At 32.0% G+C, this 43,291-nt stretch carries 39 protein-coding genes and 2 tRNA genes; 19 read left to right on the top strand and 22 right to left on the bottom strand.

From position 1 onward, the window contains the following. Positions 1–193: 193 nt before the first annotated feature. From ACZM4J_RS09705 to dnaA, 9 genes are all read right to left on the bottom strand, one after another. On the bottom strand, positions 194–907 hold the full coding sequence (locus ACZM4J_RS09705; RefSeq protein ID WP_022164582.1) for a lysophospholipid acyltransferase family protein: 714 nt from the start codon (positions 905–907) through the stop codon (positions 194–196). 120 nt (positions 908–1,027) lie between these two features. Continuing rightward, positions 1,028–1,579, bottom strand: coding sequence for a Fe-S-containing hydro-lyase (locus tag ACZM4J_RS09700; RefSeq protein WP_022164583.1), 552 nt, complete (start codon positions 1,577–1,579; stop codon positions 1,028–1,030). Between the two features lie 73 nt (positions 1,580–1,652). After that, the gene (locus tag ACZM4J_RS09695) at positions 1,653–2,495 is read right to left on the bottom strand and encodes a fumarate hydratase (RefSeq protein ID WP_022164584.1); all 843 of its coding nucleotides are present in this window, start codon (positions 2,493–2,495) and stop codon (positions 1,653–1,655) included. A gap of 210 nt (positions 2,496–2,705) precedes the next feature. After that, on the bottom strand, positions 2,706–5,234 hold the full coding sequence (gene gyrA, locus ACZM4J_RS09690; RefSeq protein WP_302690244.1) for a DNA gyrase subunit A: 2,529 nt from the start codon (positions 5,232–5,234) through the stop codon (positions 2,706–2,708). A 12-nt stretch (positions 5,235–5,246) separates the two neighbouring features. Then, complete coding sequence (gyrB, locus tag ACZM4J_RS09685) at positions 5,247–7,181, bottom strand: DNA topoisomerase (ATP-hydrolyzing) subunit B (protein WP_022164586.1); 1,935 nt, start codon at positions 7,179–7,181, stop codon at positions 5,247–5,249. Between the two features lie 16 nt (positions 7,182–7,197). Then, on the bottom strand, positions 7,198–8,286 hold the full coding sequence (recF, locus tag ACZM4J_RS09680) for a DNA replication/repair protein RecF (RefSeq protein ID WP_022164587.1): 1,089 nt from the start codon (positions 8,284–8,286) through the stop codon (positions 7,198–7,200). Next, positions 8,286–8,498 (bottom strand): RNA-binding S4 domain-containing protein, encoded by a 213-nt coding sequence (locus ACZM4J_RS09675; RefSeq protein ID WP_022164588.1) that lies wholly within the window; start codon positions 8,496–8,498, stop codon positions 8,286–8,288. Before ACZM4J_RS09675 ends, recF begins: the two co-directional genes overlap by 1 nt. Positions 8,499–8,561: 63 nt before the next feature. After that, positions 8,562–9,662: a DNA polymerase III subunit beta gene (gene dnaN / locus ACZM4J_RS09670; RefSeq protein ID WP_022164589.1), complete on the bottom strand. Its 1,101-nt coding sequence runs from the start codon at positions 9,660–9,662 to the stop codon at positions 8,562–8,564. 271 nt (positions 9,663–9,933) lie between these two features. Beyond that, positions 9,934–11,346 (bottom strand): chromosomal replication initiator protein DnaA, encoded by a 1,413-nt coding sequence (gene dnaA, locus ACZM4J_RS09665; protein WP_022164590.1) that lies wholly within the window; start codon positions 11,344–11,346, stop codon positions 9,934–9,936. Positions 11,347–11,830: 484 nt separating this feature from the next. Between dnaA and rpmH the strand changes: the two genes are divergently transcribed. The 14 genes from rpmH to ACZM4J_RS09595 all read left to right on the top strand — a co-directional run bounded on the left by rpmH (position 11,831) and on the right by ACZM4J_RS09595 (position 24,730). Continuing rightward, positions 11,831–11,965 carry a 50S ribosomal protein L34 gene (gene rpmH / locus ACZM4J_RS09660; RefSeq protein WP_021953614.1) on the top strand — a complete coding sequence of 45 codons (135 nt, stop codon included), beginning with the start codon at positions 11,831–11,833 and terminating at the stop codon, positions 11,963–11,965. A gap of 57 nt (positions 11,966–12,022) precedes the next feature. Further along, complete coding sequence (gene rnpA, locus ACZM4J_RS09655; protein WP_118000041.1) at positions 12,023–12,370, top strand: ribonuclease P protein component; 348 nt, start codon at positions 12,023–12,025, stop codon at positions 12,368–12,370. A 131-nt stretch (positions 12,371–12,501) separates the two neighbouring features. Then, on the top strand, positions 12,502–12,756 hold the full coding sequence (gene yidD, locus ACZM4J_RS09650; RefSeq protein ID WP_022164592.1) for a membrane protein insertion efficiency factor YidD: 255 nt from the start codon (positions 12,502–12,504) through the stop codon (positions 12,754–12,756). An 11-nt stretch (positions 12,757–12,767) separates the two neighbouring features. Beyond that, positions 12,768–14,012 carry a YidC/Oxa1 family membrane protein insertase gene (locus ACZM4J_RS09645; RefSeq protein WP_022164593.1) on the top strand — a complete coding sequence of 415 codons (1,245 nt, stop codon included), beginning with the start codon at positions 12,768–12,770 and terminating at the stop codon, positions 14,010–14,012. An 11-nt stretch (positions 14,013–14,023) separates the two neighbouring features. Then, a complete protein-coding gene (gene jag / locus ACZM4J_RS09640; protein ID WP_022164594.1) occupies positions 14,024–14,668 on the top strand; it encodes an RNA-binding cell elongation regulator Jag/EloR in 645 nt (214 codons plus the stop codon). Positions 14,669–14,921: 253 nt separating this feature from the next. Then, positions 14,922–16,301: a tRNA uridine-5-carboxymethylaminomethyl(34) synthesis GTPase MnmE gene (gene mnmE, locus ACZM4J_RS09635; protein ID WP_022164595.1), complete on the top strand. Its 1,380-nt coding sequence runs from the start codon at positions 14,922–14,924 to the stop codon at positions 16,299–16,301. 28 nt (positions 16,302–16,329) lie between these two features. After that, positions 16,330–18,210: a tRNA uridine-5-carboxymethylaminomethyl(34) synthesis enzyme MnmG gene (mnmG, locus tag ACZM4J_RS09630; RefSeq protein ID WP_428245064.1), complete on the top strand. Its 1,881-nt coding sequence runs from the start codon at positions 16,330–16,332 to the stop codon at positions 18,208–18,210. 473 nt (positions 18,211–18,683) lie between these two features. Then, a complete protein-coding gene (gene rsmG / locus ACZM4J_RS09625) occupies positions 18,684–19,403 on the top strand; it encodes a 16S rRNA (guanine(527)-N(7))-methyltransferase RsmG (protein WP_022164597.1) in 720 nt (239 codons plus the stop codon). Positions 19,404–19,413: 10 nt separating this feature from the next. After that, entirely contained in the window at positions 19,414–19,941 is a 528-nt protein-coding gene (locus tag ACZM4J_RS09620) for a hypothetical protein (RefSeq protein ID WP_022164598.1), read from the top strand. A 739-nt stretch (positions 19,942–20,680) separates the two neighbouring features. Continuing rightward, the gene (locus ACZM4J_RS09615; RefSeq protein WP_176815088.1) at positions 20,681–21,442 is read left to right on the top strand and encodes a ParA family protein; all 762 of its coding nucleotides are present in this window, start codon (positions 20,681–20,683) and stop codon (positions 21,440–21,442) included. Positions 21,443–21,685: 243 nt separating this feature from the next. Next, on the top strand, positions 21,686–22,627 hold the full coding sequence (locus ACZM4J_RS09610) for a ParB/RepB/Spo0J family partition protein (protein WP_022164522.1): 942 nt from the start codon (positions 21,686–21,688) through the stop codon (positions 22,625–22,627). Between the two features lie 62 nt (positions 22,628–22,689). Further along, complete coding sequence (locus tag ACZM4J_RS09605) at positions 22,690–23,160, top strand: DUF4446 family protein (protein WP_022164521.1); 471 nt, start codon at positions 22,690–22,692, stop codon at positions 23,158–23,160. Between the two features lie 311 nt (positions 23,161–23,471). Beyond that, the gene (locus ACZM4J_RS09600) at positions 23,472–23,933 is read left to right on the top strand and encodes a LytTR family DNA-binding domain-containing protein (protein WP_022165193.1); all 462 of its coding nucleotides are present in this window, start codon (positions 23,472–23,474) and stop codon (positions 23,931–23,933) included. Continuing rightward, positions 23,930–24,730, top strand: coding sequence for a LiaF transmembrane domain-containing protein (locus ACZM4J_RS09595; protein ID WP_428245065.1), 801 nt, complete (start codon positions 23,930–23,932; stop codon positions 24,728–24,730). Before ACZM4J_RS09600 ends, ACZM4J_RS09595 begins: the two co-directional genes overlap by 4 nt. 265 nt (positions 24,731–24,995) lie before the next feature. Here ACZM4J_RS09595 and ACZM4J_RS09590 read toward each other — a convergent pair whose 3' ends face one another. Beyond that, entirely contained in the window at positions 24,996–25,733 is a 738-nt protein-coding gene (locus ACZM4J_RS09590) for a phosphotransferase (protein WP_022165194.1), read from the bottom strand. Positions 25,734–25,916: 183 nt separating this feature from the next. Here ACZM4J_RS09590 and serS point away from each other — a divergent pair, with 183 nt between their 5' ends. The 3 genes from serS to ACZM4J_RS09575 all read left to right on the top strand — a co-directional run bounded on the left by serS (position 25,917) and on the right by ACZM4J_RS09575 (position 28,632). Beyond that, positions 25,917–27,200, top strand: coding sequence for a serine--tRNA ligase (serS, locus tag ACZM4J_RS09585; RefSeq protein ID WP_022165195.1), 1,284 nt, complete (start codon positions 25,917–25,919; stop codon positions 27,198–27,200). Between the two features lie 127 nt (positions 27,201–27,327). Beyond that, positions 27,328–27,401 (top strand) — tRNA-Arg (locus tag ACZM4J_RS09580). 220 nt (positions 27,402–27,621) lie between these two features. Next, entirely contained in the window at positions 27,622–28,632 is a 1,011-nt protein-coding gene (locus ACZM4J_RS09575; protein ID WP_022165196.1) for a 3'-5' exonuclease, read from the top strand. A gap of 192 nt (positions 28,633–28,824) precedes the next feature. Here ACZM4J_RS09575 and ACZM4J_RS09570 read toward each other — a convergent pair whose 3' ends face one another. From ACZM4J_RS09570 to ACZM4J_RS09520, 11 genes are all read right to left on the bottom strand, one after another. Beyond that, complete coding sequence (locus tag ACZM4J_RS09570) at positions 28,825–29,580, bottom strand: tyrosine-type recombinase/integrase (RefSeq protein ID WP_022165197.1); 756 nt, start codon at positions 29,578–29,580, stop codon at positions 28,825–28,827. A gap of 19 nt (positions 29,581–29,599) precedes the next feature. After that, complete coding sequence (locus tag ACZM4J_RS09565) at positions 29,600–30,997, bottom strand: D-alanyl-D-alanine carboxypeptidase family protein (RefSeq protein ID WP_489486038.1); 1,398 nt, start codon at positions 30,995–30,997, stop codon at positions 29,600–29,602. A gap of 233 nt (positions 30,998–31,230) precedes the next feature. Continuing rightward, positions 31,231–31,845 (bottom strand): V-type ATP synthase subunit D, encoded by a 615-nt coding sequence (locus ACZM4J_RS09560; RefSeq protein ID WP_489486037.1) that lies wholly within the window; start codon positions 31,843–31,845, stop codon positions 31,231–31,233. 16 nt (positions 31,846–31,861) lie between these two features. After that, positions 31,862–33,244, bottom strand: a complete 1,383-nt coding sequence (locus tag ACZM4J_RS09555; protein WP_302690222.1) for a V-type ATP synthase subunit B — start codon at positions 33,242–33,244, stop codon at positions 31,862–31,864. Positions 33,245–33,255: 11 nt separating this feature from the next. Further along, positions 33,256–35,022 carry a V-type ATP synthase subunit A gene (locus ACZM4J_RS09550; protein WP_022165201.1) on the bottom strand — a complete coding sequence of 589 codons (1,767 nt, stop codon included), beginning with the start codon at positions 35,020–35,022 and terminating at the stop codon, positions 33,256–33,258. An 11-nt stretch (positions 35,023–35,033) separates the two neighbouring features. Further along, positions 35,034–35,606, bottom strand: coding sequence for a V-type ATP synthase subunit E (locus ACZM4J_RS09545; protein ID WP_022165202.1), 573 nt, complete (start codon positions 35,604–35,606; stop codon positions 35,034–35,036). 15 nt (positions 35,607–35,621) lie between these two features. Beyond that, on the bottom strand, positions 35,622–35,930 hold the full coding sequence (locus ACZM4J_RS09540) for a V-type ATP synthase subunit F (protein ID WP_022165203.1): 309 nt from the start codon (positions 35,928–35,930) through the stop codon (positions 35,622–35,624). Between the two features lie 32 nt (positions 35,931–35,962). After that, positions 35,963–36,385 (bottom strand): ATP synthase subunit C, encoded by a 423-nt coding sequence (locus ACZM4J_RS09535; protein ID WP_118000010.1) that lies wholly within the window; start codon positions 36,383–36,385, stop codon positions 35,963–35,965. A gap of 26 nt (positions 36,386–36,411) precedes the next feature. Next, the gene (locus ACZM4J_RS09530) at positions 36,412–38,334 is read right to left on the bottom strand and encodes a V-type ATP synthase subunit I (protein ID WP_489486035.1); all 1,923 of its coding nucleotides are present in this window, start codon (positions 38,332–38,334) and stop codon (positions 36,412–36,414) included. Then, positions 38,334–39,389, bottom strand: coding sequence for a V0D/AC39 family V-type ATPase subunit (locus ACZM4J_RS09525; RefSeq protein ID WP_022165206.1), 1,056 nt, complete (start codon positions 39,387–39,389; stop codon positions 38,334–38,336). The genes ACZM4J_RS09530 and ACZM4J_RS09525 overlap by 1 nt, the downstream gene beginning before the upstream one ends. 3 nt (positions 39,390–39,392) lie before the next feature. Then, complete coding sequence (locus ACZM4J_RS09520; RefSeq protein ID WP_022165207.1) at positions 39,393–39,716, bottom strand: hypothetical protein; 324 nt, start codon at positions 39,714–39,716, stop codon at positions 39,393–39,395. A 287-nt stretch (positions 39,717–40,003) separates the two neighbouring features. Between ACZM4J_RS09520 and trmB the strand changes: the two genes are divergently transcribed. Further along, positions 40,004–40,642, top strand: a complete 639-nt coding sequence (gene trmB, locus ACZM4J_RS09515; protein WP_118000007.1) for a tRNA (guanosine(46)-N7)-methyltransferase TrmB — start codon at positions 40,004–40,006, stop codon at positions 40,640–40,642. 71 nt (positions 40,643–40,713) lie between these two features. Here trmB and ACZM4J_RS09510 read toward each other — a convergent pair whose 3' ends face one another. After that, positions 40,714–41,994, bottom strand: a complete 1,281-nt coding sequence (locus ACZM4J_RS09510; protein WP_489486033.1) for an AI-2E family transporter — start codon at positions 41,992–41,994, stop codon at positions 40,714–40,716. Between the two features lie 288 nt (positions 41,995–42,282). Here ACZM4J_RS09510 and ACZM4J_RS09505 point away from each other — a divergent pair. After that, positions 42,283–42,355 (top strand) — tRNA-Lys (locus ACZM4J_RS09505). Positions 42,356–43,291: the final 936 nt, after the last annotated feature.

The raw sequence follows: 43,291 nt of genomic DNA, 5'->3' as shown, positions 1-43,291 counted from the left end.
TGAAAGAAATCTCTTTTTCAGCTAAACTATTAAACATCATACAGTCTCCTTTACGTATTTTTCTGAGCAGTTAATATCATAAAGAAAAACTGTATGATTGGAAAGTGGTTTTTTCTACTTCCCATTTTTTTATTTATTTTTTGCCAACTAAAATTTTACACTAACTTTTCTTTTTCAGATTCTTTGTAAATTTCTATACACACTCTTTTATCTTTGCTTCTATTCTTTCCTTAACTGTTTTTGCAATTTCCACTGTTGTTAAGTCTTTGTAGTCGTCATAATATAAAGGCTCAAGGTAATGAATTTGCACATCTACTTCTGATGTATCTTTTATGTCAAAAGGTTTGAAAGAGTCTATAAGTGCTACTGGAACAATTGGAGCTTTGGCTTTTGTGGCACTTTTAAAAGAACCACCTTTAAAATCTCCCAGTATATTTCCGTTTTTGCTTCTTGTTCCTTCAGGAAATATTATATAGTTTCTGCCTTGTTTTATTCCTTCTGTCATTTCTTTTATTATTTTCATTGCCTGACGTGGGTCATCTCTGTCCAATGCTTTTGCATCAAGTGCTTTTATTACCTGCTTTAGTAAGATTACGTCTTCCAAATCTTTTCTAATTACAAAAGATGTTGGTCTTTCGTGTGTATCACAAATAAGCAGGACGTCAAATAAGCCCTGATGATTTGGTGTTAAGATGTATCCGTTTTCTTTTGGAAGATTTTCAAGTCCTGTGCATGTTATGTTTACATGAGCATATTTATTTACTCTGTGACATACATCGTGAACCTTTTTGTATCTTTCATCAATTGTGTATTTGTTCTCTTTACCGGCTAATTTTATTTGATGAAAAAGCCAGGGAACTTTATAAAATCTTCGTGTTACTAAATATGTAATTCTATTTACTTTCATGAATATGTTCCATTCTTTTTATTATTATGCTGATTATTATACTGGTTATTATCTTTAACAATATTTTTAATGTCAAAATATCCCAATAATAATTACACTTTTTTGTAGTTGCTACTGCCCTTAGATTTCTTTATATTCTTCTATAGCTGTTTCGTATAAGTTATTTCCTTCGCTGTCAATTACAACTATTGCAGGAAAATTTTCCACATAAAGTTTTCTTATAGCCTCTGTTCCTAAATCGTCATAAGCTACAACTTCACTTTTCTTTATGGATTTTGATAAAATTGCACCTGCTCCACCTACTGCAGCAAAGTATACACAATTATTTCTTACTACTGCGTCAATTACTTCTTTTGAACGTTTGCCTTTTCCAATCATGCCTTTTAAACCTAAATCCAAAAGTTTAGGGGCATACTTATCCATTCTACTTGCCGTTGTAGGACCGGCTGAACCAATTGGTCTGCCTTCTCTTGCCGGTGATGGTCCCATATAATAAATAATATTGTTGTTCATTTCAATTGGTAACTGCTCGCCTTTTTCTAACGCTTCCCACATTCTTTTGTGTGCAGCATCTCTTGCAGTGTAAATAGTTCCTGTTATATATACATAATCTCCTGCTCTTAATTCTTTTGCAACTTCATCAGAAATTGGAGCTTTTATATTATTGTCCATTTAATTCTCCTTTAAAACTATTATTACATCTAATAAGCTTTAATTCTATTGGCTAAAGTATATTAGCCTTTAATTATATTGTTCTTGTTACGTGTCTGTTTACATGACAGCAAATATTTATTGCAACCGGTAAACCTGCAATATGTGTAGGATATGTTTCCACATTTACAGCAAGTGCTGTCTGAGTTCCACCTAAGCCTCCCGGACCAATACCTAATTTGTTTATTTTAGTTAACAACTCTTCTTCCATTTCTTTTACGTATGGAATTGTAGAGCTACTGTCAGCTGGACGTGCTAAAGCTTTTTTAGCCAAAATTGCACACTTTTCAAAAGTTCCACCCACGCCTACACCTACTACCATCGGCGGACATGCATTTGGACCTGCATCTTTTACTGCTGTAAGAACAGCATTTTTTACACCTTCTATGCCGTCGGCAGGTTTTAACATAAATACTCTACTCATGTTTTCGCTTCCAAAACCTTTTGGTGCAATTGTTATTTTCACATTTTCGCCAGGTACGATGCTGTAATGGATTACCGCCGGAGTATTGTCCTTTGTGTTTTCTCTTAAAATTGGATCTTTTACTACTGATTTTCTTAAAAATCCATCCACGTATCCTTCTCTAACTCCCTGATTAATTGCATCTTCAATATTCTCACCTACAATATGTACGTCCTGACCAATTTCAATAAAAACAACTACCATGCCTGTATCCTGACAGATTGGTATCATGTCCTCACCTGCAATTTTCAGGTTTTCATCTAATTGCTCAAGAATCTGACATCCTAATGGTGATTTTTCATTTTTTCTTGCATTATCAAATACTTTTTTCATATCAGGTGATAGAAAATGATTTGCTTCTATACACATTTCCTTTATATTTTTGGTTATTTCTTCTGAATGGACCTCTCTCATTTTATGTAATTCTCCTTTGTTATTAACATTCCCTTGAAAAAACTTAATAGTTATTAGCTTTAATTAACATTATAATTATCAAACGATTATAAATAGCTTAGTTTAGAAGTTTAATAATACATTTTTAATTTAATTATGTGTGTTTTTATTTTGTATTTCAAAAAAGAAGCGACATAATGCCGCTTCTTTTCAAACATTTGGCATTTTGAATTATTCATTTTCAGAATTTTCTTCATCTGTTTCTTCTGAATTTTCAGCCTCTAATCTTTCAGCTTCTTCTGCATCTGCCTGAGTTACACTTTCTTTTACTTTTGTAATGCTTGCAACGACAATATCATCTTTGTTTCCGGTATTCATAAGCTTAACGCCTAAAGTTACTCTACCTAAAACTGAAATATCATCTACAAACATTCTGATTACAATACCTTCGTTCGTAATCATCATTATTTCGTTGCCATCATTAACAGCCTTTGCTCCAACAACTTCCCCTGTTTTTTCTGTAATCTTGTAGCACTTAACACCTTTACCGCCACGATTCTGTAATTTGAATTCAGTAAATGGTGTACGTTTACCCATTCCGTTTGCTGAAACAATAAGAATATATTCTCCTTCTGTGTCAATTTGCATTGAGATAACTTCATCGTTACCTTTAAGTTCAATACCTCTAACACCCATTGCTGAACGACCTGTTTCTCTAACGTCTGTTTCACGGAACTTAATTCCCTGACCATTCTTTGTAACAAGCATAATGTTATGTGTGTTATCTGATATTGTCACATCAATTAATTCATCGCCTTCACGTAAAGTTATAGCCTGTATACCACTCTTACGAATATTAGTATATGCATTAATAGGTGTTTTCTTAATTGTTCCATTCTTTGTAGCCATAATGAGATACTTGTCATCTTCAAATTCTCTCATCTGGACCATTGCAGAAATCTTTTCTCCAGGCTGTAGCTGTAATAAGTTTACAATAGCCATGCCTCTGGCAGTTCTTCCTGCTTCCGGAATTTCATAGCCTTTTAATTTATATATACGACCTGTATTTGTAAGGAATAAAATATAGTCGTGTGTTGAAACCATAAACATGTCTTTCATAAAGTCATCATTTATAGTTTGCATTCCCTTAATACCCTTACCACCACGGTTCTGTGCCTTAAAGTTATCCACAGTCATTCTCTTTATGTAGCCTAAATTAGTCATTACAATAACTGTATCTTCTTCAGGAATTAAATCTTCATCGTCCATATCAATGTCGATACCGATTTTTGTTCTTCTATCATCACCGAACTTGTCTCTGACAATTTCAATTTCTTCTTTGATAACAGTTAAAAGTTTATTTTCATCTGCAAGTATAGACTTTAAGTAAGCTATCTTTTCCATTAATTCCTTGTATTCATTTTCAAGGTCTTCTCTTGCTAAACCTGTTAACTGTCTGATTCTCATATCAACAATAGCCTGTGCCTGAGCATCTGATAAACCAAATCTTTCAGATAATTTTGCCTTGGCATCTGCTGTTGTTCTTGAGCTTCTAACAATCTGAATAACTTCATCAATATTATCAAGTGCAATTAATAAGCCCTCAATAATATGAGCACGTTCTTCAGCTTTATTTAATTCAAATTTTGTACGACGTGTAACAACATCCTTTTGGTGTTTTAAATATTCATCTAACATCTGAAGTAAATTAAGAACTTTTGGTTCTCCATTTACTAACGCAAGCATTATTACACCAAATGAATCCTGTAACTGTGTATGTTTATACAACTGATTTAATATTACATTTGCATTTGCATCACGACGCACCTCAATAACTACACGTGTACCTTCCTGATCTGATTCGTCACGAAGGTCAGTGATACCATCAATTCGCTTTTCTTTTACTAAACTTGCAATCTTTTCAACAAGTTTTGCTTTATTTACCATGTATGGAAGTTCAGTAACAACAATTCTGCTCTTACCATTATCCATTGTTTCAATTTCAGAGACTGCACGCGTTTTTATTTTTCCACGACCTGTTCTGTAAGCTTCTTCAATTCCTTTTCTACCAAGAATTGTAGCACCTGTTGGAAAATCAGGTCCTTTTACAATTTCCATGATTTCTTCAATTTCAGTGTCTCTGTTTTCCTGAACTCTGTTATCAATAATCTTAACGATTGCATTAATTGTTTCAGTTAAATTGTGAGGTGGAATACTAGTAGCCATACCTACGGCAATACCACTTGTACCATTAACGAGAAGGTTTGGATATCTTGCAGGTAATACTGAAGGTTCCTTTTCCGTATCATCAAAGTTAGGTATAAATTCTACAGTATCTTTGTTGATATCTCTAACCATTTCCATGGAAATCTTGCTAAGACGTGCCTCTGTATAACGCATTGCGGCAGCGCCGTCACCATCTTCTGAACCAAAGTTTCCGTGACCATCAACTAATGGATATCTTGTGCTCCAGTCCTGAGCCATATTTACTAATGCTCCGTAAATTGAACTATCACCATGTGGATGGAATTTACCCATTGTATCACCAACGATACGGGCACACTTTCTGTGTGGCTTATCAGGTCCGTTGTTAAGTTCAACCATTGAATAAAGCACACGTCTTTGTACCGGCTTCAAACCATCTCTAACATCAGGAAGAGCTCTTGCTGCGATTACACTCATGGCGTAATCAATATAAGAGGTTTCCATTGTTTCCTTTAAGTCTACTTCATGAATTCTATCAAATATCTTATCGTCCACTTAATGTTCCTCCTATATATCTAAGTTTTGAACAAACTTTGCGTTTGCCTGAATAAATTCTCTTCTTGGTTCAACATCATCGCCCATAAGAGTTGTAAATGTTAAATCCATTTCTGTTAATGTATCTTCGTTTATTTTTACCTGTTTTAAAATTCTTGTTTCAGGATTCATTGTTGTATCCCAAAGCTGGGATGCATCCATTTCTCCCAAACCTTTGTAACGCTGAATCTTGTTCTGATTGTCACGTCCAATTTCTGTAAGAATCTTATCAAGTTCTGCATCACTGTATGCATAATAATTTTTCTTATTTCTTGTTACCTGATAAAGTGGTGGCATTGCTAAATATACATGGCCATCCTTAATAAGTTCAGGCATAAATCTATAAAAGAATGTAAGCATAAGTGTATCAATATGAGCACCGTCAACATCGGCATCAGTCATAATGATAATCTTGTCATAACGTAATTTGCTAATGTCAAATTCATCATAAATTCCTGTACCAAATGCTGTAATCATTGAACGGATTTCTTCGTTCTGCATAATTCTGTCTAATCTTGCTTTTTCTACATTTAAGATTTTTCCTCGAAGAGGTAATATAGCCTGAGTTGCTCTAACTCTTGCCTTTTTGGCTGAGCCACCGGCAGAATCTCCCTCTACTATAAAGATTTCACATTTTTTTGGATCCTTATCTGAACAGTCAGATAATTTTCCAGGAAGTGCTGCTACATCTAAAACTGTTTTTCTACGTGTAGTTTCTCTTGCCTGTCTTGCTGCTTCTCTGGCACGCTGTGCGAGTACAGCTTTTTCGCAAATTATTTTTGCCACACCAGGATTTTGTTCAAGAAAGTATGTAAGCTGTTCGCTTACAACACTATCAACGGCAGTTCTGGCTTCACTGTTTCCTAATTTTTGTTTTGTCTGACCTTCAAACTGAGGATCTTCGATTTTTACACTAATGATTGAAGTTAAGCCTTCTCTGAAATCTTCACCTGAAAGATTATCTTCTTTTTCTTTCAAAATCTTATTTTGACGGGCATAGTTATTTAATGTTTTTGTTAAAGCTCTCTTAAAACCTTCAACCTGCATACCACCTTCCGGTGTGTTAATGTTGTTTACAAAGCTGAAAGAATTTTCGTTATATGCATCATTGTGCTGCATTGCCACTTCAACATAAACATTGTTTACTGTGCCTTCACAATATATTACATCTTCATACAAAGGAGTCTTGCCCTTGTTTAAGTAAGTTACAAACTCCTTAATACCACCTTCATAGTGGAATGTTTTTTCAATTGGCTCCTCAGGTCTTACATCTCTTAAAATAATCTTAAGGTTCTTTGTAAGGAACGCAGTTTCTCTTAATCTTGTTTCTAACACGCTATAATCGTAAACTGTGTCTTCGAAAATTGTTTTATCTGGTAAAAACTTTACCTCTGTTCCTGTAAATTCAGGATCGCACTCTCCAATTATTTCAAGTTCACCTAATGCATGACCTCTTTGATATTTTTGGTGATGAATCTTTCCATCACGACATACCTTTACTTCAAGCCATTCTGATAAGGCATTTACTACTGACGCACCTACACCATGAAGTCCACCGGAAACCTTATATCCGCCTCCACCAAACTTTCCTCCGGCATGGAGCACTGTAAATACCAACTCTATTCCTGATTTTCCTGTTTTTGTATTAATACCTGTAGGAATTCCACGGCCGTCATCTTTTACTGTAATTGAATTATCTTCATTTATCTGCACATCAATTGTATCGCAGTATCCGGCTAAAGCTTCATCTACTGCATTATCAACAATTTCATAAACCAAATGATGAAGACCTCTTAAAGATGTTGAACCAATATACATTCCCGGTCTTTTTCTAACTGCTTCAAGTCCTTCTAAAACCTGAATCTGATCTGCTCCATACTCATTTTCTACATTTGTGTTGTTACCCATTAGTAACTCCTTTCAGTTAAACTGTCTTTTCTTCTACTTTTCCTTCTGTTACCTGGAAAACCTTATTTATTTTAAATCTGTTTTCTATAAATTCATCTAACCCGGTACATGTAATAATAGTTTGAATATCATCAATGCTGTTAAGTAAATGATTTTGTCTCTCTGAATCAAGTTCCGACAAAACATCATCAAGTAACAATACCGGTGTATCATTTATTAGATTCTTTACTAACTCTAATTCTGCTAACTTTAGAGATAAAGCAATTGTTCTTTGCTGTCCCTGACTTCCATAAATTCTGATATTCTTGTTGTCATTAAAAAATAACAAATCATCTTTATGTGGACCAATAGATGTTGACTTATACTTAATATCTCTGTCTCTGTTTTCTTCAAGTCGCCTTAGTAAATCTTCTGCCTCACAATTTTTGTTATAAACAATATTAATATTTTCCAATCCACCTGTAAGTTGTTTGTGTATTGGTTTAATTATCTCGTTTATTTTTTCTATAAAGTTGGTTCTTCTTTCAATAATTTTTGAACCATACTGTGCTAATTGTCCATCCCAAACATCAAGTGTCTGCTTTAGTTCCGGTTTAAAATAAATATCTTTTAATAATTTATTTCTTTGAGCAATAATTCTGTTATAGTTGGTTAAATTATAAACATATATTTTGTCTAACTGGCACAATTCCATATCTACGAATTTTCTTCTCTCCGATGGACCTTTCTTGATAATTTCCAAATCCTCTGGAGAAAAAATAACAACATTAAAAAGCCCAAAAAGTTCACTTGCCTTTTTTATTGGTATTCCATTTATAGCAATACCTTTTGTTTTATTCTTGCGCAAATGAATATCTATTCTCTGTTCCCTGTTGTTTTTTTCCAAATATAACTTAATGTGTGCCTCACCTGAATCTAAGTTAATTAACTCAGCGTCCCTATTAGTTCTATGAGACTTTGTAGTGCTGCAAACATATATTGATTCTAATATATTTGTTTTTCCCTGGGCATTGTTGCCATACAAAATATTTGTTTTTTCATCTAAATCAAGTTTCAATAATTTGTAATTTCTAAAATTACTTAATTCTACTTTTTTTACAATCATTACTTAACTAAAACCACAGTTCCTTCAAATTCAAATGTATCTCCAGGGTAAAGTTTCTTACCTCTTCTTGTATCAACTTCACCGTTCACTTTTACCTGTCCATCCTGAATTAAGAATTTTGCATCCACACCAGAACCAACAATGCCTGCTAATTTCATAGCCTGGCCTAATTTTATAAAATCATCTTTTATAGTAATACTCAAATCTTCCATTTTTATCCAAATTATTCAGTGCTGAATAATATTCCTTTCTTTGTCTTAGTCTGATTGTGACTTTTACTGAACTACAGGAAGAACAATGTAAATATAGCTTCCCTCTTCATCTTTAATAAAACATGGAGCTTTAGGGTTAGTAAAGAACATGCTTACTTCTTCCTGATCTAAAACTTTCAAAATATCAATAAGGAACTTAGGGTTAAAGCTTATTAATAAATCGTCTCCATCCTTTGTAATTGGAATACTTTCATCCATTGAACCTATAAATGTATTAATAGTTAATTCCATTTCTGTATCTTTCATTGATAAGAATACAGGTTTCTTGTCTCCTTCTTTTATTAAAAGAGTTGCTCTGTCTATACAATCAGCCATTTCTTTCTTGTTAATTGTAATTCTTGTTTTGTAATCATTGCTAATCATCTTGTCTGTATCAAAGAAGTTAGTTGATTCAATTAATCTTGAAACTACAATAGTGTTATCGAATTCAAAAAGAATATGATTTGAAGTAAAGTAAATATTTACATCATCATCTACTCCACCATTTAAAATTTTACTGATTTCATTAAGTGATTTACCTGGAACTAATACTTTGTAATTTCCATAGTTTTCTTTTAGTTCAATATTTCTAATTGCAATACGGAATTTATCTAAAGCTACAACTTTAAGCTTACTTCCGTTTACTTCAAATAATTCGCCTGTAAGTAATTTATTTTTTTCAGCATCATTAATTGCGAAACTTGTTTGTCTGATAATTTCCTTTAATGAAAACTGTGAAATAGTAATTTTGTCTTTTTTTTCAATAACAGGTAGATATGAGAAATCTTCTGCTGACTTTATGAGAATGTTAAACTTAGCATTTTCACATGTAATATTAGCAGTACTTTCATCCTTTACTTCTATAGTTACATCATTGTCCGGAAGCTTTCTTACGATTTCTGAAAAAATCTTTGCATCAATAGCAATGCTTCCTGCTTCAGCAATTTCACCTTGTACTGTAGTCTCAATACCAAGTTCCATATCATTAGCAGTAAATTTAATAATACCTTCAGTGGCATCAATAAGGATACATTCTAATATAGACATTGTAGTTTTTGATGAAACAGCTTTCATTACAATGTTAATACCAGTTATCAAATCTGATTTTTTACAAATTAACTTCATGGGTAAATCTCCTTCAAATTTCGTATAAATATATAAATATTAAGATAATAATAATAATAAGGCACGTTAATATGTTAAAAAAACGTTTTAACGCCCTATTTATGGGAAGTTCCTAAAAAAATAACATGTTAATAACTCAAATTTAATTAACAACTTCTTAAAAATTATAATCAAAAAGCTATAATCAAAAAATCTGAAATTTTAAGTTATTAATGTACTATTAACCTAGTTATTAACCTAAAATCGGCACTAATTAACAAAGTTATTAACATTAATTAGGATTAATCTTCTTTTTAAGAACTTCAATAGTTGCTTTAATGGAAGGATCTGTTTCCATAGCCTTCTTTATTTCATTATAACCATAGCTAACAGTGGCATGGTTTTTCTTTCTTAGATATTTTGCAATAGTTTCCAGCTTCTCGTCAGTGTAAACTCTGCATAAATACATGCAAACCTGCCTTGGAAAAGCAACATCGCTGCTTCTTTTCTTAGAACAAATGTCAGCTGCTGAAATCTGGTAATGTTCAGCTACTGTATTAATTATTGATTGACAGGTTATTTTTTCTTCAGTAGTGTCTACTTTTAATGTTTCCATTGCAAATTCTTTTGTAATAGGAACACGATTAACTTTTGAAAAAGCTATTACATTATTAAGAGAGCCTTCAAGTTCCCTTACATTGGATACAAAATTAGTAGCAATGTAATCTAAAGCCTCTAATAAATTAGCATTATCTACATCTTCTTTGTCATCAGTAACCTTAATTCCTTTAGAAAGGGCATGCTTCTTTAAGATAGCCATACGTGTTTCATAGTCAGGACTGTGTATATCTACAGTAAGTCCCTGCTGGAAACGAGTTGTAAGTCTATCTGCAATATCTTCTATTTCATTAGGTTTTCTGTCTGATGTAAAAACAATCTGTTTATGTTTTAAGAATAATTCATTGAAAATGTTGAATAATTCTTCCTGTGTTCTATCTTTTCCTGATATAAATTGAATATCATCAATTAATAAAACATCAACGTTTCGATATTTCTTTCTAAATTGAATAATTTCGTCCTGGTCTTTCTTTTGTTTACCAAGCAAATCAACAATTTCATTAGTAAAAGATTCTGTTGTAGTATACAAAACCTTAGAATTAGGATTTGACTTAAGTACATAGTTACCAATTGACTGCATAAGGTGTGTCTTACCTAAACCAACCCCTCCAAATATAAATAATGGATTGTGGGCTTCACCTGGTGAGTCTGCAACGGCAAGTGAAGTTGCCTGTGCAATGGCGTTGTTACCTACTACGAAAGAATCAAAAGTGTATTTCTTGTCCAGGTTAGCTTCTAAAATTCTTCTTTCAAGAATTAAGTCTTCTGAATTGGCCGCGTTTTCTTCGTCGCTTTCGTCAGAAGAGTCTTCTAAAGAAGCATCTCCAGGTAATAAAATCTGTAAATCTGTGTTTTCACCTAAAAAATGGGCAAGGGAAAGTTTAAGAAAATCAAAATATTTCTTCTTAATATATTGTAGTCCACTGCTACCACTATTTCCTGTGAAAACAAGTTTGACTAATCCGTCCTTATAATATTGTACATTTAAGGGTAAAATGAACGTTTCAAAAGTAATATCCTGGATGTCGTATTCTTTTTTTAAATAATCCAATATTTCAGGCCATTTTTCCTTTAAATTATCTAACATATTGTCCTCCTCAAAGTATAAAAAGGCCCAAAAGCCCATATATAAAAATATAATACATCAAAAAGGGCAAATTTTCAATATTACAAAAAAGAAATAAACATATATATTATAATAGGAAGAAAGTAAAAATCTTAAAAAGTTACAAAAATCATAAAAAAACAGCAAAATAACAAAAATTTTTTTTCGACAAATAATGACAATAACTTTTTTACAGTTATTAACATTTGAGATAATAAAATAGAAAAAATACCCAAAAAAAGGCTAAAACAGCAAAAGTTATTAACATGTTATTAACATTTAGTTGATAACTTTTGATAATTACTCCATTTTTCATCATAGTGTGTTAAAGGACATGAAAAAAATTAATTTAAAACACTTGAAATTATATGGAAATTGTGGTTTAATCAGTAAATGACTGCGATTATTTTTATTATGGTAATTGTAATGATGTTTTACTATAGAACAGAAAAGGAGGTGCCGTATTATGAAAATGACATTTCAGCCAAAGAAAAGACAGAGATCAAAAGTTCATGGATTCAGAAAGAGAATGAGCACTGCAGGCGGAAGAAAAGTTCTTGCTAGCAGAAGAGCAAAAGGAAGAAAGAAATTATCAGCTTAGGTCACAGATAATGTGACCTTTCTTTATATGCAATTGAGAGGTTGGTGAAATATGAAAATGAAAGATTATACTTCATTAAAAAAGAATATCGATTTTCAAAAAGTATATAAGGAAGGAAAATCAAAAGCTAATAAATATTTAGTAATGTATGTTTTACCAAATGATTTAGGCATTAACAGATTAGGTATATCCGTTAGTAAAAAAGTAGGAAATAGTGTAGTAAGACATCACCTAACCCGCTTAATCAGGGAAAGCTATAGACTAAATAGTAATATGTTCAATAGTAGTTTGGACATAGTCGTAGTAGTGAGAACCACTGCTAGGGACGAAAATTATCATTCATTAGAAAGTGCTTTAATGCACTTAGGAAAGATTCAGAACATCTTGCAGAAAAATACAAACTAAAGAAAGTGTTATTTAGTATAAAGTGAAGTATTATTTAATATTGGACGTAATTAGTTTGGCAGGATGAAGTTTGTAACTAAATGGAAAATAAAGTGCTAATGACTTAGTGAGTAAATATTAGGAATAATGTTATGGATAAGGTTAAGAAAATTTTTAAGAAGATAGGAAAATTTATTAATTTAATTCTTATTGGAATGGTTAGAATTTATAGGAAGTATATTTCACCTATGAAAAGAATGCCATCTTGCAGATACATTCCTACATGTTCTCAGTATGCAATAGAAGCTTTACAAAAATATGGACCCTTAAAAGGATCTTATCTTGCAATAAGAAGGATATTGAGATGCAATCATTTCCATAAAGGAGGATACGATCCAGTTCCTTAAAGGAGGATTAAATGGATAATTTGATTATCGCCACTCAGACTGGTGGTATTTTAAAACCATTTGCATGGATTTTAGGAAAAATCCTTGAAGTTTTATATGATGGTTTTGCTTTTTTTGGTATTTATAATATTGGTCTTTTAATTATTGTATTTACTTTTGTAGTTAGAATGCTTATGTTACCAATGACAATTAAGCAACAGAAGTTTACAAAAATGAATTCTGTTATGACACCTGAAATTCAGGCAATTCAGAAAAAGTACAAGGATAAGAAAGATCAACAGTCACAGTTAGCAATGCAGGAAGAAATGAAGGCTGTTTATGATAAATATGGAACATCACCAACAGGTAGTTGTTTACAGCTTATTATTCAGATGCCTATTCTTTTCGCATTATACAGAGTAATTATGAATATACCTGCGTATGTTCAGCCTATTAAAGAATTATATTCTTCTGTAATCACAAGTTTAAATGCATCACAGATGAGCCAGTTCTTTGGTATTAACACAGCAGGTTCAAAGTTAAAAGCTTCACAGATTACACAGTGTATTGATGCTTTAACAGGATATTCATCAAGAACTAAAGGTGCTATTAATTTGGCAAAGGGTGTTGATGCAAGCAATGTTTTATCAGCTTCACCAAACACAAGTGCTGCGGACAAGATTAACAGTCTTAACAGTTTCTTTGGTTTAAACCTTGGCATATCACCAAGTGCAATGTTTAAGGCAGGAACAGTAACATTAATCGTTGCTTTAATTATTCCTATTCTTTCCGGTATATTCCAGTTATTAAGTGTACAGCTTTCACAGAAAATCAATGGTGTTGCAAGTACACAGGATAATCCAATGTCAGGCTCTATGAAGGCAATGAATATTATGATGCCATTATTCTCAGTATATATGTGCTGGATTTTATCAGCAGGTATCGGTTTATACTGGATGGCAGGTTCGTTGATTATGATGCTTCAACAGGTAATCATTAATCTGTATCTGGGTAAGATGGATGTAAATGATATTATAGAAGCAAATAGGGAAAAGGCAGCTGAAAAAGCAGAAAAGAGAAAAGCAAAGCAGGGAATTTACAGAGAACAGGTTTTACAGGCTTCAAAAACAAATACAAGAAGCGTTAAAAGTAGTTCAAACATGACTGCAGCTGAAAAAGAAGAAAAAATCAGAAAATCAAAAGAAAATGCAAAGGCCGGTTCATTGGCTGCAAAAGCTAATATGGTCAGTGATTATAATAAGAAACACAGCAAATAGAGGTAATAAAGATGGAATATGTAGAATATAAAGGAAAAAACGTTGACGAAGCAATTACTAATGCATGCGTCGCTCTAGGTATTGCAGCTGATAAACTTGATTACGATGTTGTAGAAAAAGGTTCAAATGGTTTTTTAGGATTTGGTAGCAAACCTGCTATTATTAAAGCTAGAAAAAATGAATCAGTAGAAGACATTGTAACTGAATTTTTAAACAAAGTTTTCAGTGCAATGGAACTTACAGTTAAGTTAGACATTAAAGTTGAAGAAGGTGAAAAGGAAAACACAATCAACATTAATGTAATTGGTGATGATATGGGAATTCTCATTGGTAAGAGAGGACAAACACTTGATTCATTACAGTATCTTGTAAGCCTTGTAGTAAACAAGGAAAGCGATAAGTTTAACAGAGTTAAGCTTGATACTGAAAACTATAGAGAAAGAAGAAAAGCAACACTTGAAAATCTTGCTAGAAATATTTCTTTAAAAGTTAAGAGAATTAAGAAACCTGTAGCATTAGAGCCAATGAATCCTTATGAAAGAAGAATCATTCATTCAGCTTTACAGAATGATAAGTTCTGTACTACAAAGTCAGAGGGCGAAGAACCTTACAGACACGTAGTAGTAATGCTTAAGAAGAGAAACAATAACAGATAATTTGTTTTAAATAACCTGTTAGGTTAAGTTGGGATATACCTGATTAAACCTGACAGGTTTTTTATTACATAAAAAACGTTCCACTATGGATGCACCCTGCGTGAATGAAAAAATATTGCTAAATAGGCACGCGCTGGTTGCGTAGAATGTCGCAAGGGACATTCTTTTTACCCTTTTTATAATAATGAGAATGTGGTATACTCTTACATTAGGTAATTATGCAATTATAAATAATATTAATTTAAGGTGATTTATGAAGATTACAGATACAATTGCGGCTATCTCAACATCAACAGGTAATTCGGGTATTGGAATTATTCGTGTTAGCGGAGATGAAGCCATTGAAATAGTTGATAAAATTTTTAAGTCGAATAAAGAAGGAAAGAGATTAATTAATGTTAAATCTCATACAGTTAATTACGGAAATATTGTAGATGGGGACAAGGTTCTTGATCAGGTTTTAGTTCTTGTAATGAAAAATCCACATTCATATACAGGTGAAGATACAGTAGAAATTGACTGTCATGGTGGTATGTTGATTTTGAAAAAAGTTTTGGATTTAGTAATTAAGAATGGTGCTAAGTCAGCTGCACCAGGTGAATTTACTAAAAGAGCTTTCTTGAATGGCAGATTAGATTTGTCTCAGGCTGAGGCTGTTATGGATTTAATCAATTCTCAAAATGATTTTGCGTTAAACAGTTCAATTGAACAGTTAAAGGGTGGAGTTTCTGAGAAAATTAAAGAAATTAGAAGTGATGTGATTTATCATATTGCCTTTATTGAATCAGCATTAGATGATCCGGAACATATTAGTCTTGATGGATACGATAATGAAATTTCTGAAATGATTAATAAGAATATAAGCAAGATAAAGAAAATGATAGATACTTTTGACAATGGTAGAATAATGAAGGAAGGTATAAAAACTGTTATTTTAGGTAAGCCAAATGCAGGAAAGTCTTCACTTCTTAACCGAATGTTAGGAGAAGAACGTGCCATTGTAACGGATATTGAGGGAACAACAAGAGATACCTTAGAAGAAAATATTAACTTAAATGGTTTGTCTTTGAAAATTATTGATACTGCAGGTATTAGAAATACTGATGATAAAGTTGAGCAGATTGGTGTAAATAAGGCTAAAGAGATTGCCGAAGGTGCAGACCTTATTATTTATGTAGTTGACGGTTCAAAAGACATAGATGAAAATGACAAGGAAATATTAGAAATTATAAAAAATAAAAAAGTTATTGTTTTATTAAATAAGACTGATATTGATCGCGTTGTGGACATAGAACAATTAAATGAAATACCTAAAGAGGATATTATTGAATTTTCAGCAAAAGCTGGTTTGGGAATGGATGAACTTGAAGAAAAAATAAAAGATATGTTTTATTCAGGTGAGATTACTTTTAATGACCAGGTTTACATTACAAATGCAAGACACAAAGAAGCATTAGAAAATTCTTACAATAGTTTGCTGAAAGTCAAAGAGTCTGTTGATGCAGGCATGCCGGAAGATTTTTATTCAATAGATTTGATGGATGCTTACGAACAACTGGGACTTATAATTGGAGAAAGTGTAGAAGACGATTTAGTAAATGAAATTTTCTCAAAATTCTGTATGGGAAAATAATAAATTTAGTGAAGAGAAGAGAGAAGAAATGTTAAAGATTGAAAAAAATTATGATGTAGTAATAATTGGTGCAGGACATGCAGGTTGTGAAGCTGCTTTGGCATCAGCTAGACTTGGACTTGATACTATAGTTTTTACGGTAAGTGTAGACAGTATCGCACTTATGCCATGTAATCCTAATATTGGTGGAACATCTAAAGGACATTTAGTTAGAGAAATAGATGCTTTAGGTGGCGAAATGGGTAAAAATATTGATAAAAGTTTTATTCAATCTAAAATGCTTAACAAGTCAAAGGGACCGGCTGTGCATTCACTTAGAGCACAGGCTGATAAACAGAATTATACTAGAGAAATGAGACACACTCTGGAAAATACAGATAATTTAACTATTAAACAGGGAGAAGTTTCAGAATTAATAGTTGAAGATGGTGTTATAAAGGGCGTTAAAACTGTATCAGGTGCAACTTATTATGCAAAAGCAGTAGTTTTAGCTACAGGTGTATACTTGAAATCAAAGTGTATTTACGGTGATGTTTGTGAATATACTGGTCCTAACGGACTTATGACAGCAAATCATTTATCAGATTCTTTAGTTGCTAACGGAATTAAGATGAGAAGATTTAAAACAGGTACACCTGCCAGAGTAGATAAACGTTCAATTGATTTTTCAAAAATGGAAGAACAGTTTGGAGATGAAAGAATTGTTCCATTTTCGTTTTCAACAGATCCGGAAAGTATTCAAAAAGAACAGGTTTCATGTTGGTTGACTTATACAAATGAAAAAACACATGAAATTATAAGAGATAACATTGACAGATCACCTTTATTTTCAGGTATGATTGAGGGAACAGGTCCAAGATACTGCCCTTCAATTGAAGATAAGGTTGTTAAGTTTGCTGATAAAAACAGACATCAGGTGTTTATTGAGCCTGAAGGACTTTATACAAATGAAATGTATTTAGGTGGTATGTCATCATCACTTCCTGAAGATGTTCAGGACGCAATGTATCACACAGTACCAGGACTTGAAAATGCCAAAATAGTTAGAAATGCGTATGCAATAGAATATGATTGTATTGATTATGGTCAGTTACTTCCAAATTTGGAGTTCAAAACAATAAAAGGTTTGTTTAGTGCAGGTCAGTTTAATGGAAGTTCAGGCTATGAGGAAGCTGCAGCTCAGGGTATTGTTGCCGGAATTAATGCGGCAAGATTTGTTCAGGGAAAAGAAGGCATTGTTATTGACAGATCACAAGGTTATATTGGTGTGTTAATTGATGATTTGGTAACTAAAGAAAGCCATGAACCTTATAGAATGATGACTTCAAGAGCTGAATACAGATTACTACTTAGACAAGATAATGCTGATTTAAGACTATCTAAGTTAGGATATGAAATAGGTCTTGTTCCAAAGGAACGTTATGATTATATTTGCAGAAAAGAAAAGTTAATAGAAGAAGAAATTAACAGACTTGAAAATTATAAAATTGGAGCAGCAAAAGAAAATCAGGATATCTTGGCAGATTTAGGTAGTTCATCATTAAAAACAGCAACTACCTTAGCTGAATTAATAAGAAGACCGGAGCTTGATTATGAAAAAATTGCTCCATTAGATAAGGAAAGACCAAAGATTCCTTATGATGTTAAAGAACAGGTTAATATAAACATTAAGTATAATGGATATATTGAAAGACAGAAAAAACAGGTAAAGAACTTTAAGAAACTTGAAAACAAAAAAATACCTGAAAACTTTGACTATACAAAGGTAAATAGTTTAAGAAAAGAAGCTGTACAGAAGCTGGAATTCTATAAACCATTAAGTATTGGTCAGGCTTCACGTATTTCAGGGGTTTCTCCTGCAGATATTTCAGTGTTGTTAATTCATATGGAACAACATAAAAGTAAGTAATTGTTTTTTATAGAGTAATAAGTTAATATAGTGATTGATAAATGTATTTAAATAATATTATTTAAATACATTTATTTATGTAAAGAGTTATCGAAAGTTAATTAGAATATATTAATAAGTAATTGGATAATTAGATGAATATGTAAATGAGTAAATAAATAAGTAAATAAATGAGTAAATATATGAGTAAGTATATGAGCGTGTATATGATTATATAAATGAGTGTATGAATAAAAAAGTAATATATGTACATACAAACAAGTGTATGAATAAAAAACAATATATGTACATATAAACAAGTGCATGAATAAAAGTAATATATGTACATATAAATGAGCATATGGATACAGTGATATTTGCTCATATAAATGAGTATATGAATACAGTAATATATGCACATATACAATATTTAGAAATATATAATATGTAATTTAAAGTATTTATTTGGATGCAATAAAAATTTAGGAGATTATATGAACGGCAAAGAATTGTTAATTGATGGAATAGAAAAGATTGGATTAGAAATAAGTGAAGAACAAGCTAACCAGTTTATGAAATACTATGAAATGCTAATAGAAACTAATAAGGTTATGAATCTTACAGCAATTACAGAATTAGATGAAGTAATAATAAAGCATTTCATTGATAGTTTATTAGTTGCAAAGAAAATTAATGTAAATAATTTTGATTCACTAATAGATGTAGGAACCGGTGCAGGTTTTCCTGGTATTCCAATTAAGATTATGTTTCCTGAAATTAGAGTGGTGTTATTGGATTCATTAAATAAAAGATTAAAGTTTTTAAATAATGTAATTGATGAATTAGGCTTAAAAAATATAACAACTGTTCATGGGAGAGCTGAAGATATTGCACATATGGATGAATATAGAGAAAAATTTAGCTTATGTGTGTCAAGAGCCGTAGCTAATTTATCAACTTTATCTGAATATTGTATTCCATTTATAAATGAGAGTGGAATATTTATAAGTTACAAGTCTGAATTCAGTGAAGAAGAAACTGATAATGCAAAAAAGGCTATAAAAGTTCTTGGTGGAAAGATTGAAGACACTTATATTGAAGAATTACCACATTCTGATATTAATAGGAGTTTTGTTGTAATAAAAAAAGAGCGTTCTACATCTAATAAATACCCAAGAAAAGCAGGGGTACCATCAAAGAAACCAATAAGATAAGGAGAAAATAGTGACAAAAGATTATCTGTTTAATAGAAAAAGCAAATTACAAGAAAAATTAAAGATATATGAAGATAAATTAAATGATAATATGTATTCAATTGTTGAGTCTAAAAATAAAATAGACCATTTAGAATCAATGGTTGATGAAGCTTCTGAAATTTTTTCCGTACGAGGAAGAGGTGATAGTGGTTTAAATAATCAGGAAATTAACCAGTTAGAAGTACATATATCATCATATTTAACTGAAAATGATAGTTTAAAAGATAAAATTAGCAAATTATCCAATGAAATCAGTTTAATTGATGCCTGTTTAGAAGAAATATCGAATGTTTCACGTGAAACATTTGATATACAAGGAACTAAATTATGTGAAAGGAAAGAAAATAATACTGTTAAAAGTAGTATACATACTAATCTGAATATAGACAATAATAAAATTATTGATAATTTGGCAGAAAGTTTAAATCTTATAGAAATTGATAAATATAAAGCCAAAGATAAAATACGGGAAGTAATAAATATGTTAGAAAAATAAGATGTTTCACGTGAAACATCTTATTTTAATGCCAAAGGAAGCTGTTTATAAGTAGTATAACATTAAAATATTATATAATAGGTATAAATTAATACAAAATAATAGTTTTAAACTTTACTCCGGGGTAAGATTCAAAATAAAAATAATGAATATGTAATATTTAGTGCAAAGTGGATAAGAAACTTCATTCTGGCACTATAATAGATATTTAAATTATCTTCTAAATCATATAAATAACATACATATAAATAAAAAATAAGTATATATTGTAAAAAAAATATAGAAATACTATCAAATCATCTATAAATAACTATTTATTATTAAAAAAACTGCAAATATTGAATGTTTTACGTGAAACATTCAATATTTATGTATAAATACAAAATGAATTATATAAATATTGTTTAATTTAATGTAAATCAATAAAATATAAAAAATGTAAGAGATGTATATACAAATATAATAATATAAATATAAATAGATAAATAAATAAATATAAATACATACAGATATCTAATATATATAAGTGGATTAGATACGAGAAAATATAAAAATAAATGTTTCACGTGAAACATTTTGGAAAAATACAGTTAAATATATATAATAGATGCCAAAAGGAACTAATTAATCTTACAAATATATAGAAAAGCGTATATTATTGTGGTAAAATAGCTAGATGGGGAAATTTGACTTAAAAATAAGAAAGAAAGGCATTAGTTATACTAATGATAGATAGAAAATGGGTAAAATTATTGCAATTGCAAATCAAAAAGGTGGTGTAGGCAAAACAACTACAGCAATTAATCTATCTTCTTGTTTAGCAGAGAATGGAAAAAAAGTATTATTAGTTGATATAGATCCGCAGGGAAACGCAACAAGTGGAGTTGGAATAGTAAAACAGAATCTTGAAAATACAATTTATGAGTTATTTTTGGGAGAATGCACTGTTTCTGAGTGCTTAACACAAAGTGTAGTGGAAAATTTAAACGTTTTACCTTCAAATGTTAATTTATCAGGGGCAGAAATTGATTTGATAGGCGTTGATGGAAGAGAATTTATATTAAAAGAGACTTTAGAGATGGTGAGAGATCTTTATGAATATATAATTATTGACTGTCCTCCATCTTTAAATATTTTAACTGTTAATGCCATGGCGGCAGCTGATTCAGTTATAGTTCCAATTCAGTGCGAATATTATGCATTAGAGGGATTGTCTCAATTAATACATACTATTAATCTGATTCAAGAGAGATTAAACGAGAATCTCGAAATAGATGGTATTGTATTCACAATGTTTGATAAAAGAACTAATTTATCAACAGAAGTTATTGAAAATGTTAAAGAAAACATACAAATTAAGATTTATGATACTGTAATACCAAGAAATGTTAGATTAGCAGAAGCACCAAGCTATGGATTACCAATTCATATGTATGATGGTAAATCGGCTGGAGCTATTGCTTATAACAATCTGGCATTGGAAGTTATAGCAGAAGAATAATTTATCAGTTTTTATATTATTATATTATATTACATTATTATTTCGTATTATAGTATAGAAGTTTTTATAAAAAAAGGTTAATAAATTATCAAAATATGATCATAAATATAGAAATTATACGGTAAAATGTTAATAAAATATATGTACATAGATAAAATTATAGGTAAATGTTCATTTGTTTATCTATTTATTTATAGTTACAAAGATGATGTACATATATAAACGACATGAAAAGGAGTTTATATGGCAGCAAAAAGAAAAGGATTAGGGAAAGGCATAAATAACTTAATTCCTGAAACTGATGTTATAAGGTCTACACCTAAAAAGAAAACAGAGAAGAAGGAAGTTGTCAAAGAGGTTGTAAAGGAAGTAATTAAAGAAGTAAAAGTTCCGGTTCCCGGAGATACAATGATGAAAATATCAGACATAGAACCTAATAGAGAACAGCCAAGAAAGAATTTTGACAAGGAAGCCTTACAGGAATTAGCTGATTCTATTAAACAATTTGGAATTATTCAGCCAATTGTTGTACAGAAGAAAGATGATTATTATGAAATTATAGCAGGAGAACGCAGATGGAGAGCCGCAAAGCTTGCAAAATTAAAGGAAGTTCCTGTTATTATAAAAGAATATTCAGATAGAGAAGTAATGGAAATTGCTTTAATAGAAAATATTCAACGAAAGGATTTAAATCCTATTGAAGAAGCTTTAGCTTATAAGAGTTTAATTGATGAATATAGTTTAAAACAGGAAGAACTTGCAAATAGAGTGTCAAAGTCAAGAACTGCAATTGCAAATTCTATGAGATTGTTAAAATTAACAGATAGTGTTCAAAATATGCTGATTAATGACGAAATTTCAATGGGACATGCGAGAGCTTTGTTGACTTTGGAACAGGAAGATTTGCAAATTGAAGCGGCAAAGACTATTGTTAGCAAGGGATTAAGTGTACGTGATACTGAAAAATTAGTAAAGTCAATTCTTAATCCAAAGCAGGTTAAACTTCCAATTCCATCAGCAGAAGCAGCTATATACGATGCTATAGCTAATAAGTTAAGAGAAAAAATGGGCACAAAAGTTTCAATTAATCACAAGAAAAATGGTAAAGGAAAAATTGAAATTGAATACTATTCACAGGAAGAATTAGAAAGATTACTTGAAATGTTTGATGACATTGAAGAATAATTCGAATTAACAAAATAGAATAGTATCAATTAATTAAAAGAACAAAACAAAAGGAGTAAAAAATGAAAGATTATATTTATTTAGGAATAATAGCAGTAATGTTTGTAGTATTTTTAATTCTACATATTAAGCAAAACAACAGAATTACAAAACTTATGAACAGATATGAAAAGTTCATGAAAGGTAAGAATGCTGAAAATTTATCAGCAGCAATTGAAGAAAACTTCCAGCAGATGGATAAACTTCAGCAGGCATACACATCTAATGAAGAAAAAATGGATAAAACATTGCATAATTTAACATCAACATTCCATAAATTAGGAATTGTAAAGTATGATGCTTTTAAGGAAATGGGTGGAAATTTAAGTTTTGCTCTCTGCATGCTTGATGACACAAATACAGGTTTTATCCTAAATACAATGCATGGTAGAGATAGTAGTTATACTTATATTAAGGAAATTACTAAAGGCGAAGCTTATGCTACATTAGGTGAGGAAGAAAAAGAAGCCTTAGAAAAAGCAATGAATAGTTAAATTAATAACAAAAGTTATAAAAGAATTATAGAACAAAATAAATATAAATTATAAAAAAATTAAATAAGAATAAAAATATCCTGCAGATTAAAAATGGAAAGGTCTGAAAACTACATAAAATTTAACTACAAAGTAAAATTTTATACAAAATGTTTTCTACAAGAAGTTTTGAAAACACTCAACCATTTTTGTTTGCAGGATATTTTTTACCTGTTAAGGTCTTATTTTTACCACTTAGCAAAATTGTATTTACAATTCATCAGACAATTAATAGAATGTATGTATGTTAAAGAAAATTTAAGAGGAAGCTTATGAAAATTACAGTTGATGTGGATGAAAACTACATAGAAAATGAGGTTGTAATAAAATGTTCTGAAATTAATGAAGAAATAATTAATTTGCAGAAGATACTTTCGACCAGGAATGCCATAAATACAAAAATTGAGTTGTATAAAAATAATGTGGAGTTTTATGAGGCGTTAGAAAATATAATATTTTTCGAAACTGACGGTGATGTTGTAAAAGCTCATACAAGAAATAATATTTTTGAAACGAAAAGCAGACTCTATGAACTGGAACAGATTTTGCCATGTTATTTTTGTAGAATATCAAAGTCGGCAATTGTTAATGTAAAAGAAATATATTCTATTACTAAAAACATAACAGCTTCTTCAAAAATTGAATTTAAAAATACTCATAAAAATATCTTTGTATCAAGAGGATATTTTAAGCCATTAAAAAATAAGATAGATGAGATAAGGAGTATAACATGAAAAAAAGAGCAAGTAATATTTTTTGTGGAGTTTTAATTATAGCAGCAACAATTTTGTGGATGTTAAGTAAACTGGGCTATATAGGTGATGTAATAACAGGACATATTATAGTGTCTATATTATGGATAGCGTGGCTGATTAAGGGATGCATAGAAAGAAAAAGTTTTTCTATTTTTATGTCGTTGGCATTTCTTGCAATTGTATGGAACAAAGAGCTTGGTATAGAAGCGATAACACCATGGCCTGTTATGGGAGCAGCAATTTTTTTAACAATCGGAGTTTCATTTATATTTAAAGATAGCAAAAGAAAAAATTGGCAGCATAAGTATTATAATAATTATGATAATAACTATCAAAAAAAGTTTAATGAAAACAATAATAATTTTGAAAATGATAATAACACAACAGATGAAAGGAACACAGAATATGGAACATCACAACCACACGAAAGTCACGTTGATGGTGAACATGTTTATCATATGAATAGGTTTTCAGGTGCAGAAAAATACATTGATTCACAGAATCTAAAAAGCGTTGAGATTATTAACAAAGCAGGTGGCATGGAAGTGTATTTAGATAATGCCAAAGCTGCAGGAGATAAAGTATACATGAGAATTGAATGTATAGCAGGTGGCATGGAAATATATATACCAAAAAATTGGAAGGTTCAGAATAACATCGACTGTTTTGTAGGTGTTGTTGAAGAACCGGCAGACATAGACATGGCAGTAAATGATGTTACTTTGGTTATTAGTGGAATTGTAAGAGCTGCAGGAGTTGAAATAATCAGGGTATAAATAAGAATAGATTAATCTAATAAACATTCCACTAGGGATGCACACTCGTGCAAAAAGAAAATAGTTGTGGACGGGCACGCACTTGGTGTGTAGAATAATACATTAAAGATATTAGATAAAAACATTAAATATAAATATTAAATAAATAATATTAGATAGATACATTAAAAAAGACATGGGGTTCAGATTGTAATCATAGAAAGTTTAGCTGCCTATAATTAATATGAACTCCATGTCTTTTTTGTTTATTAAAGTTATATAAATCTTAATATTCTATAATAGAAATTAAACTATTTAACAAATCTTCTTCTCCGGGATTCTTCTTGCCAAGTCTTGCGGCTGCCACAATTGGAATCCAGTTACGAACATACTTTGAACTTGTGTTAGTTGCATCGCAGAATTTGGTTAAATATAAATCAGCGTATTCTGGCATGTTCATCTTCATCCAAATATAAGTGCGGGCTACGTCGGCACTGGCACTGCCCTGGGCTGCATGATTCCAATCTAAAATGTAATCACCATTATCAGATACCAAAACATTGTGTGGTGTAAAATTACCATGAACAAGTTTATTGTGTTTTGGACATGTGTTAAGCATATCTAAAAGGTCAATTTTCATACCTTCGTCTAAGTCTGATAATTTAATATAATCTGTAAGCTTGTCCTTCTGAATTGGAAGTTTAGGACATTTAAATTTATGAATAGAAGTATGAACTTCAACCATTTTGTCTAAATATTTATCAACATTATCAGAATCATTTTTTATTAAAGAAAATAAAGTGTCCCCTTTAATGGAATCTGATTTAAAACACCAGTGGTTGTCATTAAAAGTTACTTCTTTAATAGAAGGAACTTTGACACCTGCGGCTTCAACTTCAGTTGTAATAAATGATTCTAAAAAAACTAATCTTTTGTCATAGTTTTCATTGAAAACCTTATATGTATCAATTCCATTAGTGTATATTTTATTGTTACGTCTTGTGTTAATTATTTCAAAATTCATAAGTAAACCTCTTAAATATATATTTACATTCCAAATTAGTATATCACAATTAAAAAATCTTGGCTACAATCCTTGAAAAAATAAGGCTATACCTTGCAAAAATAGTATGTTAGGGGTATAATCGAAATACCGTTTTAATAATAAAAAAGCGCGAAAAAACATAGAAAATAGGTGGTAATAAATATGTTAGATATTAAATTTGTCAGAGAAAATCCTGATATTGTTAAACAGAACATTAAGAACAAATTCCAGGATAAGAAACTTCCATTAGTTGATGAAGTTATAGAATTAGATGATCAGAATCGTAAGATCAAAAAAGAAGTTGAATCACTTCGTGCTGAAAAGAATAGTTTATCAAAGAAGATTGGTGGACTTATGAAGGAAGGCAAGAAGGAAGAAGCTGAAGAAATTAAGGCAAAAGTTGCTGCCGGTAATGCTAAGATTGATGAACTTACAGCAGAAGAAAAGAGAACAGCAGAAGAAATTAAGAAGAGAATGATGGTTATTCCAAATATTATTGACCCATCAGTTCCAATTGGAAAAGATGACAGCGAAAATGTTGAACTTGAAAGATTTGGTGAACCTGTTGTTCCTGATTTTGAAGTTCCATATCATACAGAAATTATGGAAAAATTCAATGGCATAGATTTAGAAGCTGCACGAAATGTTGCAGGAAATGGTTTCTACTATCTTATGGGAGATATTGCAAGACTTCATTCAGCAGTTCTTTCATACGCTAGAGATTTTATGATTGATAGAGGTTTCACATACTGTGTACCACCTTTTATGATTAGAAGTAACGTAGTAACAGGTGTTATGAGTTTTGATGAAATGGATCAGATGATGTACAAGATTGAAGGTGAAGACCTTTACTTAATCGGTACAAGCGAACATTCAATGATTGGTAAGTTTATTGGAACACATACAAATGAAGAAAATCTTCCATACACACTTACAAGTTATTCACCATGTTTCCGTAAAGAAAAAGGAGCTCATGGTATTGAAGAAAGAGGAGTTTACAGAATTCATCAGTTTGAAAAACAGGAAATGATTGTTATTTGTAAACCTGAAGACAGTATGATGTGGTATGACAAGCTTTGGAAGAATACAGTAGATTTATTCAGAAGCATGGATATTCCTGTTAGAACATTAGAATGTTGTTCAGGTGATTTAGCAGATCTTAAAGTTAAGTCAGTTGACGTTGAAGCATGGTCACCAAGACAGAAGAAATATTTTGAAGTTGGTAGCTGCTCTAACTTAGGAGATGCTCAGGCAAGAAGACTTGGAATTAGAGTTAAGGGTAAAGATGGAAACTACTTTGCTCATACACTTAACAACACAGTTGTTGCTCCACCACGTATGCTTATTGCATTCTTAGAAAATAACCTTAATGCTGATGGAAGCGTAAGCATACCTGAAGTTTTAAGACCATACATGGGTGGAAAAGAAAAAATCGAAGTAAAATAATTAAGTTATTAACATATTTTCTATACAATTTATATTTATGATAATAAAATATGTAATACCTAATAAAATGTTAATATGATATATTAGTTACGGCGAAGATGTTTCTTTGCCGTAATTGATTATAAATGTCTCAGTACCTCAGTAGGATAGAGGGTTCGCCTCCTAAGCGAAACGTCGCAGGTTCGATTCCTGTCTGGGACGGGTTAAAGCAGCTACTATGTAGCTGCTTTTTAATATAATAGTAAATTTCATATAAATTTACTATTATATTAAAACGTTCCACTAGGGATGCACACTTGTAAAACATACTATTAAATGGTATTATAAAGCCTGAGGCTTTAGCATATTGAAGTAACATACATTTAGAAATATAAGTAATGTATATTTATAAATATGCTAATAATATAAATGGAGAAAAAAGATGGAATATATTGTAATGGATTTGGAATGGAACCAAAATCCTTACGGAAAAAGTCATCAACATTCAGATTTACCATTTGAAATTATAGAAATTGGCGCGGTAAAAGTAAGTGGTGATAGGAAAGAGATAATAGATTCTTATCAACAGGTAATTAAGCCAAGAGTATATAAGAAACTTCATCATAAGATTGAGGAGATTACTCATTTCACTAATGAGGAATTAAGTCATGGTAAGGATTTCAAAAGAACCGTTTTGGATTTTTTGGACTGGTGTGGTGATGATTACATGTTTTGTACATGGGGCTCCATGGACTTAACAGAACTCCAAAGAAATATGAAGCATTATAAGTTAGAGAGAATTTTAGATTTTCCGTTATTTTACGTGGATTTGCAGAAAATGTTTAGTCTACGATATGATGATGGACACATGAAAAGAACTTTGACAAGCGCAGTTGAATATTTGGAAATTCCGGAGGACGGAGAGTTCCACAGAGCATTAAGTGATGCTTATTATACCGCAAAAGTATTACAAAAAATGGATTATGAAAAGTATAAGGGAAGATTATCAATTGATACTTTTTATTCTCCAAGAATCAAAGAGGAAGAAATCTTTGTAAGATTTGATGAGTATACTAAGTTAGTAACAAGAGAATTCTTGGACAAAGACGAAATGTTCAAAGAAGAAGAAATCAGTTCAATGTTATGTAATAAGTGCGATAAACCACTTGAAGTTATTATCGACTGGTTTTCTGATAGCGGTAGAACATACTATTGTTTAGGAAAATGTCCTGAGCATGGTTATGTTAGGGGAAAGATTAGAGTAAAAAAATTAGAAGAAGACAGTTTCTTTGCTATTAAGATTATGAAATCTACTGATGATGAAGGTGCTAATTCAATACATGAAAAACAGGAATCAATTAGGGAAAAGAGACGAGAGAGAAGACAGAGGTCTCTGGATAAAGAAATAGTCGTTGAAGAAATATGGGATGAAAACGAAGAAGACGACGATTAAAAAAAGAGCAGTAAATCAATTATGATTAACTGCTCTTTTTTTATGTAATAAGAAATTCCTTCAGAATTTCTTATTACATAAAAAACGTTCCACTATGGATGCGCACTCGCGCGAATGGAAAAATGTTGCTAAAGCAACACACGCTCGGCACGTAGAATGTCGCAAGCAACATTATTATATAATATAAATTCCTTAGAATGGATTTTCTGATTCTCTTGTTTCTTTGTAATTAGTAATAAGTGCATCTAATTCATCAAGAAGACATTCAACTGTTCCGTAGAATGCATCGTTGTTTGCAGGATTGTCAAAATCTTCTTTAATAGATGTAAGAGTATCAATTATATCTGTAAGTCTCTTTTTACCACTTCCGTTAAGATATAACATATATCTGCTACGTGCATTTTCCTGTGGTGTCATTTTCTTTAAAACAACTTCCATGTTTGGCTTTTCACCAATAAATCTATATGTAATAGATGGTGAAGCGTGATTAAATAAATGCTGAAGATGATAAATGTCTCCTGTTTTCTTATAATAGTTCCAAGCGAATGTCTTACGCATTGTCTGGGCACCAATTGAGCTAAGTCCAATTTTGTGACCGGCTGCACGAAGCACTCTGTATGCCTGTTCACGACAAACAGGACGATTCTGTGTCTTGTGACCTAAAATAAGATAAGCGTCAGGATCCTTTCCTTCTGTATAGTCTGTAATGATTTTTTGTAATTCTTCAGGAACTGTAAATGTGTTTTCAATATTCTTTGCTCCAATTTTTACAGTGATTTCAGATTTACCTCTAACATCTTTGTTCTTAAATGTAAGAATATCCTGAAGTTGAAGACCTGTACCGATACCAAGTTCAAACATAATATAATATTTGTAATCAATATCTTTTAGAACCTTCTTAAAATTTTCTAGTGTTTCATAGTCCTTAATAGGTGCAACCCAATTCATATAAATACCTCCTAAAATATTAATGCCTATAACGTCTTTTCATATCTCGAATTTTATTTAATTTTCTTTGATGTGCTTTAATAGCAATGATAGCCGCAGCAACTATTGCAATAAATAAAACAATTAAAATAATTGGAAGAAAATTAAATGATGTTTTCTTTGAATTATTTGTAGTTGTTTTACTATTATTGGCTTTTTCAGGAGCCTTAGTAGTTGTACTAACAGCATTTGTTACTATGTTATTAGTTGAAGTAGTTTCCTCAGCTTTAGTCTCATCATTGTCTTTAGACTGTGTATAGTTAATATTTGCAGTTCCAAGAACCATATCCCCATATTTATAGGTAATTGTTGCAAATGAACCATCAGTTAAATTGAAAGATACATCAGTGTCTAAATCGCTAAATGAAATTCCTTTTGGAATTAGAATTGATGCATTCTTGTCTACTGTAATATTTGAAATTGTATCAGAAAAAGGTGATATAAAATCATTAGAAGTGTCGAAGTTAAATCGACTATCATTTTCGGATACATTTTCGTAGTTAAAATTATCAAAACCGTAATCAAGTAATTTCTTTGTATCGTCGAAAACCTGATCACCGTTAGATTTCATCACAACGGATATAAGTGAAACATTTCCACGTTTTGCATAAGTCACAAGTGTTTTTCCAGCCTGGTCTGTGTAACCGGTCTTGCCACCAATTACATCTGCGTCATAATATGGACTGGTTGTAAAAATCATCTTATGTCTCTGATATGATTGGAAAGGTTCAGTTCTCTTATTATTTGCAGGAATTGTATATTCAGTTGTATGAATTACATCCAAAAAAACAGGGTACTGTATGGCAGCTTTCATAATCATTGCCATATCATAAGCTGTTACATAATGGTTATCATCATGTAAACCATTTGGGTTAGCAAAATGAGTATCTGTAGCACCAGCCTGTTTAGCACGTTCATTCATTAGCTTGGCAAAAGCCTCTGAACTTCCTGCAATATGTTCTGCTAAGGCTGTAGCTGTTTCGTTAGCTGAGGAAAGCATTAATGCGTATAAACAATCCTTAACACTCATTTTCTCACCAACCTGACACTGAATGTTAGAATCCTCAGCAGTAAGACTGTCTAAATTCTTCTTTGAGTAAACTACAGTGTCATTCATTTTGCAATTCTCTATTGCAAGTAAAGCAGTCATAATCTTTGTAATACTTGCAGGATACATTTTCTTATGTGGATCCTTTTCGTAAATAATTGTACCTGTTGTTGGTTCAATTAGAATTGCTGATTCTCCAATAATAGATGGAGCTTTTGGTAAACTTTTCTTAGTAGCGGCAGACACATCTGTTTGCCAGCCACCAAACGCCTGCCCCACAAAAGTAACAAGCATAAAAACTGATAATATATATGATAAAAATTTCTTCATTTAAATCCTCTTTAATTCTTTTTATATGTCTCATATTATTTTACTAGGAACATGTAAAAAAATCAACAGTAATCCCCCTGGTAAAATAGTGAAAAAAGTATGAAAAATGTGTGATTAACTTAATTAAGAAAAGATTAAAAAAACAAAAAAGATTAGAATGTTAAAACACCCTAATCTTTTCTTAACTTTTTGTTATGTTATTTGCACTTCAAAATAATCTTATAAACTTATTATTAATGAACTCTTGATTTTATAACTTTTAGTCGTGTGAATTCTTCACGTTCTTTTTCTTCAAGTGCATTCTCAATAGTTTTAACAAGTACCTCATAGTTAGGAATTGTTATGTTTTGAAGAGCATTAGCACGTTTCTGTGTTTTCTTAATGTTGTATGCCAAACGGTAGGCGGCATTTTCAATCATGGACAACCTAATTGTAAGGTCTTTTACTTTCTCAAAATGAGATTTTGCTTCGTCCAAAGATTCTGTTGTTCCGTAAAAGGAATAAACAGGATTTTGAACTTCTTCTTTATGTTTCACAAGAGGAAGTTCAGTTCCCATAACACTTCGTGTTTTTATGTGAATATCCTGTTCAGGTGGAACGTTGAAGGCAAAAGTCTCTACGTTTTTGATGCCAAGCTCAATGTTGGCTTTTTCCAAAGCTGCATAAGCATCTGTAAAAGTTTTATCAATTTCATGCTGAATTAATTCAGCTTTTTCTGTTAGGTCCATAATCTCACGTATAAGAATATTTCTTTTTTTGTCCATTAGTTCGTAGCCTTGTCGTGCCAGAGCCAGTGAACTTTTGGCGGCCATTAAATTACCCTTAGTAGGTACTGTATTCAAATTCAATTGTGCCACCTCCTAACTAATCTGTAAATGCGTTGTAGTATTTATCTAAAATCTTTGTATCAATTCTATCAAGTTCTTCTTTAGGAAGAATATGAAGTAATTTCCAACCTAAATTTAATGTTTCGATAATGTTTCTATTAACACCCATACCTTGGCCAACAAATTCAGCTTCAAAAGCTTTACCAAATTCAAGATACTTTTTATCAGTTGGTGATAATTCATCTTCACCGATAACTGAAGCTAAGGCTCTTGCATCTCCAACTTTTGCGTAAGCAGAGAAAAGCTGGTTAGCAACATCCTGATGGTCTTCTCTTGTAAATCCTTCACCGATGCCGTCCTTCATAAGACGTGAAAGTGATGGAAGAACATTAATAGGCGGATAAATGCCCTGACCATATAATGAACGATCCAACGTAATCTGACCTTCAGTAATGTAACCTGTTAAGTCAGGTATTGGATGGGTAATGTCATCATTTGGCATTGTTAAAATAGGAATCTGTGTAACAGAACCTTTGGCACCTTTTATAATACCTGCACGTTCATAAATAGTTGCAAGTTCACTGTATAAATAACCTGGATAACCTTTTCTTGAAGGAATTTCACCTTTTGAAGAGGAAACCTCACGCATAGCTTCCGCAAAAGTAGTCATATCGGTTAGTATAACAAGAATGTGCATATCTTTTTCATAAGCTAAATATTCTGCAACAGTTAAAGCAACTTTCGGTGTAATAAGACGTTCTACTACAGGATCATTTGCCATGTTAAGGAACATTACAGTATGTTCTAAGGCACCTGATTCTTCAAAAGAACGTTTGAAGAAGTCGGCAACGTCGTTTTTTACACCCATGGCTGCAAACACAACAGCAAACTTTTCGTTGGTGTCATCACCTAAAGATGACTGATTAACTAACTGGGCTGCCAGCTGGTCATGTGGCAAACCGTTTCCTGAAAAAATAGGAAGCTTCTGCCCACGAATTAAAGTTGTTAAACCGTCAATGGCTGAGATTCCTGTTCTAATGTAGTTTCTAGGATATTCTCTACTAACAGGGTTAAGAGGCATACCGTTTACGTCTCTTTTTTCTCCGTTAATAGGTGGTAGCCCGTCTAAAGGCTTACCTACACCGTTAAAAGTACGGCCTAAAATATCCGGTGACAGGGCAACTTCCATAGGGTGTCCTGTTAGTTTTGTATGTGTATTGGTAAGAGACATGCCCTCGGAACCTTCGAAAACCTGAATAACAGCTTTGTCTTCATTGATTTCGATAATACGTCCAAGTCTTTTCTCTTCTCCATCGTTCATTTTAAATTCAACAATTTCGTCATAAGCGGCATCTTTTATACCTTCAAGAGCAACTAATGGCCCGTTTATTTCGCTTAATCCTAAATATTCTATAGCCATGTTGCACCTCCTTATGCCTGTTCCTCAATAATTTTTGCGTAGAAATCATCAATTGCCACTTTGTAATCGTCAAACATTGAAAGTTTGTTATTAGGAATATCATATTTAATGGCAATAACTTTTTCAAAAATGTTATTTTGTTTAAGTATGGACATTGGTATTCCCATTGCTATAAGTTTTGATGATTTTTCGTATAAATAAAGAATTGTTTTCATCATTAATAGCTGTTTCTTTAGTGGAACGCATGTATCCTGATCATGGAACGCGTTCTGCTGTAAAAATCCTAAACGTATTACTCTGGCAATTTCCAAAGTAAGTTTCTGGTCATCAGGTAAAACGTCGCTACCAATTAATTTTACAATTTCCATTAATGAACTTTCCTGATTTAAAAGAGAAAGCACCTGTGCTCTGCAGGATGAAAAATCAGGTCCAACGTTTGTGTTGTACCAATTAGTTAATTCATCAGCATATTCGCTGTAACTTGTAAGCCAGTGAATGGCAGGGAAATGTCTTGCGTAAGCTAGTGATTTATCAAGTCCCCAGAAGCAGCGTACAAATCGCTTTGTGTTCTGTGTAACAGGTTCTGAAAAGTCACCACCCTGTGGAGATACAGCTCCAATAATTGAAATTGAACCTTCAGTTCCGTTAAGGTTTTCCATATAGCCGGCTCTTTCATAGAAAGCAGATAATCTGCTGGCAAGATATGCAGGGAAACCTTCTTCAGCAGGCATTTCTTCAAGTCGGCCTGATAATTCTCTAAGAGCTTCAGCCCATCTTGATGTAGAGTCTGCCATAATTGCAACATGATAGCCCATGTCACGATAATATTCTGCTAAAGTAATACCTGTGTAAATTGAAGCCTCTCTGGCTGCTACAGGCATGTTACTCGTATTTGCAATAAGTGTTGTTCTGTCCATAAGTGGATTACCTGACTTTGGATCAACAAGTTCTGAAAATTCATCAAGAACCTGAGTCATTTCGTTCCCACGTTCACCACAACCAATGTAAATAATAATATCTGCATCAGCCCACTTGGCAATCTGATGCTGGTTCATTGTTTTTCCTGTACCAAAACCACCGGGTATTGCTGCAGTACCGCCTTTTGCCAAAGGGAAAAGAGTATCCATGATTCTTTGTCCCGTAACCAATGGAGCAGTAGTACCAAATCGTTTGTTAATTGGTCTAGGCTGTCTGATTGGCCATTTCTGTGTAAGAGTCAGGTCTAAAGTAGAACCATCATCTTTCTTAATGGTTACAATAGTGTCGTTAATTGTATACTGACCATCATCCACAACACTTACAACAGTTCCCTTAATGTAAGGTGGAACCATTGACTTGTGAACAATAGCTCTTGTTTCCTGAGTTGTGGCGATAATTGTACCACCTGAGACATAGTCACCTACATTTACTGTAATGTGTACATCCCATTTTTTTGTTATATCAAGTGAGTTTACATTTACTCCTCTGGAAATAAATGCACCTGACTGTTTCTCTATTTCGCTAAGTGGTCTTTCAATACCGTCAAAAATATTATTTAAAATACCAGGAGCTAAAGTAACGAAAATAGCACTGTCTGTACCATATATTAGTTCCCCGGGTTTTAGACCACTGGTTTCTTCATAAACTTGGATGGTAGTCATTTCAGATGAAAGACCAATAACTTCACCAACCAATCTTTCAGAACTAACGTAAACCATTTCGCCCATTTTAAAGTCTGTTTTACCTTTAATATAAACAACAGGCCCGTTAATTCCATAAATCTTTCCTGTTTTCTCCAATTGACTGCCTCCTAAAATGTAAATGCAAATTGTTCCTGTTCTTCAATAAGACGTGTTTTAAAAGAATTGTCTATAAGAATATTTTTCTCAGGAACGATAGTTCTTGTCCCACCTAGAAATTCTTTTTTATAAACTTCAATATTTACATTAAAAGATTCTTTTAAAACGTTAAGTAAATGAGAATCTTCAGGATCAATGTAAATAGTAATGTTTAAGTCACCATATTCCTTAATGATTTTATCTATTTGGTTTTCAAGCTGTTTAACATATTCAGGTGTTTTTCTATATGCTATGAGTTTTCCCCTAACAGATTCGAAAACTTTGGATTTTAATTCCGACTGCTTATTTGTAATTTGTTTCTTAATAAGCATTTGGGCTGAAGCTAACTCCTTTTTTGAATTAGCTTTAACCTGATTCATTCTGGCACGTTTAGATTCTTCTGATAAAAGAGTGGCATTTTCTTTGTGAATTGCCAGTTCATCATCTAAAGATGCCTTGTAGCTACTAAGTGATTCAGCGCTTTTGTTGTTGGCACTTTCTAAGGAAATACTTCTAAAGTGCTCCATCTTTTCTTCTATAGTCATAGCCCTGTATCCTTTCTAAATTTTGATTCCAATAGCCTCGTTAATATAGTTAGTAATGAAATTCTTTTGGCGACCAAGACCATGTCGGTCGGGAATTTCTACTAACAAAGGCTGTTTCTTGTTAAGTTTTATGTCGTCTATTACTTCAGGAATTTCAAAACTTAATTTTTCTGTTATAAGTAAAATTCCAAGATTTTTATCTTCCAGAACTTTTTCAACTGCGGCTTTTGCCTCTTTACGACCATGGACAACTACGCCTTCAACACCGGCTAAACGCATGCCTGTTAAAGTGTCTACATTGTCGCTGATTAAATACATTTTCATAAAAGCCTCCTAAACACTGTGTACAAATGAATTTATGCAACGTGTGTAAGAATAAGGAATGCAACAATAAATCCCCAAAGAGCAATACCTTCTGCTAAGGCAACGAAGATAAGTGCTTTACCGAAAATGCTTGAATCTTCGCTTAATGCTCCAAGAGCTGCACTAGCTGAGCTTGCAACTGCGTAACCTGAACCTATACATGAAAGACCAATTGCAAGACCTGCGGCAATAAGACCTAAACCGTTAGAAGAAGCTGCATCACTTGTTACAGCGGCGCTTGCTGTGTTACTGAAAATAACGATAGTTCCTAAAAGGAAAGTTCCAAAGAATGTTAAGCAGTTTGTTAAAACTGTTCTTTTGAAACGACCTTTACTCTGTTCTCCAACAAAGTAAACTACTAATGGTAAAACAATTGTAAGTAATAAAGCTACTGAAAATAAAACATTAATTAACATATTAAAATTCCTCCTGATGTTTAAAATTATTTTTTGTTTCTTTTTCTATATGGAACGAATTCCCTGCCATTTCCTTCATAGAAACGACCAAAGATTTCGTAATATTCCAAACGAAGAACCTGTATACCAACTACAAGACCTTCCATTGCTAAAACAATGATGTTTCCGATAATTACAACGAAAATATTAGCACTGCCACCATTTTCCGCACCTGCCAAAGTCATTACAACCTGCATCATGGCTGCGTGGCTGATTGCAAAAACGCCAATACGCAGGAAGGATAAGGCATTTGATAAATAAGTGATTAAGTAATCAAACAATTCAAAAAATGCTGTGGCTGCAAAAATTCCCGGTGAATCATCAATAGGTTTCTTCTTTGCCAGTATGTTTTTCAAAGGTTCCTCTAAGAATATTAAAATTAGTGGTATAACAAACATAACTACCAGCAAAGCAGTTCCAGGTAATGGATGACCTGTCATGTATAAGAGAATAACAAGAATCACACTACCGTAGAAAATAAATCCTGTTACAGCATTAGGTCCAAACAACGCTTTCCCTAAATTCTTTTGTTTTATGGCTGTAGCAATGTTTAAAATCATGGTTGTTAAAATAATAAATGAACCAAATAAAAATGCTGCAACTAAAACAATGTTAATCTCACCTAAAAATGAAAGTGTCATCATGGAATCCAAAGGTTTTATAACTGATTCAAATTCAAAACCGAAGAAACTTCCAAACAGGGCACCAAATATACATGAGAACACTCCGGCGGCACAAACAATGCCGGCAAGATCCATTTTCTTAACTTTGTATAAAATGCCACCGCCGATTACTAAACATAAGCCCTGACCTAAATCACCAAACATTACACCAAATATAAGTGCATAGGTAATTGTCAAAAACAGGGTAGGATCAAATTCATTGTAACCTGGTAAGCCATACATACGAACAAAAAGTTCAAATGGTTTGGCAAATTTAAAGTTTTTAAGCTTAGTTGGAGGAGTTGTTTTGTGATCCTCAACATCATCGCTTACAATACAAACAACATTTACGTCATTGTCTGTTTCCTTTAAAAGCTTTTTAGCTTCCTTACTTGTCATCCAACCACAAAGAACCTGAAATGTAACGCCGGAATCTTTTGTTACAGCAGCTAATTTTCTAACATCAAAATTGCTGTAAGCTGACTCAATTCGTCTAATGGCTGAAACCAGTTTATCCTTATTCTTCTCGATAATCTGATTTATTTCCTGTTCTTTTTGTTTTTTCTTTTCTTCTATTTCAGTTTTTTTATTAGCTATTTCCAAACATTCGTCATTAGGAAAGCCTTTATATTTCTTTGGTATAGCTATTTCGTCAAATCTAATGTTATGGAAATCTTTCTCAACTTCATCAAAATAATCTAATGGAGCGAAGAATACACCATAAACAAAATCCGTATCATTAAGAGTTGATATGAAAATAGCATTAATGTCGGGATCTAAGTAAGATTCAAACTTGTCGAAACTGCTTTTTGGAATTCTACCAAAACGATATTTGAAAAATTCCATGTCATAAATTCTTTTAAGAGTATAATTAAGTGTCTTAAAAGGTGCTAAAATGCCATAGTCTGTGTTAAGACTTTCTATTTCTTTGTCTAAGTCATCAATTTCACTTCTAACGTCAGCCAGACTGTCATCAATTTTGTAAAGGAACTTCTCAGCATCCTTTACACCAACATTAGAAACTTTAGCTTTTTCAGGTTCCTTAACAAGTTGCATTAACTCGTGACTTTTGTTAAGTGCAGCTTTAAAAGGATTTTCTTCAGAAAAAGTAGTAAATTGTTCGTTAGAACTAAATTCCGTTAGGGCATTTTCAAGATGAATGTCATGCTTGCTTAAATAATTTTCTACCAAATTATCAATCTCAGTTTTGGGACCGGCAAGAGTGACAAAACTCATTTTTTCAATCATTATAACACCCCTTTCTTCCTATTAATATAGTGTGCAATGTTTTCACTGTCATAACCATATCGTATACATTCCATTGCAGTAATAATTTTGGCAACTTCTAAACTTTTCAAATGTAGGTAAGCATTAATGGCTGCCAAAGAGTATGGGGCAGTTTTAAAATCTTTCATATATATGGTATTTAAAACGCTGCCAAATTGTGTTTCCATATCATCATAATCATTAAAACCGTAGGTTCTGCCATAATAGCATTTGTTAAGAAGTTCAAAAAATTCTCCATCACTTTCACATTCAACAAAAGCCTTAATGTTAGAACGGTCAAGATTATAATATATTGGAATTAAAAACGAGTAGATTTGAGAATGAGAAACTGAGTAATAGTGTTTCATTCTGTAAATCCACAATATGTTAAGCAAATCAACCTGAGAACCAAAGGAGTTAATAAAATATTTCTTCTCGCCCTTTGGTACAAATGAGTCTGCATGATTCCAAATGTAACTAAAGAAAAATAAATCTAAAGACATTTCGTAATCAAATAAAACAGGGTTCTCCAAATTGGATACCGCCTTAATTACTTTCTCATAAACAGAACCATTTAGATTGCTTATAAATTCTTCCATGGTGTTAGAATTAACCAAATTATCAATATTTAATTTTGAATTTCGCTTAAAGTGTTTGTCCACCAACATCGGTATAGTGCTGCTACGACTGTCCATAATATTACGCATACAGGCTTTCAATGTGGCAATTTCATATTTCATAAAATAAAATTCCAAATATTTTCGTTGTGACGTTCCTGCAAAATGAAAAATCTTGGAAAAATCATGATAAGTTGAAAAAGTCAGTCGACTTTCTATTTCACCACGATGAGCCTGAGTAGAATCAATTCCGGATAAAACTTCCGAGTATGCCGGAAAAGTCTGAAGATAAGTAAGTAGTTCAGACACAGTTTTTAGTCCTGTAATTTCTTCGTATTGTTGGGAAGAAAGCAGTCGTTTCTTCATAGCTCTTATTTTGGTAGTCATACCACTGTAAGCAGTGAGTTTTCCTGATTTCATTGACTACTCCTTAATAATATTGTTAAAAATCTCCTGTGCAAGAGATTCAGTTTTTTCATTATATGCAGATTCTAACTTGGCAAGTTCAGCGTTGCAGTCTTCCTGATATTTAGCGATTTCCTTTTCGCTTTCCTTTGCAAGAGTCTTCTCGTATTCATTAACCTGCGCATTAACCTGATCTTCTAAGTTCTGGTCAAAAGCCTGCTTTTCCTTGCTAATGTAGTCAGCATATTTGGCTTTTTCATCCTGAGTTTTCTGCATTATCTTAGCAGAAGCAGAGTCAATGTTTGCAAGTTGGTCGATAATACTGTTAAGTTCCTGACTCATAGTAGGTCCTCCTTATTTTGATTGGCATTACAAATTCATAAAACATTTGATAAATATAAGAAGTTTTATAAATTAATATGCCGTAAATATAAAAGAACCGGTTTTTGTACCGGTATTTAAAAATCATACATGAGTAATAAATCTCACAATTTAACTTTAGCACTTTTACAAGAAATTACAATAAAAAACTTGAAAAATTGTGCAATTAATCATAAAATCCTTAGAGACAATAATATATGAATATAATACTTTAAAAATTGTTAAAATATACACAAAAGGAGAAATTCATGAGATTAAGAAATGTACCCGGTTCAAGAGAAGCCATTGCCGATAACGATATGGCAATTAATGAACCAACAGAACTTAAAGGAAAGTGGAAGGAAGAGTTTGGAAATGACAACCCTATTAGAATTGAAATAGGAATGGGTAAGGGAAAGTTCATTACAACTCTTGCAATGGAAAATCCAGACATTAACTATATTGGAATTGAGAAATATTCAAGTGTACTTATTAGAGCAATCGAAAGATGTGAAGAGATTGAAGTACCTAACCTTAGATTTATAAGAATGGAAGCAGAATATATCTGTGATGTTTTCGAAAAAGGTGAAGTGGATAGAATTTACTTAAACTTCTCAGATCCATGGCCAAAGGACAGACATGCTAAAAGAAGATTAACTTCAAAACAGTTTTTTGAACGTTATGATGTAATTCTAAAAAAAGATGGTATTGTTGAATTTAAAACAGATAATGATTTATTATTCCAGTTTTCATTAGAGCAGGTTCCGGAAGCCGGCTGGGAATTAATAGAACAAACATGGGATTTACATAATGATGAAAGATTAATGCAGGGAAATGTTATGACTGAATACGAAAGTAAATTTTCACAAATGGGAAATCCAATACACAAGCTAATTGCCAAAAGATAATTTATTAGGAAGTAAAAAAGAGGAAAGGTTAAGCAAAAAACTTAATCTTTCCTCTTTTATATAGTAAAAATTTATTTTTTTTCTGTCTGATTTTTAAATCTATCTTTTAATTTATTACATAATTTTTTATCAGGTTTATTTTTTCGTACCTTTTCATTAGTTAAAATTGGTAGGTCTATATTCTTTTCTTTAAGTCGTTTGTCTACGGCATCCTCAGTTAAACCGGTAATAACCGCAACACATGGAACACCAAGCAGCATACCGATAACACCGGCAAACCATCCACCAATAGTGATGGCAAAAATAATCCATAAAGGTCTAAGACCTGTTGAGTCACCAAGAATCTTTGGACCAATAACATTACCATCAAGCTGCTGAATAATAATAATTAAAACAGCGAATACCAATGCACTCTTTGGCGAGTAAATGCAAAGAAGTAAAACACTTGGTACACCACCAATGAACGGTCCAAAATATGGAATCATATTTGTTATACAAACAACAATGCTTACAAGCAAAGCACAATCGGAAAATCCTTTAACACCAAAGAACGAAATTACAATCATTGAAACAAAACATAAAAGACCAATAATAAGTGAGTCTATCATTTTGCCATCAAAGAAATCACTGAAAATTTTAATTGAACGTTTTGTCACATACCAGATTCTTTCAGCACGTTCTTTTTTGAAAAATGCAAAAACAACACGTTTAATTCCACGAGCCTGCATTCTTTCATCAATAATAAGGTAGCATGAAACAATAATGGCTACAATAAAATTAATAGCAAACTTCACAACATAAACACCGGTTGTAACAATAGTAGTTGTAAGTGTTGAAATGAATTTGCTTAATGTACTTTGTAAAGTAGTATCAGCGTTAGTAACGGTATTCTGAATATATTTAAAATCAATATCAGGATATCTTTTTGAAAGATTATTAATAAAATCCATAATGCTGTTTGCCCAATCAGGCATTTTGTCAAGCAACTGCGTCAAACTGTCAATAATCTCAGGAATAAGATAAACCAAGCCAACTACCAAAACAGAAATAACAAGCAAATAGGAAAAAAGAATTGCAAGTAATCTGTTTAATGCATTATTTGTAATGTGAAGCCATTTCTTAAAAACAGTCTTTCTCATCCAAGAAACAAGAGGACTAATAAGAAAGGCAATTAAAATACCCATAAAAAAAGGTGACAAAGTAGATAACAGAGTATTAAGGGTGGCTGAAGTTGATTCCCAAAAGAAAACAGCTCTAATAATAATAGCCATAATCAAAACAGTTACAGTGCTGTAAATGCAAATAGTAAAATATCTACTGTTACCTTCGAATTTGTTTTTGTTATCGCTCATATAAGTCTCCTAAAAAATTCAATTTTATTTCCCACTTTTGTGCAAGCACAAGTAGGCTAATAACTTTTTGACACTGTTAAGTATAAATATAAAATGAAATAAGTACAAGGGTAAAAGTTGTACTTATGGTAAAATAAATTCATATATAATAGGTAGAAACTACATCAAGTAAGGCAAAATAATAAAAAATTACAAAAAAGTTAAAAAAAATTGAAAAAACTCTTGAAAAAGTGTGAAGGCTAGTATATAATAACACTTGTCGCTGATGAAGTGACAAAAACAAAACAAGCGCCTCTAGCTCATTTGGTAGAGCACCTGACTCTTAATCAGGGTGTGCAGGGTTCGAGCCCCTGGAGGCGCACTTGCGGGTACCGTTTCGGACATTAAATTGCCTGGGGTGGTACTTTTCTTTGTGCGTAAGCAATGAGTCACATAAAAAAAGAGAGAATGTTCAGAGAGAAATGTTTACATTTCGAAAAGAACATTCTCTCTTTTTTTAATGCGGCGAATGCCGCATCAGCGAGATGAAGCGAAGCGTAATTGAGCTGTATGTGACTCATTCAAGTGGTGGGTAATCGGCGAATGCCGCATCAGCGAGATGAAGCGGAGTGTAATCGAGCTGTATGTGACTCATTGAAGTGGTGGGTAATCGGCGAATGCCGCATCAGCGAAATGAAGCGAAGTGCAATCGAGCTGTGCACTGCCTTATTTAAAGGCACATTCCGCAAAATCACTTATAAAACCAGAAACTTCTCTGAAACATAAAAGTAACTTGTTTTCCCCTGAAAAATACAATCTTAAAATAACTACCAATCTACATATTTCAGTTTTAAAATCATTATTAAAAAATTAATGTGACAACAACATCAACATTAAAAAACATCGATAAAAATTAGATTAAATTAGGAGGAAAAAGGTTTGAAAAAATCGATGTTATGTAAATCTTTCCCACAAATCTTCCCACAAGTTGTGGGAAGAATGTTATTTTCGATTATATTTTCTTATATCTATTCATAAATTATTTTGTTAAGCGTATATTGATACCATTTAGGAAATTAAGACATACACTTAGGAAAAATCCATTTACATTAGAAAAAATAAAAGTAATATGTACTTGTCCGGACAATACTTTAGTATATACGGGAAGGAAAAGTATTGTACTCATACATTTACAAATGGTTTCTTAGATTTTTCTAGAAACACATATTATTAATATATAAAATGTTATTATATATTCCTTTTGCAATGAAGGTTATTTTGTTATAATGGATGTAACTTAGTAACAGCAAGAGGAATA

The organism is Eubacterium sp., from assembly GCF_057858645.1.
This window is presented reverse-complemented; position numbering and strand designations above follow the sequence as displayed.

What these genes read in the sequence shown, in the direction of transcription:
- ACZM4J_RS09705 (WP_022164582.1), bottom strand. Translation starts at nt 907, where the DNA reads ATGAAAGTAAATAGAATTACATATTTAGTAACACGAAGATTTTATAAA.
- ACZM4J_RS09700 (WP_022164583.1), bottom strand. Translation starts at nt 1,579, where the DNA reads ATGGACAATAATATAAAAGCTCCAATTTCTGATGAAGTTGCAAAAGAA.
- ACZM4J_RS09695 (WP_022164584.1), bottom strand. Translation starts at nt 2,495, where the DNA reads ATGAGAGAGGTCCATTCAGAAGAAATAACCAAAAATATAAAGGAAATG.
- gyrB (WP_022164586.1), bottom strand. Translation starts at nt 7,181, where the DNA reads ATGGGTAACAACACAAATGTAGAAAATGAGTATGGAGCAGATCAGATT.
- recF (WP_022164587.1), bottom strand. Translation starts at nt 8,286, where the DNA reads ATGATTGTAAAAAAAGTAGAATTAAGTAATTTTAGAAATTACAAATTA.
- ACZM4J_RS09675 (WP_022164588.1), bottom strand. Translation starts at nt 8,498, where the DNA reads ATGGAAGATTTGAGTATTACTATAAAAGATGATTTTATAAAATTAGGC.
- dnaN (WP_022164589.1), bottom strand. Translation starts at nt 9,662, where the DNA reads ATGAAGTTAATTTGTAAAAAATCAGATTTGATAACTGGTATTAACATT.
- dnaA (WP_022164590.1), bottom strand. Translation starts at nt 11,346, where the DNA reads ATGTTAGATAATTTAAAGGAAAAATGGCCTGAAATATTGGATTATTTA.
- rpmH (WP_021953614.1), top strand. Translation starts at nt 11,831, where the DNA reads ATGAAAATGACATTTCAGCCAAAGAAAAGACAGAGATCAAAAGTTCAT.
- rnpA (WP_118000041.1), top strand. Translation starts at nt 12,023, where the DNA reads ATGAAAGATTATACTTCATTAAAAAAGAATATCGATTTTCAAAAAGTA.
- yidD (WP_022164592.1), top strand. Translation starts at nt 12,502, where the DNA reads ATGGATAAGGTTAAGAAAATTTTTAAGAAGATAGGAAAATTTATTAAT.
- ACZM4J_RS09645 (WP_022164593.1), top strand. Translation starts at nt 12,768, where the DNA reads ATGGATAATTTGATTATCGCCACTCAGACTGGTGGTATTTTAAAACCA.
- jag (WP_022164594.1), top strand. Translation starts at nt 14,024, where the DNA reads ATGGAATATGTAGAATATAAAGGAAAAAACGTTGACGAAGCAATTACT.
- mnmE (WP_022164595.1), top strand. Translation starts at nt 14,922, where the DNA reads ATGAAGATTACAGATACAATTGCGGCTATCTCAACATCAACAGGTAAT.
- mnmG (WP_428245064.1), top strand. Translation starts at nt 16,330, where the DNA reads ATGTTAAAGATTGAAAAAAATTATGATGTAGTAATAATTGGTGCAGGA.
- rsmG (WP_022164597.1), top strand. Translation starts at nt 18,684, where the DNA reads ATGAACGGCAAAGAATTGTTAATTGATGGAATAGAAAAGATTGGATTA.
- ACZM4J_RS09615 (WP_176815088.1), top strand. Translation starts at nt 20,681, where the DNA reads ATGGGTAAAATTATTGCAATTGCAAATCAAAAAGGTGGTGTAGGCAAA.
- ACZM4J_RS09610 (WP_022164522.1), top strand. Translation starts at nt 21,686, where the DNA reads ATGGCAGCAAAAAGAAAAGGATTAGGGAAAGGCATAAATAACTTAATT.
- ACZM4J_RS09605 (WP_022164521.1), top strand. Translation starts at nt 22,690, where the DNA reads ATGAAAGATTATATTTATTTAGGAATAATAGCAGTAATGTTTGTAGTA.
- ACZM4J_RS09600 (WP_022165193.1), top strand. Translation starts at nt 23,472, where the DNA reads ATGAAAATTACAGTTGATGTGGATGAAAACTACATAGAAAATGAGGTT.
- ACZM4J_RS09595 (WP_428245065.1), top strand. Translation starts at nt 23,930, where the DNA reads ATGAAAAAAAGAGCAAGTAATATTTTTTGTGGAGTTTTAATTATAGCA.
- ACZM4J_RS09590 (WP_022165194.1), bottom strand. Translation starts at nt 25,733, where the DNA reads ATGAATTTTGAAATAATTAACACAAGACGTAACAATAAAATATACACT.
- serS (WP_022165195.1), top strand. Translation starts at nt 25,917, where the DNA reads ATGTTAGATATTAAATTTGTCAGAGAAAATCCTGATATTGTTAAACAG.
- ACZM4J_RS09575 (WP_022165196.1), top strand. Translation starts at nt 27,622, where the DNA reads ATGGAATATATTGTAATGGATTTGGAATGGAACCAAAATCCTTACGGA.
- ACZM4J_RS09570 (WP_022165197.1), bottom strand. Translation starts at nt 29,580, where the DNA reads ATGAATTGGGTTGCACCTATTAAGGACTATGAAACACTAGAAAATTTT.
- ACZM4J_RS09565 (WP_489486038.1), bottom strand. Translation starts at nt 30,997, where the DNA reads ATGAAGAAATTTTTATCATATATATTATCAGTTTTTATGCTTGTTACT.
- ACZM4J_RS09555 (WP_302690222.1), bottom strand. Translation starts at nt 33,244, where the DNA reads ATGGCTATAGAATATTTAGGATTAAGCGAAATAAACGGGCCATTAGTT.
- ACZM4J_RS09545 (WP_022165202.1), bottom strand. Translation starts at nt 35,606, where the DNA reads ATGACTATAGAAGAAAAGATGGAGCACTTTAGAAGTATTTCCTTAGAA.
- ACZM4J_RS09540 (WP_022165203.1), bottom strand. Translation starts at nt 35,930, where the DNA reads ATGAAAATGTATTTAATCAGCGACAATGTAGACACTTTAACAGGCATG.
- ACZM4J_RS09535 (WP_118000010.1), bottom strand. Translation starts at nt 36,385, where the DNA reads ATGTTAATTAATGTTTTATTTTCAGTAGCTTTATTACTTACAATTGTT.
- ACZM4J_RS09530 (WP_489486035.1), bottom strand. Translation starts at nt 38,334, where the DNA reads ATGATTGAAAAAATGAGTTTTGTCACTCTTGCCGGTCCCAAAACTGAG.
- ACZM4J_RS09525 (WP_022165206.1), bottom strand. Translation starts at nt 39,389, where the DNA reads ATGAAATCAGGAAAACTCACTGCTTACAGTGGTATGACTACCAAAATA.
- ACZM4J_RS09520 (WP_022165207.1), bottom strand. Translation starts at nt 39,716, where the DNA reads ATGAGTCAGGAACTTAACAGTATTATCGACCAACTTGCAAACATTGAC.
- trmB (WP_118000007.1), top strand. Translation starts at nt 40,004, where the DNA reads ATGAGATTAAGAAATGTACCCGGTTCAAGAGAAGCCATTGCCGATAAC.
- ACZM4J_RS09510 (WP_489486033.1), bottom strand. Translation starts at nt 41,994, where the DNA reads ATGAGCGATAACAAAAACAAATTCGAAGGTAACAGTAGATATTTTACT.